Annotated in this window: 49 protein-coding genes and 1 tRNA gene (1 of these 50 running past the window's edge); 30 read left to right on the top strand and 20 right to left on the bottom strand. The window is 39.1% G+C overall.

Annotated features, from left to right (window positions below; translation table 11 throughout):
* From F8B77_RS00250 to F8B77_RS00230, 5 genes are all read left to right on the top strand, one after another.
* On the top strand, positions 1-61 hold the 3' end of the coding sequence (locus F8B77_RS00250; RefSeq protein ID WP_151653176.1) for a di-heme oxidoreductase family protein. Its footprint begins 1,373 nt before the window's first position; 61 of the gene's 1,434 nt are visible here — the last part of the coding sequence; its start codon lies off the left edge, out of view; the stop codon is at positions 59-61.
* 10 nt (positions 62-71) lie between these two features.
* Complete coding sequence (locus tag F8B77_RS00245; RefSeq protein WP_151652710.1) at positions 72-1,091, top strand: imelysin family protein; 1,020 nt, start codon at positions 72-74, stop codon at positions 1,089-1,091.
* A complete protein-coding gene (locus F8B77_RS00240) occupies positions 1,081-2,196 on the top strand; it encodes a DUF1513 domain-containing protein (protein WP_167512716.1) in 1,116 nt (371 codons plus the stop codon). Before F8B77_RS00245 ends, F8B77_RS00240 begins: the two co-directional genes overlap by 11 nt.
* An 85-nt stretch (positions 2,197-2,281) precedes the next feature.
* On the top strand, positions 2,282-2,935 hold the full coding sequence (locus F8B77_RS00235) for an MBL fold metallo-hydrolase (RefSeq protein WP_151652705.1): 654 nt from the start codon (positions 2,282-2,284) through the stop codon (positions 2,933-2,935).
* Between the two features lie 203 nt (positions 2,936-3,138).
* A complete protein-coding gene (locus F8B77_RS00230; protein WP_151652703.1) occupies positions 3,139-3,525 on the top strand; it encodes a hypothetical protein in 387 nt (128 codons plus the stop codon).
* A 225-nt stretch (positions 3,526-3,750) separates the two neighbouring features.
* On the opposite strand, the gene F8B77_RS00225 is transcribed toward F8B77_RS00230, so the two are convergent.
* Positions 3,751-4,668 carry a DUF3943 domain-containing protein gene (locus F8B77_RS00225; RefSeq protein ID WP_151652701.1) on the bottom strand — a complete coding sequence of 306 codons (918 nt, stop codon included), beginning with the start codon at positions 4,666-4,668 and terminating at the stop codon, positions 3,751-3,753.
* A 171-nt stretch (positions 4,669-4,839) separates the two neighbouring features.
* Entirely contained in the window at positions 4,840-6,012 is a 1,173-nt protein-coding gene (locus F8B77_RS00220; RefSeq protein WP_151652700.1) for an aromatic amino acid transport family protein, read from the bottom strand.
* Positions 6,013-6,239: 227 nt separating this feature from the next.
* Between F8B77_RS00220 and F8B77_RS00215 the strand changes: the two genes are divergently transcribed.
* Positions 6,240-7,475, top strand: a complete 1,236-nt coding sequence (locus tag F8B77_RS00215; protein WP_151652698.1) for a CinA family nicotinamide mononucleotide deamidase-related protein — start codon at positions 6,240-6,242, stop codon at positions 7,473-7,475.
* Positions 7,476-7,488: 13 nt separating this feature from the next.
* On the opposite strand, the gene yfaE is transcribed toward F8B77_RS00215, so the two are convergent.
* From yfaE to ubiG, 5 genes are all read right to left on the bottom strand, one after another.
* Positions 7,489-7,794, bottom strand: a complete 306-nt coding sequence (yfaE, locus tag F8B77_RS00210) for a class I ribonucleotide reductase maintenance protein YfaE (protein ID WP_151652696.1) — start codon at positions 7,792-7,794, stop codon at positions 7,489-7,491.
* Between the two features lie 73 nt (positions 7,795-7,867).
* A complete protein-coding gene (locus F8B77_RS00205) occupies positions 7,868-9,940 on the bottom strand; it encodes a tetratricopeptide repeat-containing diguanylate cyclase (protein WP_151652694.1) in 2,073 nt (690 codons plus the stop codon).
* A gap of 184 nt (positions 9,941-10,124) precedes the next feature.
* Entirely contained in the window at positions 10,125-11,258 is a 1,134-nt protein-coding gene (nrdB, locus tag F8B77_RS00200) for a class Ia ribonucleoside-diphosphate reductase subunit beta (protein WP_130086847.1), read from the bottom strand.
* Between the two features lie 174 nt (positions 11,259-11,432).
* Positions 11,433-13,709, bottom strand: coding sequence for a class 1a ribonucleoside-diphosphate reductase subunit alpha (gene nrdA / locus F8B77_RS00195; protein WP_151652692.1), 2,277 nt, complete (start codon positions 13,707-13,709; stop codon positions 11,433-11,435).
* A 485-nt stretch (positions 13,710-14,194) separates the two neighbouring features.
* A complete protein-coding gene (ubiG, locus tag F8B77_RS00190) occupies positions 14,195-14,899 on the bottom strand; it encodes a bifunctional 2-polyprenyl-6-hydroxyphenol methylase/3-demethylubiquinol 3-O-methyltransferase UbiG (RefSeq protein ID WP_130047842.1) in 705 nt (234 codons plus the stop codon).
* 322 nt (positions 14,900-15,221) lie between these two features.
* Between ubiG and gyrA the strand changes: the two genes are divergently transcribed.
* A complete protein-coding gene (gene gyrA, locus F8B77_RS00185) occupies positions 15,222-17,861 on the top strand; it encodes a DNA topoisomerase (ATP-hydrolyzing) subunit A (protein ID WP_151652690.1) in 2,640 nt (879 codons plus the stop codon).
* A gap of 150 nt (positions 17,862-18,011) precedes the next feature.
* On the opposite strand, the gene F8B77_RS00180 is transcribed toward gyrA, so the two are convergent.
* The gene (locus tag F8B77_RS00180; protein WP_151652688.1) at positions 18,012-18,719 is read right to left on the bottom strand and encodes a DUF3581 domain-containing protein; all 708 of its coding nucleotides are present in this window, start codon (positions 18,717-18,719) and stop codon (positions 18,012-18,014) included.
* A gap of 210 nt (positions 18,720-18,929) precedes the next feature.
* On the opposite strand from F8B77_RS00180, the gene F8B77_RS00175 reads away from it, so the two are divergent.
* From F8B77_RS00175 to rplT, 9 genes are all read left to right on the top strand, one after another.
* Positions 18,930-19,478, top strand: coding sequence for a phosphatase PAP2 family protein (locus F8B77_RS00175; protein WP_151652686.1), 549 nt, complete (start codon positions 18,930-18,932; stop codon positions 19,476-19,478).
* 62 nt (positions 19,479-19,540) lie between these two features.
* A complete protein-coding gene (yegD, locus tag F8B77_RS00170) occupies positions 19,541-20,893 on the top strand; it encodes a molecular chaperone (RefSeq protein ID WP_130047838.1) in 1,353 nt (450 codons plus the stop codon).
* A 71-nt stretch (positions 20,894-20,964) separates the two neighbouring features.
* The gene (yqfB, locus tag F8B77_RS00165; protein ID WP_130045358.1) at positions 20,965-21,282 is read left to right on the top strand and encodes a N(4)-acetylcytidine aminohydrolase; all 318 of its coding nucleotides are present in this window, start codon (positions 20,965-20,967) and stop codon (positions 21,280-21,282) included.
* Between the two features lie 17 nt (positions 21,283-21,299).
* Complete coding sequence (locus F8B77_RS00160; RefSeq protein WP_151652684.1) at positions 21,300-22,382, top strand: site-2 protease family protein; 1,083 nt, start codon at positions 21,300-21,302, stop codon at positions 22,380-22,382.
* Between the two features lie 84 nt (positions 22,383-22,466).
* The gene (locus F8B77_RS00155; RefSeq protein ID WP_151652682.1) at positions 22,467-23,213 is read left to right on the top strand and encodes a sporulation protein; all 747 of its coding nucleotides are present in this window, start codon (positions 22,467-22,469) and stop codon (positions 23,211-23,213) included.
* A gap of 222 nt (positions 23,214-23,435) precedes the next feature.
* Positions 23,436-25,364: a threonine--tRNA ligase gene (thrS, locus tag F8B77_RS00150; RefSeq protein WP_130045361.1), complete on the top strand. Its 1,929-nt coding sequence runs from the start codon at positions 23,436-23,438 to the stop codon at positions 25,362-25,364.
* A 3-nt stretch (positions 25,365-25,367) separates the two neighbouring features.
* A complete protein-coding gene (infC, locus tag F8B77_RS00145; protein ID WP_130047836.1) occupies positions 25,368-25,919 on the top strand; it encodes a translation initiation factor IF-3 in 552 nt (183 codons plus the stop codon).
* Positions 25,920-26,026: 107 nt separating this feature from the next.
* Positions 26,027-26,221: a 50S ribosomal protein L35 gene (gene rpmI, locus F8B77_RS00140; RefSeq protein ID WP_005419080.1), complete on the top strand. Its 195-nt coding sequence runs from the start codon at positions 26,027-26,029 to the stop codon at positions 26,219-26,221.
* Positions 26,222-26,260: 39 nt separating this feature from the next.
* Positions 26,261-26,614, top strand: coding sequence for a 50S ribosomal protein L20 (rplT, locus tag F8B77_RS00135; RefSeq protein ID WP_045102152.1), 354 nt, complete (start codon positions 26,261-26,263; stop codon positions 26,612-26,614).
* Between the two features lie 72 nt (positions 26,615-26,686).
* Here rplT and F8B77_RS00130 read toward each other — a convergent pair whose 3' ends face one another.
* Genes F8B77_RS00130 through F8B77_RS00105 form a run of 6 tightly spaced genes read right to left on the bottom strand, consistent with a single transcriptional unit; the run spans position 26,687 to position 31,219 of the window.
* Positions 26,687-27,466 carry a heme ABC transporter ATP-binding protein gene (locus F8B77_RS00130; RefSeq protein ID WP_151652680.1) on the bottom strand — a complete coding sequence of 260 codons (780 nt, stop codon included), beginning with the start codon at positions 27,464-27,466 and terminating at the stop codon, positions 26,687-26,689.
* Positions 27,466-28,503, bottom strand: coding sequence for a FecCD family ABC transporter permease (locus tag F8B77_RS00125; RefSeq protein WP_151652678.1), 1,038 nt, complete (start codon positions 28,501-28,503; stop codon positions 27,466-27,468). Before F8B77_RS00125 ends, F8B77_RS00130 begins: the two co-directional genes overlap by 1 nt.
* A gap of 9 nt (positions 28,504-28,512) precedes the next feature.
* Entirely contained in the window at positions 28,513-29,361 is an 849-nt protein-coding gene (locus tag F8B77_RS00120) for a heme/hemin ABC transporter substrate-binding protein (RefSeq protein ID WP_130046261.1), read from the bottom strand.
* Complete coding sequence (locus F8B77_RS00115) at positions 29,358-29,777, bottom strand: ExbD/TolR family protein (protein WP_130086857.1); 420 nt, start codon at positions 29,775-29,777, stop codon at positions 29,358-29,360. The genes F8B77_RS00120 and F8B77_RS00115 overlap by 4 nt, the downstream gene beginning before the upstream one ends.
* Complete coding sequence (locus tag F8B77_RS00110) at positions 29,774-30,457, bottom strand: MotA/TolQ/ExbB proton channel family protein (protein ID WP_151652675.1); 684 nt, start codon at positions 30,455-30,457, stop codon at positions 29,774-29,776. The genes F8B77_RS00115 and F8B77_RS00110 overlap by 4 nt, the downstream gene beginning before the upstream one ends.
* A 21-nt stretch (positions 30,458-30,478) precedes the next feature.
* Positions 30,479-31,219 (bottom strand): energy transducer TonB, encoded by a 741-nt coding sequence (locus F8B77_RS00105; RefSeq protein ID WP_167512715.1) that lies wholly within the window; start codon positions 31,217-31,219, stop codon positions 30,479-30,481.
* A 156-nt stretch (positions 31,220-31,375) separates the two neighbouring features.
* Between F8B77_RS00105 and F8B77_RS00100 the strand changes: the two genes are divergently transcribed.
* The 3 genes from F8B77_RS00100 to hutZ are packed head-to-tail and all read left to right on the top strand — an operon-like array spanning position 31,376 to position 32,724.
* Complete coding sequence (locus tag F8B77_RS00100; protein ID WP_244298146.1) at positions 31,376-31,570, top strand: hypothetical protein; 195 nt, start codon at positions 31,376-31,378, stop codon at positions 31,568-31,570.
* 43 nt (positions 31,571-31,613) lie between these two features.
* The gene (gene hutX / locus F8B77_RS00095; RefSeq protein WP_208846037.1) at positions 31,614-32,144 is read left to right on the top strand and encodes a heme utilization cystosolic carrier protein HutX; all 531 of its coding nucleotides are present in this window, start codon (positions 31,614-31,616) and stop codon (positions 32,142-32,144) included.
* A 52-nt stretch (positions 32,145-32,196) separates the two neighbouring features.
* Positions 32,197-32,724 carry a heme utilization protein HutZ gene (gene hutZ, locus F8B77_RS00090; RefSeq protein WP_151652669.1) on the top strand — a complete coding sequence of 176 codons (528 nt, stop codon included), beginning with the start codon at positions 32,197-32,199 and terminating at the stop codon, positions 32,722-32,724.
* A 182-nt stretch (positions 32,725-32,906) separates the two neighbouring features.
* Here hutZ and F8B77_RS00085 read toward each other — a convergent pair whose 3' ends face one another.
* On the bottom strand, positions 32,907-35,105 hold the full coding sequence (locus F8B77_RS00085; protein ID WP_151652667.1) for a TonB-dependent hemoglobin/transferrin/lactoferrin family receptor: 2,199 nt from the start codon (positions 35,103-35,105) through the stop codon (positions 32,907-32,909).
* Between the two features lie 316 nt (positions 35,106-35,421).
* On the opposite strand from F8B77_RS00085, the gene pheS reads away from it, so the two are divergent.
* From pheS to F8B77_RS00060, 5 genes are all read left to right on the top strand, one after another.
* Positions 35,422-36,405: a phenylalanine--tRNA ligase subunit alpha gene (pheS, locus tag F8B77_RS00080; RefSeq protein ID WP_045102137.1), complete on the top strand. Its 984-nt coding sequence runs from the start codon at positions 35,422-35,424 to the stop codon at positions 36,403-36,405.
* A 17-nt stretch (positions 36,406-36,422) separates the two neighbouring features.
* Complete coding sequence (gene pheT / locus F8B77_RS00075) at positions 36,423-38,810, top strand: phenylalanine--tRNA ligase subunit beta (protein WP_151652665.1); 2,388 nt, start codon at positions 36,423-36,425, stop codon at positions 38,808-38,810.
* A 563-nt stretch (positions 38,811-39,373) separates the two neighbouring features.
* The gene (gene ihfA, locus F8B77_RS00070; RefSeq protein WP_005419121.1) at positions 39,374-39,670 is read left to right on the top strand and encodes an integration host factor subunit alpha; all 297 of its coding nucleotides are present in this window, start codon (positions 39,374-39,376) and stop codon (positions 39,668-39,670) included.
* 196 nt (positions 39,671-39,866) lie between these two features.
* The gene (locus F8B77_RS00065; RefSeq protein ID WP_151652663.1) at positions 39,867-40,868 is read left to right on the top strand and encodes a succinylglutamate desuccinylase; all 1,002 of its coding nucleotides are present in this window, start codon (positions 39,867-39,869) and stop codon (positions 40,866-40,868) included.
* Positions 40,869-40,965: 97 nt separating this feature from the next.
* On the top strand, positions 40,966-42,747 hold the full coding sequence (locus F8B77_RS00060) for a M3 family oligoendopeptidase (protein WP_151652661.1): 1,782 nt from the start codon (positions 40,966-40,968) through the stop codon (positions 42,745-42,747).
* 131 nt (positions 42,748-42,878) lie between these two features.
* Here F8B77_RS00060 and F8B77_RS00055 read toward each other — a convergent pair whose 3' ends face one another.
* Both F8B77_RS00055 and F8B77_RS00050 read right to left on the bottom strand, forming a co-directional pair.
* Positions 42,879-43,361, bottom strand: coding sequence for a YajQ family cyclic di-GMP-binding protein (locus tag F8B77_RS00055; RefSeq protein WP_130046274.1), 483 nt, complete (start codon positions 43,359-43,361; stop codon positions 42,879-42,881).
* A gap of 16 nt (positions 43,362-43,377) precedes the next feature.
* Positions 43,378-44,430, bottom strand: a complete 1,053-nt coding sequence (locus F8B77_RS00050; RefSeq protein ID WP_151652659.1) for a 3-deoxy-7-phosphoheptulonate synthase — start codon at positions 44,428-44,430, stop codon at positions 43,378-43,380.
* 209 nt (positions 44,431-44,639) lie between these two features.
* On the opposite strand from F8B77_RS00050, the gene F8B77_RS00045 reads away from it, so the two are divergent.
* A complete protein-coding gene (locus F8B77_RS00045; protein WP_151652657.1) occupies positions 44,640-45,524 on the top strand; it encodes a putative PEP-binding protein in 885 nt (294 codons plus the stop codon).
* A gap of 85 nt (positions 45,525-45,609) precedes the next feature.
* On the opposite strand, the gene F8B77_RS00040 is transcribed toward F8B77_RS00045, so the two are convergent.
* On the bottom strand, positions 45,610-46,965 hold the full coding sequence (locus F8B77_RS00040; protein WP_151652655.1) for a hypothetical protein: 1,356 nt from the start codon (positions 46,963-46,965) through the stop codon (positions 45,610-45,612).
* 89 nt (positions 46,966-47,054) lie between these two features.
* On the opposite strand from F8B77_RS00040, the gene F8B77_RS00035 reads away from it, so the two are divergent.
* Positions 47,055-47,891 (top strand): CvfB family protein, encoded by an 837-nt coding sequence (locus F8B77_RS00035; RefSeq protein ID WP_151652653.1) that lies wholly within the window; start codon positions 47,055-47,057, stop codon positions 47,889-47,891.
* 196 nt (positions 47,892-48,087) lie between these two features.
* On the opposite strand, the gene F8B77_RS00030 is transcribed toward F8B77_RS00035, so the two are convergent.
* Entirely contained in the window at positions 48,088-49,641 is a 1,554-nt protein-coding gene (locus tag F8B77_RS00030; RefSeq protein ID WP_151652651.1) for a diguanylate cyclase, read from the bottom strand.
* Between the two features lie 197 nt (positions 49,642-49,838).
* Between F8B77_RS00030 and F8B77_RS00025 the strand changes: the two genes are divergently transcribed.
* Positions 49,839-49,915 (top strand) — tRNA-Val (locus F8B77_RS00025).
* Positions 49,916-49,977: 62 nt separating this feature from the next.
* Here F8B77_RS00025 and F8B77_RS00020 read toward each other — a convergent pair.
* Positions 49,978-50,838, bottom strand: a complete 861-nt coding sequence (locus F8B77_RS00020; RefSeq protein ID WP_151652649.1) for a helix-turn-helix transcriptional regulator — start codon at positions 50,836-50,838, stop codon at positions 49,978-49,980.
* Positions 50,839-50,955: 117 nt separating this feature from the next.
* Here F8B77_RS00020 and F8B77_RS00015 point away from each other — a divergent pair, with 117 nt between their 5' ends.
* The 3 genes from F8B77_RS00015 to F8B77_RS00005 all read left to right on the top strand — a co-directional run.
* A complete protein-coding gene (locus F8B77_RS00015; protein ID WP_151652647.1) occupies positions 50,956-54,528 on the top strand; it encodes a hypothetical protein in 3,573 nt (1,190 codons plus the stop codon).
* Entirely contained in the window at positions 54,510-56,576 is a 2,067-nt protein-coding gene (locus F8B77_RS00010) for a hypothetical protein (RefSeq protein ID WP_151652645.1), read from the top strand. The genes F8B77_RS00015 and F8B77_RS00010 overlap by 19 nt, the downstream gene beginning before the upstream one ends.
* 142 nt (positions 56,577-56,718) lie before the next feature.
* Positions 56,719-57,671 (top strand): type I restriction-modification system subunit M (locus tag F8B77_RS00005; protein ID WP_151652643.1); only part of this gene is annotated, 953 nt, incomplete at its 3' end.

Here is a 57,671-nt window from a genome sequence, read left to right as displayed (position 1 = left end):
AGTCATTCAATTATCGACACAAGATCGTAATGCGTTATTAGCATTTTTAGATTCGTTATAAGGCGTAAGTAATGAAAACTATCTATTTATTGTTAAGCAGCACGGTGTTACTGACTGCCTGCCAAAGTACAAATGAGTCTAATCAAGTCCCTAACTCTACAAATATGATTGACCATGTTTATTATATTGAGCAGCAGTCAGCCCAGCGTTTAGTTGAATCTAGTCAACGATTGACTGAGAGTTTTGAAGGATATTGTACGAATCAAACTGAAAAAGAAACGGTGGTTATGCAGTGGCAACAAACCATGCAAGCGTGGATGGCACTGCAAGGTCAACAAAGAGGGCCAGAGGCGGCACTTAGTGTTAATTGGAACATTCAGTTTTGGCCAGATAAGAAAAACACCACTGGGCGAAAAATGTCTCAACTGTTGAAAAAAGATCAAATTTGGAATACTGAATTAATTCAGCAGCAGAGTGTAACAACCCAGGGGTTAGGCGCCATAGAGTGGTTATTGTTTGATAAAGCCTCGACATTGCCAGCATCAGAGTCATGTCAGCTAGGTCAGGCCATTACTGCAAACTTAGCGCTTAATACTCTAAAGGTAGATCAAGCATGGCAAGTTAACCCGTGGTCTCAATTAGATGAAACCATGTGGTTAAATGAATACATTGCGTTACTTGCCAATCAGCTTGATTACAGCATGAAAAAACTCAGTCGTCCGCTTGCAAAAATAGGGCAACCACGTCCTTATTTCTCGGAATCATGGCGTTCAGAAACCTCTCTTACTTGGCTTAAATACAATGTAGAAGCGATGCAAAACATATATTTAGCAAATGGTGTTGGACTTGATGATTATTTACGTAAGCAAGGGCATGCTGATTTGGCTGATAGAATTGAAGACCATTTTAATTCAACGTTAGAAACATGGCCTGAATCGTCATCACTATTTGCTGAGTTACAGACAAAATCTGGTTATCAAAACGCATTAGCTCTATATAACAAATTAGAGTATTTGAAATACCTAATTCACGAAGAAGTGGCTATCGAATTGAACATTGCTATAGGATTTAATGCAACCGATGGCGATTAATAACCAAAGACGAAAGCTATTAAAAAGCAGCCTAGGGGCGATAACATTGTCACCATGGCTAACGGCGTGTTCATCCGCACCGAGTTCAGATAAAAATGCGGTTTTGATCTCTTGCTCTCGAGCAGCAAATGGACATTTTGGCGCAGTGGTGGCAGATAATGAGGGAAACCCTATTCATTCTGTACCTTTACCAGCAAGAGGGCATGGCGTTGCAATTACGCCGAATGGTGAATTGGCCGTTGCATTTGCTCGTCGTCCCGGCAATTACATGCAATTATTTAATATAAAGACGGGCGTAAGCTATCCAATTACGCCATCAATGCCAAATCGTTACTTCTATGGTCATGGTGTGTTTTCTTCTGATGGCTTAACGCTTTACACCACTGAAGGAGAGAAAGAAACCAGTCAGGGAGTTATCGGGGTTTATCAATTGCAGGGAACCCAATTAATAAAAGTGAAAGAGTTCTCAGGGTTTGGTATTGGTCCACATGAGGTAATTCGTGTTGATGATACGACCTTAGCCATTGGGGTTGGTGGTGTTCATACTAAAGGCCGAGTTCCTCTTAATTTAGAATCAATGAAACCAGCACTTGTGTATTTATCGACAAGTTCTGGTGAAGTTCTTGAACGCGTTGGATTAGCGGATCATAAATTAAGTATTCGTCACTTATCCTTGATGGATGATGGTCGAGTATTGTGTGGGCAGCAATATCGAGGTGAACCAGAAGATGGCGTGCCATTGATTGCAGTACATCGACGTGGAGAGGCTTTACAACAATTAAATGCGGAACCAGAGGAGTGGTTGCGATTTAATCATTATATAGCGAGTATTGCTGTACTTGGCGATCACGTGGTTGCTACGTCACCCAGAGGGAATTGTTACGGTGTTTGGAATTTAAAAAACAATCAATTGGTCGAGATAGCCTCGTTAGCTGATGCGTCAGGCGTGGTAGTCAATAGTCGAGATAACCTTTTACCACAGTGGCACATTAGCTCTGGTACTGGTAAAGTCATTACACGTTCTGAAAATGGTGAGGTGGTTAGTTATCAAACCAATGTAATGTGGGATAATCATTGGAGTCAAATCCCACAAACTGTGATTTAACGATTACCATTAAAAGAAACATCATAATTCCCCTAAAATAAGAGCCGTGCTATTCTTGGGTTAACTATTTTAGGAAGAGAAAGCTATGAGTTTACAATATCAAATTATTCCAGTGACTCCTTATGAGCAAAACTGTTCAATTGTATGGTGCGATGAAACCATGAAAGGGGTTGTTGTCGATCCCGGTGGTGATGTTCAATTGCTAAAACAAGCGATTGATGCGTTGAATATTGATGTTGTACACATGGTATTAACTCATGGTCATCTCGATCATGTTGGTGGCACCGAAGGTTTAGCTGCGATTACTAATGCATCGATTATTGGCCCACATAAAGAAGATAACTTTTGGTTACAAGGACTTCCTAATCAAAGTGAACGATTTGGTTTTCCTCACACTGAAGCCTTCGAGCCTAATCAATGGCTAAATGAAGGTGATGTGGTTGAATTCGGTAATCAAAAGTTAGATGTTTTACACACTCCTGGTCATACACCGGGTCATGTTGTGTTGTTTAACCAAGAAGCTAAGATGGCATTTGTTGGTGATGTATTATTTAAAGGTGCCATTGGTCGCTCTGATTTCCCTAGAGGTGATTTTGATACGCTGATTGCATCGATCAAAACAAAACTATGGCCTTTAGGTAATGAGATGAAATTTGTACCGGGCCATGGACCAGAGTCAACTTTTGGTCATGAGCGCAGAACAAACCCGTTTGTTGCGGATGAAATGCCATTTTGGTAAGAAAATTGGCAAAATTGCCGCACTTTTCGCCATACAGTGTCATCATCTCTATAAATATTGCGCGTTTTTTGGTATAAAACGCGCTTCGCCAATTCCAATACAACTATTTGAGTTTCACTTTAGGAATTGACATCTTTTTTCCGCTATCATTTTTGAGTCTTAACAGCTTAAAAATAGAATTAGCGCAACGGAGTTTAAGTTTCATGAAAATTGCTCACAAACGTAAAGTACAGTCTAAGCTGCATAAACGAATTAAAGCAACTGCACCAAAAACTGAAGTGAAAAAAGCAGCTAAACCTGCAAAAGTAGCTAAACCAGTTGAGAAGAAAGTGGAAGCAGTAGCTGCAGCAGCACCTAAAGCGGCAACAGTAGCGACAGATATCGTTCTTACGCCAAAGCAACAGACTGTATTTGATATTGTTTGCCAGAATCCTGAAGGTATCAATTCAAAAGAGATCGGTGTTAAAGCTGGTCAAGAAGAAGCAAAAGCAGCTGCATGGGCAACAGGTGGCTTGAAAAAGCTAGTTGAAGAAAACCTAGTTGTACGCGAGCAGCTTGCTGGTAATAAAGTAATTTACAAAGCAGCATAATGCTTTAGTAAGTCACTTTAAGACACAAATAAGCCGAGACTGTCTCGGTTTTTTTGTGTCTGTAATACCAATCTACATAAGTATTTGATCATTCTTGCTTGTTAAAATCAATTTTTCGTACGCAATTATCTGAACAACTACTTATCAGAATGGTATAAAACCCATTCCATCGGTATAAAAAAGGGCACTACAAAGAGTGCCCTTAATCGTTAAACTAAGAAAAGTTTAGAATTTCAATTTAACTTCAAGACCGACAAACTGATCGGTATAAGGCATACCAGCATCATAAGCAAATTGTGCTGCATCTCCATTATTGAACCATGCATTATAAGCCAAGTTAACTTCAGTATCGCCACCCCATGCATCCGTTACCCAATAGTGGATATGTCCGACAGGGTTTAAGAAGAATAGACTCACGCTACCTAAAGTATCTGATCCCATGACTTCACCACCATTTTCAGTAATGCGTAGCTCTTGCTGTAACATCAGCTCACCAACAACAGCACCAAAGAATGGGGTGACGAATAAATCTTGAATAGACGGTACTTCAGCAAAAGCTTCTACGCCATACTCCCAGAAGAAAGTAGACATGGTTGTTGAGTATAAGAAAGATTCGAACTCATTAAAGCCTGCGTGACGTGCGGCAGTATAGTAAACACCACCAAAATATGGGTGCATGATGTAATTTAAGAAGTGCTCATCTTTATCCCAGACAGGACCAGCACGTACGTTATCTCTCCATTTAGCACCAAGATTTTTAATGCTTGAATCTTCTGAATCCCATTTAGTAATGCTTTCAGGAAGAAAGGTCATTAAACCAGCGGTTGCAACACTCAAACCAAGGATTGTATACGACTGCTCCAGTAGGTAGTCCCAATCACGCTCGTCCGACACACGTAAATAGTGTGGTAATTGAGTGCTGTCTGCATACGTATCATTTTCTGAAACTTTAGACGGAGTAATATCACCATCTAATCGCATTGGAGAGAAATCAAAAGAGGCCGTTGAACAATAGCTAGAATAAATGTTGGTAGAGCAATCATTTTGATATTCCATGTCATAGGCGCTATTAGTATCTAATGCAAATGCTGGTGATGAAGCTGCACATCCTAAAAGCAAACTGGCTATTGCTTGTTTTTTCACGGAAAGTCCTTAATTAAATCAAATATAGAGCTAGATCACAATTATCTACTATTAAGCAGAAAATGCAAAACATAAAAACAATAAAGGCACAATTAAGACTGCTTTAAAAAGAGAAATAGGCCTTTACTTTAGATGGTTACAGTTAGCATTTCTGGTTGAGTGTATTTGACGTTAAAATGAACTTAATACCTGACTACCAATAATGCTTAAGCCAAACAGTACGACAAGTAAAAGTGCAATGTTGCCACCAGCAACTGTGTATTCTGAGTCTTTATGTGTTTTTCGAGCAGAAAAGACTAAAGCAACAGGTAAAAATAGAGCAAGAACTACAAGTGCGATAGCTGCATACCCTAGAGCGGTGATAAAACCTTGTGGGTAAAATAAAGCGAATATCAGTGGTGGAGTGTAGGTTAAAACAGCAGTAATTATAGATGATTTTTGCCATTTTTTTGAAGAATCACGTAAAAAATCAAATAGGCCTAAGCTAACTCCGATGAACGAGGTTAATAGCGCTAAATCTGCGAATAATGATAAGGCAATTTGAATAAATTGATGATCGATTGATTGTTGAATCCTAATAATGAACTGATTTAGGCCATTAATTTGTTCAAACTCAGACTGAGACAATTGACCTAAAGTAATGCCTTGCCAAAACAAGTAAATTATTAAAGGAAGAGAAGATCCAATTAATAAGCTTATTTTTATCTTTTTGATATCAAGGTCAAGGTAATTAACGATTGCGGGAATACTGCCATGAAAACCAAATGAGGTGAAAATAACAGGCAAAGCAGTAATAAAGACCCCTTGATGCACAGGAAGTGACATTAAGTACTCGCCGGTAATATTTGGCGTTAAGAAAAATAGAATCGACACCAGCATGATGAGTTTTAATGCAAATAACCCACGGTTAATGACATCAACCGTTTTTGTTCCAAGCGCAATAATGACCGCGACAATTACGGTAAATAGAATTGTGGAGAATGTTTTTGGTAGTTGAAAAGGACTCACTAGATTAATTTTTTCATGAAACTGTTCACTGCCACCTGCGATATATGCAGCGCATAATGCGTAAAAGAGAAATAACATTGAAAAAGTGGCTATCCGTTGTCCATTTTTTCCTAAAAACTGAAATGCAAGGCTATGCAGTGTCGCGCTACGGTGTCCATACTGGTGAACCTCTAGCATTAATAAGCTTGTGTAGCTCATGATTGCCCAAATACCAACCATTAGTATGCTTGCTGTAAAGAAGCCAAGACTTGCAGAGACAAGAGGTAAGGCTAGCATACCTGCGCCAATCGTTGTTCCTGCAATAATGAGAGAGCTTCCTAATACTTTTGTCTTCATTTTTACCACTTCTATGCTAAATCAAGTCTTTTTCCAATGATGAGAATGTACGCGCTATTGAAAATTAACTCAACCTTTATGTATTGATTGAGTTACAGTCTGTGTAATTAATTATTTACATTTGGTTTTTGTAAGGATATTTAACTGAATTAAAACAAGATAGGTTTTTTAAAGTCATTAATGTGATAAATTAGAAGCAATTATAGAAGTATCAAAGAGGAGAGTGCATGTTGCAAGTAGCAATGATTAGCACAGGCGAAGAAGTCCTTCATGGTGACATTGTAGATACCAATGCTGCATGGATGTCTCAACTATTTTATCAACATGGTTTTAAGTTATCTAACCGATCAACTGTCGGTGATAATATTGATGCGTTAGTGGCTGAAATACAGCACCAAACTAAAACCGCATCTATTGTGATTGTAAATGGTGGGTTAGGACCAACATCCGATGATATTTCTAGTGAAGCAGCAGCGAAGGTGATGAATACGTCATTAGTCATGTCCCATTATTGGCTAGAACGAATGCAAGCTCGTTATTTAGAGCAAGGCCGAGAAATGCCAAACAGCAATATTAAACAGGCGATGCTACCTGAGGGGGCTGAGATTATTGATAATCCAGTGGGTACGGCTTGTGGCTTTTTTATTGAAGTAAATAAGTCAATTGTATTGTTTACGCCTGGTGTTCCTTCTGAATTTAAAGTGATGGTTGAACATCAAATATTGCCTCGTATGAAGCAGTGGCATCCAATGGTTGAAGCGTCTGAATGCAGTCGATTATTTACTTTTGGTTTATCTGAATCGGGTATTCAAGATAAACTGCAACAATTGCGTTTACCTTATGGTTTTGAAATTGGCTATCGCTCGTCACTGCCTTTTATTGAAGTAAAACTGTTTGGACCTGCAAATCACGATGGTCGTTTCCCTGTGTTAGAGCGAATGTATCATTTACTTGGCGATAATGTCGTTAGTGTTGATGAATCTATGTTGCCAAATGTAGGGGCGTTATTAAGTGAGTTTTCATTAAATCTTACTGTGGCAGAACAAGCGACAGGAGGGTGGTTAACTAACTGGTTACAAGAAGATGACCAAATCCGTCTTAATATGAAGCAAGGCTGGATTCTCTCTTCACAAGTCGATCAACAAATGGCAGATCAAGATCCTTTAGCCGCGGCTTTGGCACTTGCAGCAGCAACGCGTGAAAGAACTCAAACCGCTATTGGTTTAGCATCAGGGCCAATTATTCAAGGCAAAGTTGCTGTTGCGCTATCTACTCAGTATGGAGAGTGGGGGCAGCTAGTGAGTCTAAAGCGCAATTATGCTTATAATGACATGCGAGCTATTTTATCAACACTGATGCTTGATATGTTGCGTCGCTGTCTGGAAAAGAAACCAATGTTTGGTCAATATGAATCACTGAATAGAGAATCAGAGATTTATGTACCACAAAGCGCATTGCAGTAATATTTGTTAAATACTAAAGAGCGATCCTATGGGTCGTTTTTTTTGCTTTTTTTTCAGTAAGTTGAAAAGTTACCCCTTCAATAATAAGGTCTGATCTCGCTTTACATACACAGGGCAAGATTTCGTTGGTAGATAAAAAGGCAAGAGGGGAGCTCTGATAACTGACCTCTCCTGATATCAATGTGCATCGACATGTACCACAATCACCATTGCGGCATTGTGATTCCACAATCATGCCATTGCTTTCCATTATCTCTAGCAGAGTTTTATTCTCTTGATTATGGAGCATTGTTACTTTATTAATGTGGATTTTTGACATGCAATGGAAGCTCTGATCATTAAATTGAACAAAATAATAGCATAGGTTTCACTGTAATGAGTGTGTCATTTTATTAATTCAGGACTTCTGTCTGAGAAAAATCATAGTAGCAATCTCGGCCCATCTCTTTAGCTTTATAGAGAGCCTTGTCAGCACGATCGACAACCTGAGAAAGTGTTAATGTATTTAAGCCTTCATTCATGTAGCTAATGCCAATGGATGCAGACACATAATGAGAGCATGTTGATTTTTTATGAGGGATAAATAAATACTTGATCGCTTTTAACAACGAATGTAATTTTTCCTGAGTTTTTTCTTTATTAATACCAGCGATTAAAATGAAAAACTCATCGCCACCATAACGATAGACTTCAGTATTTAAACCATGAAAGTGCTCTTTGATTAATTTACTGATTTTAATTAGTACTTTATCGCCAGCAATATGCCCATAGGTGTCGTTATATTCTTTATAGTGATCAATATCAATCATTATAGAGGTGTAGACATTAGAGGGCTGCTTTTTTAATTGCAGGAAATGTGCATCAAGTGATTTACGATTCCACACTTGTGTAAGGTGATCGGTTTGCGAAAGATAAAGCAGTTGTTGTCTGTTATATTGGTTTTCAAGCGCTATAGAAATATAGTTGATCAGTTGTGTAAACAGTTCAAAATGAAATGCTTGGTATTGATAGCTCTCTTTTGCTTGTACCGTAAATCCCGCTTGTATCTCACCATTGATTTTTATTGGTGAAAACATGACTGATTTAAAGTGAACTTTTCTGTCACACTTATCACCAAGCATAGTAACTTTTTGCTCGCTATTCATATGATTAAAATAAAAAGCCGAATTACTCTTTATACAGTAGCTCATGTAAGTCGCTTCATTTTTGCAGTTGGTTACATAAGGCGCTTTTGGTATGCAGTTTTCATCAAGGTAATGCATTGAAATAGAATCAGCTTCTTTATCGTAGAAGCCTAGTGCTAGGGTGTCTGTTTGAAATAAAGTAGAAAGATCTTGTTGAATAGTAGGAAGAATACTTTGAATATCAGTACTGTTATTAATGTATTGCCCAATTTTATTTACTAATGCCAAGTTATCTGACAATGACTTCATTGTACTTAATTGTAATTTAGCTGTATTTAAGCGATACAATTGTTGTAGGTAATCACTTTCTCTTTTAAGTAGCTCTCTTCGTGAATTAAGCAGTGAAGATGTTAATGTTTGGTAATGCTGTTCACGAATTTCAATTGCAGGAATATCTTTAATTCTAAGTAAGATTATGTCATTAAACCCATCAATTAATTTGTCGCTTTCAATGCTTTTTGCAATGGATAAACCGCTTTCAATATAGGTATCTAACGTTTCGTATTTATGATGACTTGTTAAATATTGGCAATAGTCAAGGATCATTTCAGCTTGATAGTAGTCGTTCTGACTACGACACATATTTTCAATAGATAAAAGATGAAAGGTCTCTGCTTCATCAATATTATGATGACCATTCGCAATTTCCGCTTTTATTTTGTAATAAAACCCTAAAAGTCGCGGTTCTTCTTTTATATCATCAAATAGGGTATTGAGAATATTCAATGCCTCCTTAAATTGACATTGTTTAGCTCTAATTTCGGCTATGTTAAATAGAGGTACTACGGCTGACAATTTATGAGCGTGCTGCTGCAGAAATAAAGTGGCTTCTTCAAAATGTGCGAGGGCTTCATTGAAGTTACCAAGCTGGAGAAAGATATCTCCAATATTATTTTTTATAAGACCAATGATATAACCATCACCAATCGGATTCGATTTTTCTGCTTTTGTTAAAAACTTATGAGCATAAAAGTAATTACCAAGCATGCCATAAACGGTACCAATATTATAATGACAAAAACAAATAAGAAATTCTTGCTTATTTTGTTGAGCAAAAGTAATAGCATCGAAAAATAGATTAATGGCTTCTATTAATCTTCCAGAGCGAGAATATAAGAACCCTTGAAAAATAAATTCAAATTGTGGGGGGATACTTTGGTTCTGTCTTAAAGATTCAGACGTAATAGTATTGAGGCGAAATTGCACCTGCTGTTTTGATGAAGCAGTAGGCAGTTGCCTTACTTGCTCCAATAGATAACTTGTCCACAGTTCATTAGCCATAATTTATATTTATATTTATATTTTTTATTTAATTACAATAGATTATGGCATGTAAGTGATCTTATATGAAGCGAGGTCTCGTTTTTGACTCTTTCATATAAGTAAAAGTGTGGTGTGCGTCAAAATTTTGTCAAAAAAAAGCCGAAATAAAATTCGGCTTTTTAAAGAAAGAGGTGAAATGAAATTATAATTCAAAGTCGCCTAAATCATCGGCATCCACATCATTATCAATTTGTCCTACAAGATAAGAGCTGATCTCTGTTTCTTGAGGGGCAACTTGAACGTTATCTGAACTTAACCAAGAATTAATCCATGGAATTGGATTTTGTGTCGCACCTTCGTAAGCACTGTTAAGTCCAACCGCTTTCATGCGTAAGTTGGTAATATATTCAACGTATTGGCAAAGAATATCCTTGTTTAGACCAATCATTGAGCCGTCTTTGAATAGGTAGCTTGCCCACTCTTTTTCTTGTTCAGCAGCTGCTTTAAATAAATCAAAACATGCTTGCTCGCATTCTGATGCAATTTCAACAAATTCAGGGTCGTCTTGACCTGTACGAAGTAGGTTCAGCATGTGCTGAGTACTGGTCAGGTGTAAAGATTCATCACGAGCGATCAATTTAATAATTTTAGCATTACCTTCCATTAATTCACGTTCAGCAAAAGCGAATGAACAAGCAAAGCTTACGTAGAATCGAATGGCTTCTAATGCATTTACAGACATCAAGCAAAGGTATAATTTCTTTTTCAGCTCACGTTTAGAAATAGTGATTTCTTCACCATTTAAAACATGAGTACCTTCACCGAAACGGTGATAATCGTTAGTTGCTTGGATCAAGTTATCGTAGTAATGCGCAATGTCTTTTGCACGCTTTAGGATTTCTTCGTTTTCAACGATGTCATCAAAGATAATTGATGGGTTATTTACAATATTACGAATAATATGCGTGTATGAACGTGAATGAATCGTTTCAGAGAATGACCATGTCTCAATCCACGTTTCTAGTTCAGGAATAGAAACCAAAGGAAGCAGTGCCACATTTGGGCTTCGACCTTGGATTGAATCTAATAAAGTTTGGTATTTTAGATTACTGATGAAGATATGCTGTTCATGCTCTGGCAGATTATTGTAATCAATGCGATCACCAGAAACATCAACTTCTTCCGGACGCCAGAAGAAAGAAAGCTGCTTTTCGATAAGTTTTTCAAAGATCTGAAATTTTTGTTGGTCATAACGAGCAACATTTACCGAGTTACCTAAGAACATAGGTTCTTTCAATTGATCATTTTTTTCTTGTCGAAAAGTACTGTACGCCATGGAAACCTCAATGTGATTAAAGCCAAAGAAATAGAGAAGGGCTTCTTAATTTAAAAATTATGCCGATAGATACCTATACGAACTTAGGTACATATTGGATTAATAATTACAAATATGGAGCTAAAAGATAAATAAGCCCGCTAATGAAAGCGGGCTTGATTTTAAAATGGAAAATTAGATCTTACAACCACCGCCTGCACAATCGTCATCTTGTCCAAGATCACCTTGTGAGTCGCTAGCACCATCACGGGTGTTATGATAATAAAGCGTCTTAAGACCCAGTTTATAAGCCGTTAATAGATCTTTTAACAGCAGCTTCATTGGTACTTTACCATTTGGCTGAATGTTTGGATCATAGTTTGTATTTGCTGAGATAGCCTGATCAACAAACTTCTGCATGATACCTACAAGTTGTAAATAACCGTCATTTGAACCGATATTCCAAAGTAATTCATAGTTCTCTTTTAGATTTACGTAATCAGGAACAACTTGCTTCAAGATACCATCTTTAGATGCTTTAACTGATACGAATCCACGCGGTGGTTCAATGCCATTAGTTGCATTAGAGATTTGAGAAGAAGTCTCAGAAGGCATTAATGCAGACAATGTTGAGTTACGTAGACCGTGAGTTTTGATTTCTTCTCGTAGTGTTTCCCAATCTAAATGCAGTTGCTCAGAACATACATTATCGATGTCTTTTTTATAAGAATCGATTGGTAAGATACCTTGCGCATACGTTGTTTCATTGAATGCAGGACAAGCACCTTGCTCTTTTGCTAAACCAACAGACGCTTTTAGAAGATAGAATTGAATCGCTTCAAACGTTTTATGTGTTAAGCCATTTGCACTACCATCAGAGTACTTAACGCCATTTTTTGCAAGGTAGTAAGCATAGTTAATTACACCAACTCCTAACGTACGACGATTCATTGTTGACTTGTATGCTGCAGGAAGAGGGTAGTCTTGGTAATCAAGCAGTGCATCAAGAGCGCGTACTGCAAGCTCAGCTAATTCTTCAAGCTCTTCAAGTTTTTCAATTGCACCTAAGTTAAATGCAGAAAGCGTACATAATGCAATTTCACCTTCCTCGTCATTAACATGTGTTAATGGCTTAGTAGGAAGCGCGATTTCTAAACATAAGTTCGATTGACGTACTGGTGCAACACTTGGATCAAATGGGCTGTGCGTATTACAGTGATCGACATTTTGAATATAGATACGACCTGTTGAAGCACGCTCTTGCATAAGTAGAGAAAATAATTCGATAGCTTTAACCGTTTCACGTTTAATCGAAGTATCTTGCTCGTAGATCTCATATAGACGTTCAAATTCTGCTTGGTCAGCAAAGAATGCATCGTATAGACCAGGAACATCAGATGGTGAGAATAAGCTAATGTGACCACCTTTAATAAGGCGAGTGTACATTAGTTTATTAATTTGTACGCCGTAGTCCATATGACGAACACGGTTCTCTTCTACACCACGGTTATTTTTAAGAACCAATAGCGATTCTACTTCACGGTGCCAGATAGGGTAGAACAGTGTTGCTGCACCACCACGAACACCACCTTGAGAACAACATTTTACTGCTGTTTGGAAGTATTTGTAGAATGGAATACAACCGGTATGGAAAGCTTCACCATCACGGATCTCAGAGCCAAGAGCACGAATACGTCCAGCATTGATACCGATACCAGCACGTTGAGATACGTAACGTACAATTGAACCTGCAGTTGCATTGATAGAGTCTAAGCTGTCATCACATTCAATTAGTACACAAGAGCTAAATTGGCGAGTAGGGGTACGTACACCAGACATGATTGGTGTAGGTAGTGAAATCTTGAATCGTGATGTTGCATCATAGAAACGTTGAATGTATTCAAGGCGCGTTTCTTTAGGGTATTTAGCAAATAAACACGCCGCAACTAAGATATAAAGGAATTGTGCACTTTCGTAAATCGCGCCCGTTACACGGTTTTGAACAAAGTACTTACCTTCAAGCTGTTTAACTGCAGCGTATGAGAAATCCATATCACGGTTATGATCGAGCATTTGATCCATGATATTAAATTCTGCTTCTGTGTAATCTTCGATAATGTGCTTATCGTATTTACCCAGTTCGATTAAGTTATTTACGTGCTTAAATAATGTCGGCGGCTCAAATTGACCATACGCTTTTTTACGAAGGTGGAAAACAGACAAACGCGCTGCTAAGTATTGATAATCAGGCGTTTCTTCAGAGATAAGATCAGCAGCAGCCTTGATGATAGTTTCATGAATATCAGACGTCTTCATACCGTCATAAAACTGAATATGAGATTTCATTTCTACTTGAGATACTGAAACGTTATCTAGATCTTCTGCTGCCCACGTGATCACTTTATGGATCTTATCTAAATTGATCTTTTCTGTGGTGCCATTTCGCTTAGTAACGGTAAGCTGTTGGGTCATTTGTGACTTTTCCTTAGAATGAAGAACGAAATATGTAGTATTTGTAATTTTCGTTATTAATTTGTGATCAAACTCATAGTGTGAATTAATCAATAAACACAAGATGTAGGGCTTAATAAATAATTGACTACAAGATAATGATAAAATGAGCAGTGATCAAGTCTGAAATTAAGAGAGACCTGTGGATAACCTATGAATTAAAAAAAACAGTAAGTAGCTACTAACCGAGTTAGATTAGGTATAGCAAGACATCAGAAATAACGTATTTCATAATGGTGGAGAAGTAGGCAATTAAAAAAATATTTTTCTTGATTTTTGTGGTTTAGGTGGATCTCTAAGAATCAAAAAAAATTGTTGATTTGTTGTTCTAAATTTAGCATTAATGCGGCTTTAGTAAACAAGTTAAGAATTGAGATATTTTGAAATTAATTCACTCTTTATTTGTATTAAGAACACAGATAAAGAGTGAAAATTATGATAAAGGCTTATAGGGAGGTATGAACGATATAGTTAACATCAACATTTTTGCCTAATGAATAAACATCTGTTAACGGGTTGTAATGTAAGCCAGTGATGCCTTGTTCTTGTAACGCGGTTTGATCGAGCATCTTTAATAATTCAGAAGGGCGAATGAATTTATTATGGTCATGTGTCCCTTTTGGCACGAGCTTTAGCAATTGCTCTGCACCAACAATGGCAAACAAATACGATTTGATATTACGATTTAACGTAGAGAAAAATACGTGCCCGCCAGGTTTAACCATTTTTGCACATGAACGAATGACAGAAAGTGGATCAGGGACATGTTCAAGCATTTCCATGCAGGTCACTACATCGTATGTCTCTGGGTTTTCTTCAGCGTGTTGTTCAGCCGTTGATTGAATGTATTCTAATGTTGTTCCTGTCTCTAAAGCATGTAAACGAGCAACCGTTAAAGGTTCTTTTCCCATGTCCAAACCAACAACATCAGCACCTTGGTTTGCCATGCTTTCAGCTAAAATGCCACCACCACAGCCAACGTCTAATACTTTTTTACCAAACAAACCGTTGGCATTATCTAGTACATAATTGAGGCGTAATGGGTTGATTTGATGTAACGGTTTAAATTCACCTTCAAGATCCCACCAACGAGACGCCATATCTTCAAACTTTTTGATTTCTGCCGGATCGACATTTAACGGTTGAGTCATAGTTCATATTCCTTTTTAATCTTCCTCTATTATATACAGAAAAAAAACAGAAAGAGAGCGATAAAAGTGGTGATTTTTTAGTCGTATTTGTTATGTTTTTCAAGAATATGATGATCTGATATGTGACTTGCTCCTGATTTCGTAGGATTCTTAAGCTTAAGAGTTGTTTTGCGAATTAAAACGATGCGAAATTGAAGTGTTATGTGCTATATTTTGCAGTCTTGCACGTTTATCAGTATCAATTACTTTATCTTTATAGATAGTTTGATTGATAAAGTAATTGATATTGATACGACAGAACTAATTGAGGGATATTGGCTCTATGAGCGATCTTGCTAAAGGGATCACGCCCGTAAATATTGAAGATGAGCTTCGAGGTTCATACCTAGACTATGCGATGTCAGTAATCGTTGGTCGTGCTCTTCCAGATGTGCGTGATGGTCTAAAACCTGTACACCGCCGTGTTTTATTCGCGATGGATGTATTAGGTAATGATTGGAATAAACCATATAAAAAATCTGCCCGTGTAGTCGGCGACGTAATAGGTAAGTATCACCCACACGGTGATAGTGCTGTATACGACACGATAGTGCGTATGGCGCAGCCGTTCTCACTACGCTATATGCTTGTTGATGGCCAAGGTAACTTTGGTTCTATCGATGGGGATTCAGCGGCGGCGATGCGTTATACCGAAGTTCGTATGTCGAAAATTGCTCACGAACTGTTGGCAGATTTAGACAAAGAAACCGTAGACTACGTTCCTAACTATGATGGTACAGAACAAATCCCTGCGGTATTACCTACTCGTGTCCCTAACTTATTAGTTAATGGTGCATCAGGTATCGCTGTTGGTATGGCAACAAACATTCCACCTCATAACTTAACTGAAGTGGTTAATGGTTGTTTAGCATTCATCGAGAATGAAGATATCACTATCGATGAGCTGATAAACTACATTCCAGGTCCTGACTTTCCGACAGCTGCATTAATCAGCGGTCGTAAAGGCATCGTTGATGCATATAAAACAGGCCGTGGTAAAGTTTACATGCGTTCTAAAGCAAATATCGAAGCTGACAAGAATGGTAAAGAAACTATTGTTGTTACTGAGATCCCTTATCAAGTAAACAAAGCTCGTGTAATTGAAAAAATTGCAGAGCTTGTTAAAGATAAGAAAGTAGAAGGTATTTCAGCACTGCGTGACGAATCTGATAAAGATGGTATGCGTATTGTTATCGAATGTAAGCGTGATGCAGTAGGTGAGGTGGTTCTTAATAACCTGTACTCATTAACTCAGCTTCAAACGACATTCGGCGTAAACATGGTTGCACTAGATAACGGCCAACCAAAACTGTTCAACTTAAAAGAAATGTTGAAGTGTTTTGTTGATCACCGTCGTGAAGTGGTAACTCGTCGTACTATTTTTGAATTACGTAAAGCGCGTGATCGTGCTCATATCCTTGAAGGTTTAGCACTAGCATTAGCAAACATTGATGAAATCATTGAGCTAATCAAAAATGCTCCGACACCTGCTGATGCAAAACAAGGCCTTATCGATCGTGGTTGGGATCTTGGCAACGTAGCTGACATGCTAGAGCGTGCAGGTACAGATGCAGCTCGTCCAGATTGGTTAGAGCCAGAGTTTGGTATCCGTGAAGGTAAATACTTCTTAACGGAGCAACAAGCTCAAGCTATCCTAGAATTACGTCTACACCGTTTAACTGGTTTAGAGCATGAAAAAATTCTAGATGAATATAAAACTTTATTAGACGAAATCGCAGAGCTAATGCATATCCTTGCAAGCACTGAACGTCTAATGGAAGTTATCCGTGACGAATTAGTAGCCGTTCGTGATACTTATGGTGATGAGCGTCGTACTGAAATTGGTGCCGCAATTCACGATATCGACATGGAAGACTTAATCACACAAGAAGACGTAGTAGTAACGCTTTCTCGTGAAGGTTATGTTAAGTACCAAATTTTAGGTGACTACGAAGCTCAGCGTCGTGGTGGTAAAGGTAAGAGTGCAACTAAGATGAAAGACACCGATTATATCGAGCGTCTACTTGTTGCTAATACTCATGATAATATCCTTTGCTTCTCTACACGTGGTAAAGCATACAGCTTGAAAGTATTCCAACTTCCTCAAGCTAGCCGTACTGCTCGTGGTAAGCCTATCGTTAACATTCTTCCTCTAGAAGAAGGTGAGCGTATTACAGCGATTCTACCAGTATCTGAATACTCTGAAGATAAGTTTATCTTCATGGCAACAGGTGATGGTACCGTTAAGAAAACATCGCTAGATCAATTCGCTAAAGTTCGTGCAAACGGTCTGATTGCAGTTAATCTACGTGAAGATGATTCATTGATCGGTGTTGATATCACTGATGGTTCAAATGAAATCATGCTGTTCTCTAAAGCAGGTAAAGTCGTTCGTTTCAACGAAGAACATGTTCGTGGAATGGGTCGTACTGCTTCGGGTGTTCGTGGTATGAAACTGACTGGTGAAGATCAGGTGGTTTCGTTAATTGTTCCTTCAAATGAAGGTGACATTTTAACAGTGACAGAAAATGGTTACGGTAAACGTACTAAATTGTCTGAATACCCAACGAAGAGCCGTGCAACACAAGGTGTTGTATCTATTAAGGTTTCTGAGCGTAACGGCAGTGTTGTTGGTGCCGTTCAAACTGAAGATGGTGATGAGTTCATGATGATCACTGATGCAGGTACGCTAGTTCGTACTCGCGTATCAGAAGTAAGCCAAGTGGGTCGTAATACCCAAGGTGTTACTCTGATCCGTACTGCTGAAGATGAGAATGTAGTTGGTCTACAACGCATTGATGAGCCAGAAGAGATTGAAGTCCTTGAAGGTGAAGAGGGCGAAGTAACAGAAGCAACAGAAAATACTGAAGCAACTGAAGCGCCTCAAACTGATGATTCAGACACTGAAAGCACAGAAGAATAAGTAATTACTTAATCTGAAAATTAAAAGCCTGCTTAGAAATAAGCGGGCTTTTTTATGTCTATTATTTGGCTAGGCTAGAATGGGGGTATAACAAAGCACCAAGTTAACAATAACTCAGTGCTTATTAAATAGCGTATTTTATTGTGTTATTTATACAGTGTAATTTTCTTTTAAAGCACTGAATCGTTCAACCAGATCATCAATTGCATCTTGTTCATAAGCTTTTAAGCCTGTAGCGATCATACGCTTAGTGCCATGGCCCACATCTTCACCGTTTTCAGTGAATTTAAAGTTTAATTTAACAAGGCCACGTTTTCCTTCAATGTCCATCGTCGCGCCAGTGAATTCAACCTTAGGTGTGGAAATATCTAAACGAGTGAATTCAAGATCCATGCTTTCATAAATAACCAAAGGACGTTGGCAGTTGATCATTAACTGCTTTTCTTCCATCAATGGCACCATGATGTGAGGAAAGTTCATACCTGAAAACTGCACATATTGTTTAACGACGTGTTCAATAAATTCAGGATTAAGGTTTTTTTCACCGCTACGCTTTACATGCAGGTATTGCTTGTCATTATCATCAGATAAAGAATAGACACCTTCTTCAGCATGATTAATGTGGAGAGCTGTCCCGCCAGATACCATGCCAGCAAAGTCAAAGTGCATTTTGTTACTAATGCCTGTTTTAGAAAGCAAAACAGCAAACAATAAATCACCAGGAACACAGAAACGTTTTGAATCTACGTCATGTATAGGGTTGAAATCACCAGCCACTTTTTTTGCAAAGTCACTTGCTTGTTGACGGGTGAATTCAAATGAATTATCTGTTTGTGAAAAATATTGATTTAACTGCATAATATATTTGGTAAAAACCTAGATAATGAAATAACAGGCTCAGTATAACCAATCTCTCATCGTTAAATGGTCTATCCAGTCATAATAAACGTAAAAACAGCGATTTAAACGTTTCAAAATGGCGATAAATTGACAATTACTTCACGTTTTAGTCGTTATAATCTCAGAAATAATACCTACATGCAGTGATTGCTTAAATAAAGGCTACCAATGAAATCGTTAGTAAAAATAGGAATAGCAGGTTTATTTATTTTTATGAGTTCTTTTACTTGTGCAGAAGAGAAAAAATCAGGAGATATGGCCGCAGACATTGGTACGGTTGGAATCCCAGTGATTGCGGGGTCGATAGCTTTATATAAAGAAGACTATGATGGGTTTTGGATGTTCGCTAAAGGAGCAGCATACACGCTAGTTGCAACACAAGCATTAAAATATACCGTGAAAGAAGAGCGTCCGAATGGCGAAGACAATCTTAGTTTTCCATCAGGGCATTCATCATCAGCATTCCAAGGCGCATCCTATCTACAGTTTCGTTATGGTTGGGAGTATGGTCTTCCTGCTTATATTGGCGCAGGGTTAGTTGGATATTCACGAGTAGAGAACGAACATCACTATTGGCGAGATGTTATTGCTGGAGCAGTATTGGCAACAACGATCCAATATTTAGTGACTGACAAGTATATAGACTCAAATCAAGTAATGATTGTGCCTGTAATTAATCAAGATCAGGTTGGAATAGCAGCATCTTTCTCATTTTGATTGGCAAAGCGGCAACAAGCGAGTAAAATCAGCTCCCTTTTATCGAAGCTAGGTGTACAACAATGTTTATTGGATTTGACTACGGAACCGCTAACTGCTCAGTGGCGACCATTCTAGATAATCAAGCGAAACTATTAAAGTTAGAAGGGGATAGTACGTTTATTCCTTCTGCATTATGTGCGCCTACACGAGAAGCGGTTTCTGAATATCTTTTCCGTATTTGGGGCGTTCAACCAAGCACAGATATTAATGAGCGCTTACTTCATACTGCAATTTCTTTTAACCGCGAAGAAGATATTGATGTCGATGCTGAGTCGATGACATTTGGCCAAGCCGCTCTAAATACTTATATTGATGATCCTGAAGAGGTGTATTACGTAAAATCACCAAAGTCTTTCCTTGGTGTATCTGGTTTACGTGATGTTCAAGTAAGCTTATTTGAAGATCTTGTTACTGCAATGATGAAGAACATCAAAAATAATGCAGAGCAAGAATTACAACAAGATATCACATCGACCGTGATTGGCCGTCCTGTTAACTTCCAAGGTGCAGCAAGTGATGATGCCAATACACAGGCGATCTCGATCTTAACTCGTGCAGCTATCCGTGTCGGTTTTAAAAATATTGAGTTCCAATTTGAACCTGTTGCTGCCGGTCTAGATTATGAACAAACACTGACCGAAGATAAAACGGTACTGATTGTTGATATCGGTGGTGGTACAACAGACTGCTCAATGATTCAAATGGGACCATCATGGCGTGATTATCATGATCGTACTAAAGGAATTTTATCTCATAGTGGTTCACGTATTGGCGGTAACGATTTAGACATTCATTTAGCGCATCGTCAATTAATGCCACTGTTAGGTTCTCAAAGCCGCACTCATAAAGGCCTTGAGTTACCAATGACACAGTTCTGGAACCCAATAGCAATTAATAATATTGTTGCTCAACTGGATTTCTTTGGGTTTGGTAACCGTAAACATCTTTTACAGATGATGAACGATACTCAAGAGCCGGAAAAATTGGCTCGCTTAATCAAGCTGTATGATGAGAAACTAAGCTACAAGTTATTGCGTGATGCAGAGCAAACGAAAATCGCGTTATCAGAGCATCTAGAGCATGCGATTGATCTAAGTTACTTAGATGAAGGTTTATCATTATCTCTTAATCAGTCTGACTTAGCAGAAGCGATTGCAAAACCACAAGACAACATTAATAAGTTAGTAAAAGAAGCGATTCAACAAGCGGGTAAAACGCCTGATATTATTTATGTTACAGGTGGTTCAGCGCGCTCTCCAATTTTACGTGCAGCCTTACAACAACAGTTGCCAAACATCGAAATTGTAGGCGGTAACTACTTTGGTTCGGTTACCGCTGGTTTAGCACATTGGGCAAATTACTGCTTTGGTTAATTAACAGTATTATATCAATAATTAATTTTCGAGCTGCATTGTCGCAGCTCGAATTACATTAGGAAAACACAATGAAAGTAGCACCAACAACAATGACATTCTTTGAGCGTTTTGAATCAGATATTTTATCGAGTAAAAAAGTCATTACTATCCGTGACGAATCTGAAAAAGATTACGTTGTAGGAACAGAAGTTGAAGTGAGCACTTATGAAGACAACCGTCGTTTTTGTCGTTTAGCGATTGATGCTGTTGATCCAATTAGCTTTGATGATCTTAACCAGTACCATGCTGAGCAAGAAAACATGACGCTAGAAGAACTTAAAAATATTATTGAAGAGATCTATCCAAATAAAGGTCAACTGTACGTTATTTCATACCATTTAGTATAAGAAAGTAAAGGTAAGTAATGGAATTATTATCTATCGATTTTTTAGGCCAACCATTGCGCTTAGAAGGTTCTATGGCGGGTTGGCAGCAAGTATTTTGGAGCAATACTTTAGTTGCACAACAAGCGGCGTCTGCTGATCATCAAGATCATTACGTGCATGAATTTCAGCTCAATCAAGGCGAAAGTATATTAACTTGCCGCTTAGAAGCTAAAGTGACATGGCAGCCTTTTCTTATTGAATATAGTGCAATGGTTGATGGTCAGTTAATTGCAGAAGGCTCTCGTAATACAAAAGATATTGAGCAGCAAATACCGCATACGCCAATTAAAGCGGAAAGAAAATTCAGCTTGATAGGGCTTGTTTCGTTAGGGATGAAAGCGTTAAAAAGTGCAAAGTTAATTAAAGTGGCTTTAGCTTCCGCCAGTATTGCCGCGTACTCATGGCTTTTTTCTATTGAGTTTGCATTATCACTTATTGCTTGCCTTGTTTTTCATGAATACGGCCATATTCGCGCAATGAAATACTTTGGCATGAAAACTAAAGGTATCTACTTAATCCCGTTCCTTGGTGGTTTAGCACTCAGTGATGAGAAAATAAATACACGTTGGCAAGATGTTGTTATCTCAATTATGGGGCCATTCTTTGGTTTGATTCTCTCCTTAATATTGATGGTAGTTTATTTGATAACCGGCGAGATGTTCTTTGCTGGTCTTGCTGTATTTAACGCCTTTTTGAATCTATTTAATTTATTGCCAATATTGCCGTTAGATGGGGGGCATGTACTTAAAAGTATCAGTTTCTCAATGAACAGTAAGTTAGGTATTACATTATGCGCATTAGCTGCAGTAGGTGGTGTTCTATTAAGTTACCAATTAGGTCTCGCACTTTTTGGTTTCTTACTTATTATGGGAAGTCTTGAAATCGTATTTGAGTGGCGTGCTCGTCATCATAGCCATTTACTGCCACTCGACAAGTATGGCCAATTGGTATCAGCGGCATGGTATGTAGGTTTAGTTAGTTCACTTATAGGAATTATTTGGTACTTTGATAGCAGTGGTGATGCCTTGTTACAATTACCAATGCAGATTTTAGGAACTTAATCTTTAATACCATTCTAAGACTCTATATAAGCCATATATATAGATGAAGTAAAATAAGAATAAACATAGAAAAAGGACGAAAGGATGTTTAAAAAGCTAAAGGCGTCATTAGGTATAGGGGCTGCAAAAGTAGATACCATTTTAGAAAACCCAGAATTATTTCAAGGTGATACACTAATTGGTACGGTTCACATCCAAGGTGGGGATATTGAACAGCAGATTGATGCTATTCATCTAAAACTTAATACGGAAGTGAAAGTTGAAAGTGACAGCGGAACCAGTTATCAAACGTTAACCTTATTCCATACTCAGGCGGTGAATCCATTTACTATTCAAGCCAATGAGAAAAAGGAAATGCAATTTACGATTAAATTGCCAGATGAGACACCAATTACAGCATTAAATGTTCGTGATAACCATTGTGATGTTTGGGTTGAAACTGTTCTAGATATTGATTTTGCGATTGATCCAACCGACCGTGATTTACTGATTGTAAAACCAATGCCTGTTGCCGCTGCCATTATTAGTCAAATAGAGCAGGCCGGCTTTAGTATGGTGAAAGCGGATGTAGAGCAGGGCTATCTTAATGGTGGTCACTTTAAATCGCACTCTGGTGGTTACCAAGAGATTGAATTTAGAAGTAATGGATTCATGAATAAAAAAGAGATAGAGCTGTCGTTTATTCTCGATGGGCAAGTACTTCATTGTTTAGCTGAAGTCGATCGGTCGATGGGTTTTAATCGTGGCGACCAATATGTCTCTTTTTCACTAAATACAAATGCTTCAAGCGCAGAGATACATAACGCAGTACAGAAAATTTTACGTATTTAGATAAGGAACATTACTTATCACTTTAAAAAGAATCGACATCATTTTTGTGATCTCGATTCTTTTTTGCATTAGCTAATTAAGAGTCGTACAATGACCGACTTGTAAGTGTTCCCGACCTTTGTGTGGTTGATTGATCCTTACATCTTAGACAATCTATTATTTAGACTTATTAATTTTTAGCATGTGTTGCTTCGTGTGCAACACCACTGTAAAGGATAAAACATGCCTGTAATTACTCTTCCAGACGGTTCTCAACGTCAATTCGATAATGCTGTTTCTACTATGGATGTTGCTGCTGACATCGGTCCAGGTCTTGCGAAAGCTTGCATCGCTGGTCGTGTTGATGGCGTTCGTGTTGATGCGTGTGATTTAATTGAAAATGACGCACAACTTGAAATCATCACAGCAAAAGATGAAGACGGTTTAGAAATCATTCGTCACTCTTGTGCGCACCTTTTAGGTCACGCAGTTAAGCAGCTTTTCCCTGAAGCTAAAATGGCGATTGGCCCAACTATTGATAACGGTTTCTACTACGATATCGATATGGAGCATTCTTTAACGCAAGAAGATCTTGATAAGATTGAAAAGCGTATGAAAGACCTTGCTAAAACCAAGTACCAAGTAATCAAGAAGAACGTAAGCTGGCAAGAAGCGCGCGATGCATTCGATGCTCGTGGCGAAACGTACAAAATTGAAATCCTTGACGAAAACGTATCTAAAGACGATCGTCCAGGTTTATACCATCATGAAGAATACATCGACATGTGTCGTGGTCCTCACGTACCAAACATGAGTTTCTGCCAGAACTTTAAGATTCTGAGTGTAGCTGGTGCATACTGGCGTGGTAATAGCGACAACAAAATGCTTCAACGTATCTATGGCACTGCATTCCAAGATAAGAAACTGCTTAAAGCACATCTTATCCGCCTAGAAGAAGCAGCAAAGCGTGACCACCGTAAGATTGGTAAACATCTTGATCTGTTCCATATGCAACAAGAAGCTCCAGGTATGGTTTTCTGGCACCACAACGGTTGGACCATCTTCCGTGAGCTAGAAGTATTCGTACGTGAAAAACTAACAGAATACGATTACCAAGAAGTTAAAGGCCCATTAATGATGGACCGTGTACTTTGGGAGCGTTCTGGTCACTGGGATAAATACGCTGAGGCGATGTTCACAACAAGCTCTGAGAACCGTGAATACGCTATCAAGCCTATGAACTGTCCTGGTCACGTTCAAATCTTTAACCAAGGTCTGAAATCATACCGTGATCTGCCATTACGTATGGCTGAGTTCGGTTCATGTCACCGTAACGAACCATCAGGTGCTTTACACGGCATCATGCGTGTTCGTGGCTTTACTCAAGATGATGCACATATCTTCTGTACAGAAGCACAAGTACAAGATGAAGTGAAATCATGTATTGAGATGGTTTATGATACATATACAACGTTCGGTTTTGAAAACATCGTAGTTAAGTTATCTACACGTCCTGAACAACGTGTGGGTTCTGATGAAATGTGGGACAAAGCAGAAGCCGATTTAATCCTTGCTCTAGAGTCTATGGAAATCGCTTATGAGATTCAAGAGGGTGAAGGTGCATTCTACGGACCGAAAATTGAATTTACTTTGCATGATTGTCTGGACCGTGCGTGGCAATGTGGTACAGTACAACTCGATTTTGCATTACCAGAGCGTTTAGGGGCAACTTACGTAGGTGAAGATAACGAACGTCACACACCAGTGATGATTCACCGCGCGATTTTAGGTTCTCTTGAGCGATTCATTGGTATCTTAATTGAAGATTACGCAGGCTTTTTCCCAACATGGTTGGCTCCAGAACAAGCAATTGTAATGGGCATTACAGACAAACAAGCTGATTATGTACAAGAAATTGCAAAAAAACTGCAAAAAAATGGATTTAGAGCCAAAGCGGACTTGAGAAATGAGAAGATTGGCTTTAAAATCAGGGAACATACTTTGAAACGTGTTCCGTACATGCTTGTTTGTGGTGACCAAGAAATGGAAGCTGGCGAAATTGCAGTACGTACTCGTAAAGGTAAAGATTTGGGTAAATTTAAAATTGATGATTTTGTTGCATTCCTGCAGCAAGAAGTTAGTGCCCGAACGCTCAATACTGTGGAGGAATAAGGTATTAAAGGCGGAAAAAGAGCCCAACAGCCGGCTAAACAAAATGCTCATCGTCTAAACGGTGAAATTACTGGCGTTAAAGAAGTGCGCCTTACAGGTCTAGATGGCGAATCAGTTGGTGTCGTTTCACTAAATGAAGCGTTAGACGTTGCACTTGAAGCAGGTGTCGATCTAGTTGAAATCAGCCCGAATGCCGAGCCACCAGTTTGTCGTGTGATGGACTATGGCAAATTCCTCTTCGAAAAGGCTAAGGCTGCTAAAGAACAGAAGAAAAAACAAAAACAGGTTCAGACTAAAGAAATTAAATTTAGACCTGGAACTGATATTGGAGACTATCAGGTAAAACTACGCAACCTGACTGGTTTCCTTGAAGACGGCAACAAAGTGAAGGTAACAATTCGCTTCCGTGGCCGCGAAATGGCTCACCAAAACATCGGTGTTGACGTTCTTAATCGTTTGAAAGCGGATACTGAAGAGTTTGCTCTAGTTGAATCTTTCCCATCGAGAATTGAAGGTCGCCAGATGATTATGGTGTTGGCCCCTAAGAAGAAGTAATTTAGTGCATTCAAGTAGTAAAGTGGGGTAGCTGCTCGCAGTTATCCTGTTTTATTCGCCTAATTACTATATGTTTAATCACGCAACAATGCGGAGTTATATTCATCATGCCTAAGATGAAATCAAACAAAGGTGCTTCTAAGCGTTTTAAGAAAACTGCTGGTGGTATCAAATTTAAGCACGCTACGAAACGTCACATCCTGACTAAACGTACTACTAAAAACAAGCGTCAGCTTCGTCCAAACTCTCTACTTCCAAAATGTGAAGTAGCAGCAGTTGCACGTATGCTTCCATACGCATAATTTTTAGTATTTATTTAATTTTAGTTTAGGAGAGACACAATGCCTCGCGTAAAACGTGGTGTACAAGCTCGTGCACGTCATAAGAAAGTTCTAAAACAAGCTAAAGGTTACTACGGAGCACGTTCACGTGTTTACCGTGTAGCTTTCCAGGCAGTTACTAAAGCAGGTCAATATGCTTACCGTGACCGTCGTAACAAAAAGCGTGTTTTCCGTCAACTTTGGATCGCTCGTATCAATGCTGCAGCTCGTCAAAACGAGATGTCTTACAGCCGTTTCATTAACGGTCTTAAGAAAGCATCTATTGAAATCGATCGTAAGATCCTAGCTGACATCGCTGTATTCGACAAAGTAGCATTCGCTGCTCTTGTTGCTAAGGCGAAAGCTGCTCTTTAATTAGAACAGTTTCAAAGGCTTTAAGACTAAATAAGGAGAGCACTAGCTCTCCTTTTTTTATACTACAAAAACTTATGCAGCAAACACCACAGGGAAATTCAACGTGGGGTGAGCTTGCACTAAGGTTTTGTGTCCATAAACCGCTTCTATCATTTCTGCTGTTATTGCCTCCCATGGCGCGCCATCTGCTTGTAGCTTCCCATCTTGAAGAACAATGACTCTATCTGAATATTGTGCAGCTAAATTCAAATCATGTAGTACCACAATAACCGCAGCGCCTTCATTTGCTAAGTCCTTCGCTAATCTTAACGTATTGTGTTGGTGTGAAAGATCTAACGCTGATGTTGGTTCATCTAGCATCACGATCTTCTGTTGATGTTGGCTCACTTGGGTTAGCACTCGCGCTAAATGAACACGTTGTTTTTCACCACCAGATAAAGAGGGATAGGATCTTTCAGCTAAGTGTTCAATTCCTGTTTTTTGCATCATGCTCGATGTGATTTTTCGTAATGCTTGATTGGATAGCGCTAATGGCAATCCTCCAAGTTCAACCACTTCACTTACATTAAAAGCAAAGGATAGGGTGCTGTGCTGTGGAAGAACCCCAAGTCGTTTTGCTAGTTCATTACTATCCCATTGACCTTTTGTTTTTCCGAAATAACGAATGTCATTAAAAGAGGTAATTTCATCACATAACAATTTCAGTAATGTACTTTTTCCGGCACCATTTGGCCCAAGTAGTGTTGTGACTTCACCACAACGAAGATCTAAGTTAATGTCATCTAAAATTATTTTAGATCCAATGCGATAAGAAATGTTGTTGGCTGAGATAGCTAATGAAGAAAGGCTCATTAAATTTTACCTCGTTGGGTAAAGAGTAAATACAAAAAGAAAGGCGCACCAATAATGGCCGTCACGATACCAACAGGCAGTTCAGCAGGGCTAACGGCAACTCGGGCAAACATATCTGCTGCAGTTAATAAAAGACCACCAAGTAATGCTGAAAGTGGTAATAAGGTTTTATGGTTTGGTCCAGATAGCATACGACCAAGGTGAGGGATGATTAATCCAATAAACCCAATCATTCCAGATAAGCTAACGGTAATACCAACGCCGACAGCACTTAAAATGATCATACGTTTCTTTAATGATTGAACATTAATGCCTAAATGTTTTGCCTCCGCTTCACCAAGAAGTAGGGCGTTAAGTCCTGACGCATTTTTCATAAATAAAACAAGCAAGGTAATAAGACCAATACTTGCAAGCAGTAGGTCATTCCACTTTGCTCCGGCTAATGATCCCATAGACCATAACGAGAGGTCACGCAGCATTTGATCATCAGCAATGAAATTCAAATAGCCAATTCCAGCACCAGATAATGCGCTAATGGCAACACCAGCGAGTAGCATAACGGTAATTGAGGTACCAAATTTACTGGTTCCTAATCGATAGACAATGAGCGTGGTTATTGCGCCACCAAGAAAAGCAAAAATAGGTACAGCGGCAAAATTCATAAAAATAGGAAACTGCTGAGCAACGGATGAAAATAATACGATTGCCATTGCTGCACCAAGTGCGGCCCCCGCAGATACACCAATGATCCCTGGTTCAGCAAGAGGATTGCGAAATAATCCCTGCATGACAACCCCAGAAATAGCCAATATGGCACCAACAAGCATACAAAGGATAGTTCTTGGTAGGCGAACTTGATGAATGATCAAATTGATGTGTGCTGGAATTTCAGCGGTTGACCAAGGCATAAGGCTATGAAAACTATCACTTAGCGTAATGTTCATTGGTCCTGTCGCAATGGAGCTTACTGCGATAATGAGCAGAGAAAAACCACTTAACCACAGTAATTTTGAATAAGAGAGGTATTTTAACAACATAATAATCACTTAAGGATAAAGAAGGGTATTCAAACGAGCGGCTTCATCAAGTGTCGCCAAGCCAAGGCCACCGACGAGTGCTGAGCCATCAATACCAATAATTTGTTTATTAATACCAGCAGGCGTTGAGGCTAAGGTTGGAATCGATTCGATAATATTATCAATGCCCTTTAACGTCTTGATACTGCGGTTGCTGACTAAAACAACGTCAGGTTGCATTGAGATCATTGCCTCCATTGAAATAGGTTTAAACGATGATATCGATGAGCTTGCAGGGTTATTTGCTCCTGCTAAATGAATCAATTCATCCATTGTCGTATCACTGCCTGCCACATAAGGTGCTCTGCCTTCATGTAATAAAAGGTAAATGACTTTTTTCTGTTTCGCTTTACTTGGAATATTACTGTTTAGTAACGCGACCTTTTTATTTACTTGATCCTTGATGGCTTCTGCTTGCGATTGATGCTGAGTAATAGAGGCAATTTCGTCAATACGATTTAACAAGCCTTGAACCGTTGGTGTCGTGTTTACGATATTCACTTTTACATTCGATTGAGAAAGTAAATCTAATGTAGTTTGTGGTCCCATTTCATCGGAGCCAATAATTTGTGTTGGCTGCAAAGCCAGTAAGCCTTCTGTTGATAATTGACGGTGATAACCAATTTTAGGTAAGGATTGTGTCTGCGGCATTTTGCTCGTTACATCAACGGCAATAAGAGAGTCTTCTGCACCTAGCGCGTAAATTAGCTCCGTAACGGCACTTCCAGCACTAATAATACGCTCTTGTGCCGTACTAATGGATGAGAATAAAAGCAATGCAATAGCAAGAAGAGAAGAGGTAATTTTTGAGTTAATCATGATTTATTTTCGTCCATTAAAATTTGAGTCGCTTTAATATTATTGTCTTGTAAAAAGGCCAATAATTTCACCATATGCTGAATTTCAGCCGTCTTATCAGAGGCGATAACCACTTGAAACTCAGGCTTACTTTTTACTTTTTTCAGTAATGCGCTAGTAAAGGAAGGCCAAGTGGAATAAGAATGGCCATCCAACCCCCAATATGGCGGTTGTTCTAATATATTGATGGTAAAAGACTTACTGTCTACGTCACTTACCGATTCGGTATCCGCTGTCGGTAAGCTCACTTCTAAAGATTGAAGTTTCACGGTAGCGGTGAGTAATAAGAAGACCATTACGATGAAAATAATATCGAGTAAAGGGGTCAGATCAGGCTGAATGGATTCTTCAGCAGCAGAGGAAGGTGACTTAATCATGCATTCACCTTGATGATTTTATGTTGGATGTTCTCACTCATTGAATCATTTGAGCTAAATACGCCTTCAATCCACAAATTAGTGTAATTTAATGAATGCTCTAAACGTGACAAGATACGATCAGCCCATAAGCCTAGAAGCTGTGAGCTTGCGATAGCAGGTAAGGCAATGATCAAACCAATTGCCGTTGTACGCATTGCTAACCCTAAACCATCAGCCAAAATATTGGGTGTAATAGAGCCCGTTGTTGCGGCTACATCTTTAAACATATCAATTAAGCCAAGAACCGTACCTAATAAGCCGAGTAATGGGCTGATCATGCCAATAAGAGCTAAAAGACGTAATCCAGTACGTAATTGATGACGTTTTTCTTGAAGCCATAATCCTGCCACATCCTCTCGTAATCCTTTTTCAAAATCACGATGGGCAAGTAGCATGGCATTGCCTTTTGCTGAGAGAGCACGACGTTTTTTCAACTCTTGAATAAAGGAATGAATGCCTTGTGTATCGTCTTTTTTTAATTGAGTTAGTGTTGACTGTATTTTTTTATGAGAGCAGCCAGAAAAAAGTAAAAGCTGGATGGTTCGTTCTAATAACAAGGCAAGAGTGAGTAATGAGCAGCCTAATAGCGGTAGAGCCATAATGCCAAGTTGCGAATATAAGTGTGAAAAGTTAAGCATAGTTAAATCCGGTATAACTGATTAATTTAGTGAAAATCTGACAGGGATCTGCACACGGTGTGCAATCGCTTGGCCATTGATAACTTGAGGTGAAAATTGCCAATCACGAATCGCATTAAGAGCGGCTTCATCGAGAACTTGTGCGCCTGATGAGGTGATTAACTCTTGTTTAATTTGTTTTCCATTTTCATTTAGCCAAATTTCATATAGCGCAGTACCTTCAATGCCTTTACGTTGCGCGATGCGAGGGTAACGTGGTGCATTAGGGCGTGTTAAGAAACTCGGTTTTTGGATTAATTGTGGCTTTTCTGTTGCCCCTGATTTAGAAGCGACAGGTTTCGCTGTTGATTCTTTTTCAACAGGTTTGTCTGTTTTCTTAGCCGTTTTAGTTGTTGATTTGGTTTCTGCTTTTTCTTTAAGAATCTTTTTTTTAGGCTCAATTGGCTTTGAAATCGTTGGTTTTTTTACCACTTTATTTTTAGGTTTAGACTTTGGTTTAGATTTTACGGGTTTATTTTCCGCCACTTGTTTTTGAACTGTCTTTTCAACGGTGGCTTGCTCTTTCGGTTTTATTACCTCATTTTTTTTCGTTTGCACTGATTGAGGGGTAGGAACGCTTGGTGCGACAAACTGGATATTGACGTGTGAGGAAGTACTACCTGTAGGCATAGCAAAGGCTTTTTTTTCAGGAACAGACCAGATAAGCGCGGTATGAATAGCTAATGAAATACCAGCTGCCGCTAGATAACGAAAGTTCAGCACGAATGTCTCCATTTAATTCAGTACTTTTTAAGATGACAACATTATAAACAAAACAAGAATGATATCAATTATCAATTGCATTCTCATTTGAAAATACTTTATGATATAAAAAGAAGCAAAACTCTTTGAAGTAACGAGTTAAAAAGAATTGAAATCATGAGAACAGAAATTGACTTAAATCAGCTACCTATTTCACTTGTCGGTGAAAGTACACCAGAGCCATTGCTGTATGCCTTTCAAAGAAAAGCATTCGCTCATGCTGGGGGAGGCGCAATGCCTATCTCGGCAGATTTGTTTAGTGAGCGTTTTTCTCCGCCTATCCAGAAAAGTATTAATGCAGCAGATAAGTGAGGATGTTTATCAATGACAAACAAACAGCCTGTTTTTAATGAGCATGCTGCATAAATTTAATCAACATAATAAGAGTATTCCAGTGAATAAACACGTTATCGAATTATTAGAAAATGACCCATCATTATTACCAAGTGATATTGCTAAGCAACTGTCTATTAGTGAAGTCGAAGTGGTTAAATCATTACCTAAAGAGATGGTGACTATGGTTTCTGGCCTGAAAACCCAAGAGATTTTAGAAGGGCTAACAGGTTTTGGTGATGTAACGGCCATCGTGCATTCATTTGGTTCTATCTTTGAAGTTAAAGCGCCGTTTCCAAAGGGGAAAATAGCGCATGGTTACTATAACCTGATGGGGCGAGAGGGGCAGTTACACGGTCACTTAAAATTAGATTTAATTCAAGATATCGCACTGATTAGCAAGCCGTTCAGAGGGACAGAAAGCCATTACTTTGGCTTCTTTAATCATGAAGGCCACTCAGTATTTAAGATCTATTTAGGTCGAGATAAAAAGCGTCAACTTATTCCAGAACAAGTTGCAGCGTTTACTGTCTTAAAACAAGAATATAAATAAAAAATAGTCAGCTCAGCATACAACTCAGCACCAAATTAAAAAGGAAAGAAAAATGAATTCAAATGTTAAGCAGGAAAGATTACAAAATCGTCTTGGTCCTGAAATTCAAGAGTTTCGTGATTCACGTAAAACCCTTCAATTAGCAACAGTAGATTGCGAAGGGAAGCCAAATGTAAGCTACGCTCCTTTTGTGTTATTAGAAGATGGTTACTATGTGCTGATCTCTGAGATAGCACGTCATGCAAGGAATCTTCTGCAAAACCCTGATGCATCATTAATGCTCGTAGAAGATGAGGATTCATCGAAACAACTGTTTGCTCGTAAAAGACTGACGTTCGATGCAACCGCTATTCTAATTGATAGAGAAGAAGAAAATTGGCAGTTAGCCGTTGATGAAATGAAACAACGTTTTGGCGATATTATCGATGGCTTGAGCTTATTAGACGATTTTAAAATGTTCCGATTAAAACCAATTCAAGGATTATTCGTAAAAGGGTTTGGTCAAGCGTTTCAAGTGAGTGGCGATGATCTTGTCGATTTTGTTCATTTAGAACAAGGGCACAAGAAGAGAATAGCGTAATTTAGCTCTCACATAATTAATCGATTTAAAGCTCAAGCAATTGGGCTTTTTTTATGCATATCGTTTTTAAACATGGACTAATTCTCAAAATAGTATAGGTAATTACTATTTTTGGCATGAACCCAGAAAGCGGCAATGATGCCGCTTTGAACTAGCCAATTAACGTTGAATTTAATTCATTTTTAGAATTTATAATCTAACTCAATGCCCCAGTTGCGACCTGCTTGAGCTTTACGATCAATTCCATCATCACCAGATTCAGTACCAATCATGTCGTTGTATAGCCAGTATTGTTTATCAAATGCATTAAATAAACCACCACGAAGTGTTAAATCTTTCATTGGTTTGTAGTAAGCGGTTAAATCAACCAAGGTGTAGCCTGCAATATCAATGTTTTCATGACCAACGTTTGACCATTTATCTTTTGCCGCAACCATATTTATATTTAATAAAGCACCGTAAGTATAGCCGACAGAGTCATAACCTAAACCTAGGTGTGAAGTGAGTGGGGCAACACTGTCTATTGATGCACCAGTTTTTTTATCTCGGCCTTCAGCATAAGCAATACTTAGCTTCGAATAGGTTCCTTGAGGTGCATTAAACGCTTCATCCAATAAGTAAGTAGAACTAAACTCAACCCCATAAATTTCTACAGAATCGATATTCTCTTTTGTATACTGCTCTTTACCATCGTTAGGGCCACCAACGACTTTGCCTATGTATTTTTGGTTGATGAAATCAGAATAATCATTATAGAAAGCAATTAATTCAACTTGTGCGGCATTAGATTGTGCTCGAATACCTGCTTCATACGAGATACTGCTTTCCGCTTTTAGATCTGGGTTTGCATCAATGACAGCGCCACTGTCATAGAAGTAGTACATGTCTTGTATGGTAGGAGCTTTAAAACCTTGGCTGACTTGAGCAAGTATACTGAAGCTATTATTGATGTGGTAAACCGACCCTAATTTAGCCGTAAAAGCGTCATTTTTGCTGTCAGGGTATTCTGTTTTAAAACCGTCATTGGTCTCTGGTTTAGCTTCAAATGAGTCATAACGTAAACCAGCAGTTAGCACTAATTGTTCATTAAGTAGGAAAGCTTGGTCCTGCGCAAAAATACCATATTGCGTCATGGTTGCATCAGGCATATCAGTATGGCCCGGCCCAACGGTTCCTTTATCGTATCTATAATCGGTATTTTCAGTTGCGAACTTGTTTTGTCTAAAGCTTAGGCCATAAGTGATTTGGTGGAAACCTTCTCCAAACTCAGCGATTTTATCAAACTGTGCATCAAATTGGATTGAATCATCGTTAGCAATACGTTCACGCATACGGCGACCACTGCCGTAAGGCCCAGTTGAAGTATCGTAGTTTTCAGATAATGATTCAGTTTGTTGTACATTTAATTTTGATTCTAGCGTATCGAATAGCGCATTATTAGCTGTCCATTCATGCTCTAAACCAACGCGTAATCGAGTTGTTGTGTCTTTATTGTAATTGTCATAATAAGTAATGATAGGGTTGCCCATCATCATCATAGAATAACCATTTTGGGAAAGCTCATCTTCATCATATTGAGAGGTGTAATATTCCACAGTCGTGCCGATACGATGCGAGTCATTTAATTGGTAAAAGGCTTTTGCTAATAGGTTACCAATTTGTGCATCTGCTGGATTTGCAGCTCCACGATCTGGGCCTTCAATATCTGCAGCGTTAGAATGGGTTTGTGATTCACTGCCTTTTTTATATGTCAGCATGATTAGAGTTTCTAGCTCAGCAGCACGCATTGCCCATGTCCCTGTAGTTTTCGTGCTTGAATCTACGCTGTTATAGCCTGTTTTTACTTCAAAAGCGTTCTCGTCTCCCTCGGTTCTTAAAATATCTTCGGGATTTTTAGTCTCCATTAGGATGGTACCGCCAAGAGAATCTGAACCGTATAGAGTAGAAGATGGGCCTTTGTTTACTTCAATTACTTTTAATGTATCAATTTCAATAGCACTTGGGTATTTACGCTGTTCATTGGATCCTGGATTGTATGGGGTAGGTTGTTGAACTCCATCAACTAACATTTTAATACGGCTGTCACTCATACCACGAATAGTGAACCCTGATAAACCAAAACGACCGCCACCATTTGCAGCTACCCCTGGTGTATATTTTAAAGCATCTTGAACACTGGTCGCCATTGTCTTATCAATGTCTTCTGCAGTTACTTTTGATATTGAGCTCGATACGTCTTTAATATTTTGCTCTGTACGGGTTGCCGATACAACAACCTCATCAAACATTGTTGCATTCGCATTAGAAGAGGTTTTTGCATGAAGGATAGGCGAGATAGCAACTAAAATAGACGCAGCTAAGAGCGTTTTTTTATTAGACATGTTAATTCCTTGAAAGTGTGTAGTCTCATAATTCGGAAAGATAATACATATTGCGAATGATAATTACTATCATTTTCACTTGATCTTTTCTTTTTTGTTCTATGGCGTGAAAAATTGAATAAAATAAAAATGATAGCCATGCAAAAAGAGGGGAATTGGTAGGCGTTCTATAGGCATTTGGCTAGGAAAAGTACTTTTTTCTATTAGATCAGCTATTTTATCCAATTCAGTTTGGATTTAGCGCTGTGATTTATTACTATGTGCTGATATGTATTTTACTCGCAACGGATACCACCTATAAGTGGATGAGGAAACGATGCAACATCTAGACGAGATCATTGCCAATGCAACGGCAGAAATTGAACAAGCAGGCTCTTTAGTCGCTCTGGACGAAGTCCGTGTTCAATACTTAGGTAAAAAAGGGCATTTGACACTTCAGCTTCAAGGACTAGGTAAACTAGATCCTTCAGAGCGTCGTGAAGCAGGTCAACTGATCAATAAAGCAAAGCAAGCGGTTCAAACGTTATTAGTTGAACGTAAAGATTCACTTCAAACTGCAGAGCTTGAAGCGAAACTTGCTGCTGAAACTATCGATGTAAGCCTTCCAGGCCGTCGTATCGAGAACGGTGGTTTACACCCAGTTACTCGTACCGTTGAGCGTATTGAGCAATTCTTTGGTGAATTAGGTTTCAGCACTGAATCTGGTCCTGAAATTGAAGATGCATTCCATAACTTCGATGCGCTAAATATTGCAGACGATCACCCAGCGCGTACTGACCACGATACGTTCTTCTTTAACCCTGATCTAATGCTACGTACGCATACATCAGGTGTTCAGATCCGTACAATGGAAAATGGCAAACCACCATTCCGTTTCATCGCTCCGGGTCGTGTTTACCGTAACGATTACGATCAAACTCACACACCGATGTTCCACCAAGTGGAAGGTATGTTAGTTGATGAGAACGTAAACTTTGCACAACTTAAAGGTATTCTTCACGATTTCCTTTGTAATTTCTTTGAAGAAGAAGTTGAAGTGCGTTTCCGTCCTTCATTCTTCCCGTTCACAGAGCCTTCAGCTGAAGTTGATGTGAAGCGTAAAGATGGCAAATGGTTAGAAGTATTAGGTTGTGGCATGGTTCACCCTAACGTACTTCGCTCTGTTGGCATCGACCCTGAAAAATACTCAGGCTTCGCGTTTGGTATGGGTGTTGAGCGTCTAACTATGCTTCGTTACGGCGTAAATGACCTTCGTGCGTTCTTCGAGAACGACCTTCGTTTCCTTAAACAATTCAAGTAATTCGGGGCTAGAAATTTATGAAATTCAGTGAATCTTGGCTACGCGAGTGGGTTAAACCTGCTATTAACAGCGAAGAGCTAGCTCACCAAATCACAATGGCTGGTTTGGAAGTTGATGAAGTTGCACCTGTTGCTGGTGAGTTCACCGGCGTTAAAGTAGGTAAAGTGGTTGAGTGTGGTCAACACCCAGACGCAGACAAACTTCGTGTAACTAAAATTGATATCGGCGAAGAAGAGCTTTTAGACATCGTTTGTGGTGCATCTAACTGTCGTCTTGGTCTAACGGTTGCTGTTGCGACGGTTGGTGCTGTACTTCCTGGCGACTTCAAAATTAAGAAAGCAAAACTACGTGGTGTTCCATCACACGGTATGCTTTGCTCTTTCTCTGAACTAGGTATTGATGTTGAATCTGACGGTATTTTAGAATTACCTGAAGGCTCTACATTAGGTATGGACGTTCGTGAGCTTCTTGAGCTTAACGATGTTGCTATCGATGTTGACTTAACAGCAAACCGTGCTGACTGTTTTAGCATTCGTGGTTTAGCTCGTGAAGTAGGTGTTCTTAACCGTGCAGACGTAGTTGAACCAACTATTGAAGCAGTAGCAACAAGTATTGAAGATACGGTTTCTATTGAAGTTAAAGCAACTGAAGCGTGTCCACGTTACCTTGGTCGTGTAATCAAGAACGTAAATGCAAAAGCTGAAACACCAATCTGGATGCAAGAGAAACTGCGTCGTTGTGGTATCCGTTCAATCGATGCGATTGTTGATATTACAAACTACGTAATGCTTGAGCAAGGCCAACCTATGCACGCGTTTGATCTAGCTAAGATCGACGGTGGCATTGTGGTTCGTATGGCTGAGCAAGATGAGAAACTGACTCTTCTTGATGGCAACGAAGCGAAGCTAAACAATAATACATTAGTGATTGCAGACCAAAATAAAGCATTAGCAATCGCTGGTATCTTTGGTGGTAAAGAGTCTGGTGTAACGACTGAAACAACTGACATCATGCTTGAGTGTGCATTCTTCGCACCTGATCACATCCGTGGTCGTGCACGTGCATACGGTCTACACACTGATTCTTCTCTACGTTTTGAACGTGGTGTTGACTCTACATTACAAGTAACAGCGATGGAGCGTGCAACACAGCTTCTTGTTGAACTTTGTGGTGGCGAAGTAGCTCCTATCTCTGCAGCAGAATCTGACGCTGATCTTCCAACAGCAAACACGGTTGAATTACGTCGCAGCAAGTTAGATGGTCTATTAGGTCATCACATCCCATCAACAGATGTGGTTGAGATCTTAACGCGTCTAGGTTGTTCTGTTGAAACGACAGACACAGGCTGGACAGCAACATCTCCATCATGGCGTTTTGATATTGCAATCGAGCAAGACCTAATTGAAGAAGTAGGTCGTATCTACGGTTACAATAACATTCCAAACCAAGCACCTGTTGCTGCACTAAACATGAACGATCACAAAGAAGCAAACCAACCGCTTAAGCGTGTTCGTGATCTTCTTGTTGACCGTGGTTACCACGAAGCAATTACATACAGCTTCGTAGAGCCTGAGCAACAAAAACTGATCGTGCCTGAAATTGAGCCGTTAATTCTGCCATTCCCTATTTCAGCAGACATGTCAGCGATGCGCCTAAGCCTATGGACTGGTTTGATCAACACCGTTGTTCATAACCAAAAGCGTCAACAACCACGCGTTCGTTTATTTGAATCGGGTCTACGTTTTATTCCTGAAGAATCAGCAGAAAATGGCATGCGTCAAGAAATGATGCTTGCTGGTATCATCGCTGGTACTCGTGGTGAAGAGCATTGGGATATCGCAACAAACACGGTTGATTTCTTCGACCTTAAAGGCGATTTAGAGGCTGTTCTTGAACTAACTGCTAACGAATTAGCGTATGAGTTTAAAGCCGCTAAACACCCAGCACTTCACCCAGGCCAAACAGCAGCTATCGTTGTTGGCGGAAAAGAAGTTGGTTTCATCGGAACAGTACACCCAGAGCTAGAGCGTAAGTTTGGCTTGAACGGTCGTACCATCATGTTTGAAATCGAGTGGGATTCAATCAACACTCGTGTTATCCCTGAAGCTGCTGCAGTATCTAAGTTCCCTGCAAACCGTCGTGACATAGCGATCGTTGCAGACGAAGCAATTGCTTCTGGTGACATCGTTGCTGAATGTCTAGCATCAGGTGGCGAGCTATTAACTAGCGCGAAACTGTTCGATGTTTACCGTGGTCAAGGCGTTGAAGAAGGTAAGAAGAGTCTTGCAATAGCACTGACACTTCAATCTGTTGAGCGTACGCTAGAAGAGGCTGATATCACTTCAGCTGTTGACGCTATCGTTGCTGCAATTGGTGAGAAGTTCTCAGCAACACTGCGTGACTAATAATACACTTCTTTTTTAACGAAAGAATATAAAATCCAGTACTGGCGTTTGTTGGTACTGGATTTTTTTATTATAAAATAACGCGGAGGTAAAGATTTACGTTTTAGGCCAAGCAAGAGAGAAAACTGCAATCGAGTATCAGTATATAATGCTGAAGACAAACTCGATTAGTATCTATAGATTAGAATATAGCATCGAGGTCTAAAGCTTACTTGTTCACAATCAAACAGATGGCTTACTTTCAAATTTATTAATAATTATTTGGTCAGCATCACAATTTTAGATACAAACGAATGCTCTAAATAATCTCGCATTACCAGTGGTATATTCCAAATCAATGACTTAGGTTAGGCTGATATAAGATATCTAAGTAGATTAAGCTTATAAATTTGATCATTATCTCATAAATGCGCCATGATTTTTGAGAAAAAAGTTGGCGAAAATCAGTCAGTTGGCATACACTGTCAAGAGTTGAACGAATGTTAAGTTGTTGTTCTAACTGTTCAGTTTCCAGTTACAGTAAATACTGTAGCTCTGTCTAACGTAACTTGAGGGTAGTTTTTATGGCACTCACTAAAGCTGATTTGGCTGAGACCTTATTTGAAAAAGTTGGATTAAGTAAACGCGACGCCAAGGAAACGGTAGAAGTATTTTTCGAAGAGATTAAGCAAGCTCTAGAGAGTGGTGAGCAAGTGAAATTATCTGGATTTGGTAATTTTGACTTACGCGAAAAGAGCGAGCGACCTGGACGTAACCCAAAAACTGGGGAAGATATTCCAATTTCTGCACGCCGCGTAGTAACATTTAAACCGGGACAGAAACTGAAAGCCCGCGTTGAGAATCTACCAGTAGAAAAATAATCTTGCCATCTTTGGCTGAAGAAAATGAAAGCTGTATGACAATTATTTGTTATGCAGCTTTTTTATTGTCTTGATTTTTCTAACTTAGAGTTCCATTGTGTTTGAACTCACACAATTGTTTGTATTTTGTTAAATAACATTAACGTAAATGGTACAGTTTTTTGGTTGAATATTTTACCAAGGAAGAGAGGTACCAATGGATCATATTTCATTTATTCAAAATACCTTAGATTTATCTGTCGCTGTAAAAGAAAAAAGTTGGTTACTTACGGATGGCACTCTGGTTATTTATCATAGTCGAGGTGTCGTAGAGTTTGTCCCAAGTTTAGATTTTACCTCTAACGGTGCTGTTGTATTGTCATCAGGGCTCCACGGTAATGAAACATCTCCAATAGAACTACTTGATACTATCATTGAAGATATTCAAAGCGGTAAGCTCTCATTGACTCAACCTTGTTTATTTATTTATGGACATCCTGCAGCAACACAGCAACATACTCGTTTTATTGATACAAATTTGAATCGTTTATTTAGCAGGTATCAAACCCCTGATGATAGCGCTGTAGAAGTAGCCTTAGCGAATAGGCTGATGGAAAGTGTGGACCGCTTTTTTACCAAACATGATGCACAAGAAAAATGGCATCTAGATCTTCATTGTGCAATCCGTTCATCGCAGCATTACACTTTTGCAATTCATCCATATAACAGCCATTACAAAAGATCAGAGCCATTACTTCGCTTTCTATCACAAAGTAAAATCGAAGCCTGCTTATTTTCAGAAGCGCCATCATCAACCTTTAGTTGGTACAGTGCAGAGCATCATGGCGCTCATGCTGCTACTGTTGAGCTAGGTAAAGTTGCAAAAATGGGTGAAAATGATCTTACCTTACTTGCTGATTTTGAAAAAGAACTCCGACATTTTCTCAGCCATGCTAGCCATAAAGGTAATGATAAGGTTACATCGAGTGTGATTGAATACCAAGTAACCCGAAGTATTATTAAACACAGTGAACAATTTGAATTTCATTTTCCATCTGACTTAGCGAATTTTACTCAATTTAACGAGAATGAATTACTTGCCGAAGATGAAGGGGTTAAATACCGGGCTCAACGTGGGGGCGAAAGTATTGTGTTTCCAAATGCGAAAGTAGAGAAAGGACACAGGGCGTGTTTGTTGGTTCAAAAAATAGAAAATTAAGACGAATTAACTTAAAAAATGCGTCTCTATCAATAAATTCTTTATCCAATGAATTCAATTGTTATGATGTAAAAAAACAAAATAAAAGGACATGATAATGACAGCACCAAGTTGGGATCTCTCTATCGCATTTCAATCACTTGATGATCCAAAGCTAACAAATACCATTACTTCAATTGAAGAGCGTATTCTTCATTTCGCTGCTAATAAAATTAATGTCAACGTTGATGGGTTGCAGCAGGCGATTATTGAGAAAGAATCCATTTCAGTGCAACTAGCCACGGTGGGGAGCTATGGTAACTGCATTGCTTCTGTAGATGCATTAAATTCTCAAGCCAAAGCATTGGTTAATCAAGTAACAAAGCTTGCGTCGGACCTGTCTCAAGCTTTTAGTCCGTATCTAGATGCGATTGTAAATGTACCAACGGAATGCTTTGAGCAAGTATTGTCACTAAACGATGAGTTAGAAGCACAACGTTTCTTATTAGAAGAAGAGAGAAAACTGGTAGCGACCAGACTAAGCGTGAAAGAAGAGCAGTTATTATCAGCCATGAGTGTTGATGGTAAAAATGCCTGGGGTCGTTTATATGACAATATTACAGGCTCTATGAAAGTGACACTGCAACTTCCAAATGGAACAGAGGAAATCATTGGCTTGTCTCAAGCGGCAAGTATTCTCTATGGCAGCGATACACTGCGTAGAGAGCCAGCATGGCGCGCAATACAGCTGGCAATGAAACAAAACCAAGAAAGTTTTTCTGCCATCTTAAATGCACTCGCAGGTTGGAGATTAACAGAATACCAAAAGCGTAGCGCTGCCAATAAGCTGCACTTTCTTGAACCAAGCCTACATGGTAGTCGTATTGAGCAACAAACGCTGGATAGCATGATCTCGGTGGCAAAAAAGAACCGCGCAGTAGGACAAAAAGCAGGACGCTTAATGGCAAAAATGTTTGGAACTGAGCAGTTAACGCCATGGGACCAACAGGCGTCAATGCCACCATTAGTAGGAGAGGCCTCTAATTACAGCTTTGATGAAGCCATTGAAATCATCAAAGATGCTTTTGCTGGTGTGTCTCAAGATATGACAGATTTTGTTGATTTGATGGTTAAAAATGGCTGGATTGATGCCGCACCACAAGAAACTAAACGTCTTGGTGCTTACTGTACTAAATTTGCAGATACACGTACTCCTTTAGTCTTTATGACTTGGGGTAATAGCATGTCTGATGTATTAACGCTTGCACATGAGTTAGGTCACGCCTTTCATAACTGGGTAATGCGAGACATGCCATTATGCAAAACCAAATATCCAATGACGTTAGCGGAGACTGCGTCAATCTTTGCAGAAAACGTTGTTCGTGATGCATTACTGGCTAAAGCAAAAACAAAAGAAGATAAAATCGAAATGCTATGGGAAGAATTATCTTCAGCACTCGCATTAACCATTAATATTCCAGTACGTTATGAGTTTGAAAAAGCATTTTATGAGCAACGTTCAACGAAAGAGCTTGGGCCAACTCAACTCTCTGATTTAATGAGCCAAACATGGTCTGAATGGTACGGTAATGCAATGTCTGAGCCCGACCCCATGTTCTGGGCAAGTAAGCTTCACTTTAGTATTCCTGAAGTTAGTTTTTATAATTACCCATATTTATTTGGTTACTTATTTAGTATTGGTGTTTATGCACAAAGAGAGGCAAAAGGAGAGAGCTTCTACCAAGATTACGTCAGTTTATTGCGTGATACTGGCTCTATGCGAGCAGAAGAGGTAGTTCAAAAGCATTTACAGATGGATTTAACCAAAGAAGATTTTTGGCAACAGAGCTTAGACAGAGTAAGTCAACAAATCGATGAATTTGAGCGATTAGTCAGCTAATTTTAAACTAGAGACTAACAAATAATATAACCGAAAATAATAAAAAGCGTCTCACTGCTAAACAGTAGAGACGCTTTTTTATATTTATCAAACAGTAATGTTTTTTAGATCATCACTATGTGAAAACTAGATTAGTCACGGAAGTTAGTGAACTGGAAAGGCTGACCAAAATCACCTTCACGAACAAGTGCCATTGCAGCTTGTAGATCGTCACGATTCTTACCAGTAATACGCAGTTGTTCGCCTTGAATTGCAGCTTGAACTTTAATTTTTGATGCTTTGATTTCTTTTACTAATTTCTTAGCGATAAGCGTATCAACACCTTGTTTAAAATCGATATCTTGATAAAAGTTTTTACCAGAGTGAACGGCGTCTTTGATCTCCATTGCACGAGCATCAACACCACGTTTTGCAAGGTTACCACGTAAAATGTCTACTAACTGAGACAGTTGGAAGTCATCTTCCGCTTTAATTTTGATGTTTTCGCCTTTTAATTCAAAGCTAGCATCAACGCCACGAAAATCGAAACGAGTAGCTAATTCACGAGTCGCATTGTCTACCGCATTTTTTAGTTCAACATTATCAACTTCAGAAACGATATCAAAAGCAGGCATAGTTTTAATCCTTAAATTAACGAGATGTTTTAATTGTGTTTGATAACATGTCTAACATAGTCACGGTATCTTCCCAGCTTAGGCATGGGTCAGTAATTGATTGGCCATAAGTCAGGTTATTTAAATCAGTCATTGGTTGATTGCCTTCAATAATGAAGCTTTCGGCCATAATACCAACCACTTTATTGCTACCAGACTCTATTTGAGCGCAAATATCTTTGGCTACATCAAGTTGGCGGCGGTGTTTTTTCTCACAGTTTGCGTGGCTGAAGTCTACAATCAGATGAGGTGGTAAATCAACATCCGCTAAGCGTTGACACGCATCCGTTACCGAATCAATATCAAAGTTAGGCTTATCGTTACCACCACGTAAGATAACGTGACCAAAAGGGTTACCAGCAGTACGGTAAACCGTCATACGACCTTGCTTGTCTGGAGAGTAGAAAAAGTGAGACGCTTTCGCTGCACGAATCGCATCCATTGCTATTTGTATATTGCCATTTGTGCCGTTTTTAAAGCCAACAGGGCAAGATAGGGCGGAAGCCATTTCACGGTGAATTTGAGACTCAGTCGTACGAGCGCCAACAGCACCCCAAGTGATTAAGTCAGCAATATATTGACCCGTGATCATATCTAAAAACTCAGTTGCAGTCGCTAAACCCAGTTTGTTGATATCAAGCAGGAGCTTACGCGCTTTATGAAGACCAGCTTCAAGTGCATAACTGCCATCTAAGTTAGGATCGGTAATTAAGCCTTTCCAGCCCACAATGGTGCGCGGTTTTTCAAAATAAGTACGCATAACGATGAAAAGCTCATCTTTATACTGATCTTGTATTGTGGCTAAGCGTTGTGCGTAATCTAAAGCTGCATCTGTATCATGAACAGAGCATGGGCCCACAACAACTAAAAGACGTTTATCTTTGCCAGTTAAAATTGCTTCAACTTGTGCGCGAGAGTGATCAATATGTTCAGCAACCTCATCTGTAATAGGGTGAGCAGTCGTAAGCTCAGCAGGAGTTGGCATAGGGCCTAATGGCTGAGTACGAAGTTCATCTGTTTGAAATGGCATAGTTTCGCCCGTTAATTCTTTAATACACAAGGATAAGATAACGGAAAATCAAGGGGGATGAAACCCAAAATTTTTTTATAGCGCAAGAAGAGTAAATAAAAGTTAACGTATTGTATCTTTTAGGCTTGAGTTGTTGCTCATGTATCGGTATGTTCAACATAAATAACATTAAATAATGAAACCGACTTATAGAGTTCATTGGAGCAAGCATGACAGACACAATTTCACCAACGCTAACTCGTGTGGCAAGTTTACCTTCATATCAGTCTCAAACCGATTCAGAAGCGACTTTGTATGTTTCTATTGCAGGGTTAATCCAAGAGCATTTATTTTATCACCCAAAAGCCGTTATTAAAGCACCAAAAATGAGCGATATTGATGCGCAAAGTTTAGCCATTATTATTGAAGGGGCAGCAGATGGTAAAACACATTTCGTAGATACTTTAGCTAATGAGATCCTAGCGAATATCAAAGCATCAACAAAAGAAGTGAAAATTTCGTTCTCAGACGCTGATAGTGCTGCATTTGCGGGGTTACTGGGAGGTCAACTAGAAGCACATGAAGAAAACCCAAAAATGGGTGTGCGTGGTGTTACTCGCTTTGCCTCTGATGCGAGTACAGAGCAATTTGCCTTAGAGTGTGAAGTGATTAAAAAAGTTATCACAGCGACAACAGCAAGTGTACAAATTGCGGTGCCATTTGTGCGTAATTTAAGTGATGCAGCAACCATAATTGACCGCTTAGCAATTCAAGGTTTGCCACGTGGTTTAAATGGCTTACAAGTTCACTTTGTGTGTGAGGTACCTGCCGCGGCTTTAATGGCAGATAAATTACTGCAGTACTTTGATGGTTTAATTATTAATGTGGATACGCTGACGCAATTTACGTTAGGCGTAGATAAACAAAATGAAGCGCTAGAGTATCACTTTGACCCACAAAACGAAGCCGTTCTTCATCTTGTAGGCAACGCGATTCAGGCGGCAAATAAAGCGAATAAGCCAGTGTTAACAACCATTGATGAATTGGCTCAAAACCCGCGCATTCAAGAGTTGTTAGAGCAACTGACAGCGACAGAGGTTGTAGTTACCGCGTAACGATAATTGACTACCGTTAAGATACAAAAAAACGCTTTAGGTGATTAAACCTAAAAGCGTTTTTATTGTTTGAAGTTAAGTAGTATTACTTATCGATAGCAATTTTTTCAATATCGATAATTTTTGAGCGGTTTACAATGATCTTCCAGCGGTGCAGTTTGGTGCTGTAATCATCCATGGTTTCCCGCACGATTAAATTAATTAAGTGGCGTTTTTCAACCGACTCTTTACTCACTTGCCCTTCATTTAATTGATAAATCTTCTGAGAGCCTTTTTCCATTAATCGAGCGATAGGGCGAAGATCCACTAACATGGTTTCTCGCGTCTGTTCATAACCACTCATAAACTTAGTTATCGCCATTTTGGTTTGGCTTTTGTATGACAGAACCACTTCTTCACGCTGTACTACACGGTGTTTACGCAGTTTTTGAATATCAGAATCCAACTCAGAGAACGTCATGTAATCAAGCCACTCTAGTTTGCGGCCAACATAAGTGTTGGTGGTAGGGTCAAGATAGCGTTTGCGCCATTTGGGTTGGCCTTTACGTATCCAGCGCCACATAACATCACGCAAATCATCTTTAAAGACTTCACGCATCGCATAAATAAACGATACTGCAAAGATAAAAGAGGCGGTAATTTCACCCAAGAAGCCGCGTGCTTGAATTACCATTAATGAAACAAAGATCATCACAACAGCCGTTGCGCCACCTTTAACCATACGTTTAATGTGTTTACCAAGCGCCAGGTTTTTTTCTTTCAATACGATAGGATACTCAATTAAACGACGAAGTAAGCGCATTTTATTCGACATACGAGTAATATCCTCACGCGCTTTACGAGAGTTATAACTCTTATCTAAGCGATGGAGGTCTTCTTTTTCACAGAAATCGATAAGTTTCTCTTTTACTTCTTTATATTCTTCATTGCGTGGCATGTGCGCAATCAGAGAAAGAAATTTCTGTTCAGTATACCAAGAAAGGTAATTGTCGATATTGGCGTAGTAACGCTTTAATGCATCATCATAAGGTACGTTACGTCGTAACTTTCTGAGGATATCAATCGCTAATTCAATCGCATCTTCAACTTCATCATGCGTGATATCGTCACGAGTCGTATCGTTAAGTTGCTGTATGGCTTTCTCTAATGCCAAAGCATATTGATAAGCATATAGACTCAAACTTAAACGGTATTGTTCAGTAGACAAGCGTCCACGCTGTGCTAAACGGGAGTGCACAAGGGGCAGGTAGTTTTTATCACTGAAATACGTACGGTAGCTCTGGATTGAGTTGTAATAAAACTCAGATTCAGAAACCATGTCCTTGTTTAACCCAAGTTCTCCAGGAACAAAAAGAAACATCTCTAGTTCGTGCTGCTTAGATTCTTCAACAATATGTGAGATTTTTAGTGATAAGCCATCTTTCTTACCAACTGTAATCACAGGGAATTCCTATAAAAATGGTAATTCATAAAGCAAGCATATCAGAGTTCAGGTATAATCGCTGAGTATTTTATTTAGGAATTGAAGTAATGATTAAAATTGGTCAAATCAACAAATTAGAAGTAACAAAAATCGTAGACTTTGGCGTCTTTTTAGATGGCGATGATTATGGTTCAATTCTTCTTCCAAGTCGTTTTGTTCCAGAAGGCACAGAAGTTGGCGAAGCGCTTGATGTGTTTATTTATCTTGATTCAGAAAATGAAGTGGTAGCCTCAACTGAAACACCAAAAGCGCAAGTAGGTCAATTTGGTTTAATGAATGTCATTGGTACTAACAGCATTGGTGCATTTGTTGATTGGGGTATTGCGAAGAAAGATTTATTAGTTCCATTTAGTGAACAACGCGGTCGCTTAAACGAAGGCCAATCTATTCTTGTTTATGTATATATCGATAAAGCGTCTAGCCGTATCGTAGGTACAACTCGTTTTAATAAATGGTTAGATAAAACACCAGCAAATTACGAGCAAGGCCAACAAGTCGATATCATTATCGCCGAGCGTACCGACCTTGGCTATAAAGCCGTAGTTAATGGCGAGCATTGGGGGCTAATCTTCCATTCAGATGTGTTTGGTAAGCTATTTATTGGTAAGCAGTTAAAAGCATTTATTAGTGATATGCGTGAAGATGGCAAAATCTCATTGTCATTACAGCGTCCAGGCGTTGCACGTATGGATGATTTAAGCGAAAAAGTATTGGCTACCTTAGAGAAAAAAGACGGTTTCTTACCATTAAGTGATAAGTCATCACCAGAAGCAATTTTTGCTGAGTTTAGAACCAGTAAAGGGACGTTTAAGAAGACCATCGGTGGCCTATATAAAGCAGGCAAAGTCACCATTACAAAAGAAGGCATCAACCTCGTTAAATAACTGAGTGTTGAACCAATGTCCCCCTAAAAATAGCCCGTAACGATTATTGGTTACGGGCTTAGGGAAATGGCTCAAATCACTGAGCCTTACGCTAATAAAATAGAGAACTTACTTTACTCAGCCTAGTACAGCTTCTCAGCTTGTCTATTATTTATTCCCTTTTTTATTTCTCTTATATCGGTGAAGACCATTCAGTTTACAGCTCTTGATAATGAGTAACCTTATTTCGGCCCGTATTTTTTGAGTGATATAACGCTTTATCTGCCTGTTCAATTACATCATCTAATAGCACATTTGGTTTACTGATTGTGGTTATTCCCGCACTTAATGTTACTTTCTCGGGCAGCGTATTGTACTGATCGATTTTCTTTCGGACTTGATCTGTAAATCGAATCGCTTGTTTTGGGGTGCTTTCTTTCATAAATAACACAAACTCTTCACCGCCATAGCGTGCTGCTAAAATATGCGGGTATTGTGAAATAGCTTTACCTACTATCGCAATGATTTTATCACCGACTATATGACCATAGTTGTCATTGATTCTTTTAAAAAAATCAATATCTAACAGAATAATAGAGTAGGGTTTAAAGCTTGCTGAGTGCTGTGTATCTTTAATATGCTTCGATGCCATCTCATGAAAAGCTCGACGATTAAATAAACCAGTTAAATAGTCACGATTAAGTACGTTAACAAGCTTTTTATGTCGATGATTAAGCAGTAGCAATAGAATAATAATTATTGTAGCCAGGCTTAAAACTAAAGCTAATAAGCTATAGAGAAGCGTATTGGTCGGGCGATGAAGTTCATCACGAGAAATTCCCGAGACAATAGCCCAATCAAGGTAAGGGTAATAAATATAAAGAACGTCTTTTTGATACGTATTATTATCAATAGTAATTTGATATGAATAATCTTCAACATTTGCGGTATGAAAGATCGTCTCTGATGAACCGTTAACTAGGTTCATCTGTAAACTGTAACTGTGTGCTGATTGTTGGATCTTTTTAAGTAAACCGTCAGCATTTTCACCAATCAAACTACGAATATTTTCTCCTTCATAGCTAGGGTGGAGGATAAGTTCACCAACTAAGTCAATGACATAAACGTAACCGGTTTTACCATATTGATACTTATTTAATTTATCTTTTAGAATAGTTTTATCAATGAAGTGTAAAAGCTCATTTTTATAAGCACTGGCAGATATAACAAAGTCCAACTCTTCTACATAAATAGAATAAGCCAGTTTTCTGCGTGGTTTCTTTTCACCTGGGTTTGTCCATAAGTACTCAACAAAATGATCATCATTATCAATTTGTTCTTGAATGTGCCGATACTCACTGACGTTCCGACCTTGAAAAATAGGGTGATACACCAATTGGCCTTTAGAGTTTAATATATACGGATAACCAGTATCACCAATTTTATTAGAGTTAATGTAATTTTGAATTAACGCATTCTTTTGCTCTGGAGTTAAAGAGGGCGAGGCTTGAATTTGAGTGATAAACTTAGCAGAGGTAGTCACAATGCCCCTTAAATAACGCTTAATTGACTCATTAAGTGCGGTATCAACAATATCATAACTGGCTTCAATAGAGTTATTGAACGCTTTAAATGAAGAGCTGCGGATTGTTTTTTCGACCGCTTGAAAGCTTTGAATGCTAAACGTTAAAGAGATTGTGGCAATACCAATTAATAGTAGAATCAAAATAGGTTGTAAAAAGCGTAAATGATGAAAACGAGATTGAGGCATGAGATAAGTCCTATTGACAGTGTGCTGATTCTATTTTAAAAGGCGCTAACTAGCAAGTTGCTCTGTTTTTACACGCTTTGATCGAAAAATGGTCAAACGATTGATAATAATAAAAAAAGACTTGCAGAGTAAAAAATAACTCGATATTATCCATCTTGTTCTCAAGGAGGAGTCAATTACCTCTCGGTTAACGATTTGCCCGCTTAGCTCAGTTGGTTAGAGTACTTGCATGACATGCAAGGTGTCACTGGTTCGAGTCCAGTAGCGGGCACCACATTATACGAAAGAGCCCACCTAGTGTGGGCTTTTTTGTGCCTGTAATTTGTTGTTTTAAATTTAAAATGCTAAATATGGTCTCAATTCCTCAAGGTTCCCTAAGATAATCTGCTGTCCTTTGGGGTTCGAGTTCAATACATTGATATCAATATTATATGCGTCTAAAACATAGCGTACTAAAGCAGCGTTAGTCGTTATGTGCAGATTTCCATTTTCCATACCATAATCATTAGCAATGATCGCTGCTTGAGCTTCAGTTAATCTAGGGTCTGGCATTAATTCGATATAAAGCTGAGTGTTCCAAGTTTTATCTTCATCTTTTCCCATTACTATTTTATCGTTGATGTCAGGAATACCACGAATACGACTAAGAACAAAATCTCTGTAGTCTTTGGAATGCTCACAATAAGCACGAACATGCCAACGCAAAGGGGTACAGACGAGCGTATGTGGAGAAATAATTCGTTCAACTTCCTCGCCATCTCTTAATGATGTGTAGCTTATATCGACACGTTTTTTATCTCGAATAGCTTGAACTAGCGGACGTAAAATGTCCGGTGAGATATTACGTGTTACGGGGCGGACCATTGTCGTATTTTCAAAGCCCATATCAAGCTCATCAAAAGTTACCATCATGTCTTCAGTGCGAGATAAAACATGTAAGTACTCGTCTGCATGACCTAGTGTAAGCTGAGGAGTAAAGCTCTCACTGGGTTTATAGCCTTTTAAATGTTTGTCGTAAATTAGGTTATCAGGTGCGATATTTGCTAAATAACTGTTTATATCTTTTGATGCTTGTTGGCGACCAATACCAAAGCTTTGGATTAGATTATTGGTAGTCAACCTTCCTTCCCATAACGCAATAATCTCAATCATTCTGTATCGAAAAAGAAGATCCCATCGAATTGGCCATTTGGTCATAGTTTGTTTCCTGCCTAGTTATGTTACGTGTATATGTAATCAGTATTTACCTGTCGTTAATAGCGTCATATTATGATCTGGTTAATTAAACATCAATAGCTGTTGGGGTAGAATTGTATGAACATATCGACAGAAGCATTTGAGAGTTTTGATTTTAAGCTTACTCCCGATCCTTCACCGCTTGATCAGTTGATCACAGAATCACTCGAAAATCACATTGAAATCAATGGACCTAAATCGGGAGCTTTACTCCCATTACCATTTCAGACAGGAATAGGCAAAACATACACGGCATTAAACTTTTTACTCCAGCAGATGTTAGATGAAGTACAAAATGAGTTGAAGGATGAACAGAGTCATAATAAATCTAAACGCTTACTCTATTACATTACAGATTCGGTAGATAATGTAGTAAATGCAAAAGCAGATTTGTTGGAATTGATTGAGAAGCAAACAATTAATGGAGAACCATGTTTTAGCGCAGAACAGCAAGAATATTTAAAATCACAAATAGTCCATTTACCCAACCAGTCAGAGCAGCTATTGCAATGCACTGATGCCGTCTTAAGTGAAATTTTAAATGGATTTGATTTGAACGTCGAGCGTGATGTTAAAGCAGAGTGGAGTGCAATATCTGGTTTAAGGCACCATGCGAGCAAGCCGGAAGTTAAAGTTTCTTTGAACAGGCAAGCTGGTTACTTTTATCGTAATTTAATTGCTCGTCTACAAAAGAAACAAAAAGGGGTCGATAGGGTCTTGCTGAAAGGCTCTTTATTGACCTCTGTAGAAGCACTGTTACCAGGAGAAAAAATTCGTAATGGAAGCGCTCATGTTGTTTTTTTAACGACCAGTAAGTTTTTGAAAGGTTTCCATAATACTCGTGCGCGTTATAGCCCTTTACGCGATTTAAGTGGTTCCTTGCTGATAATTGATGAAATCGACAAGCAGAATCAGGTCATTCTTTCCGAATTGTGTAGGCAGCAAGCGCAAGACTTAATTTGGGCGATAAGAACCCTGAGAGCAAACTTTAGGGAGCATCAACTTGAGAGCTCGCCTCGTTACGATAAAATTGAAGAATTGTTTGAACCACTCCGTGAGCGACTTGAGGAGTTTGGCATTAAGTGGAATCTAGCATTCGCATTTAATACAGAAGGGCCTAACTTGAACGAGCGACCTGTTCGATTGTTTTCAGATAGAAGCTTCACGCATGTCAGTAGTGCGACTCATAAGCTGTCATTAAAATCAGATCTATTGAGACAGAAAAATCTCATATTCAGTGATGAGAAAATAGAAGGTCCTCTCATTGGAAATAACGGCCTTTTAACCCGCTTTGTTAATGAAGCGGATGTTATATACCAGTGGTTTCTTGGCACAATGCGTAAGGCTGTGTTTCAGTACTGGGAGAACGTTCGTAGCCTTGAAATTGAAGGGCGTGAAAATCGAAGCCTAGAAGGAACATTTCAAGAAGCAGTTCAATCTCTGCTTACTCACTTCAACTTGCAAGAATTTGAATCTGCTATTTACGAGTCATTTGATACTAGGGGGCTACGGCAATCAGCGGGCGGTAAAGCGAACAAATTAAGTTCTAGCAAGAGCTATCATCATACTGGATTAAAACTTGTCGAAGTTGCTCATAATCAGGGAACTCGAGATACCGTAAATTGTAAAGCGTCATTCCTAAACCTTTCACCATCGGGTGTTTTGGCAGATATGGTGGATGCAGGAGCAGTCATTCTCGGTATCAGTGCAACAGCAAGAGCAGATACCGTAATACATAACTTTGATTTTAAATACTTGAGTGAGCGTTTGGGTAAAAAGCTTTTGTCTTTGTCAAGAGAACAAAAGCAGCGGGTAAATGATTATTATCATAGTAAGCGCAACTATAAAGATAATGGTGTGGTTTTAAAGGTTAAGTATCTTAATAGTCGAGATGCGTTTCTTGATAATTTGTTAGAAGAATATAAGCCGGAGGCTCGCTCAAGCCACTTTATCCTAAATCACCATCTGGGTATTGCGGAATCAGAACAGGCATTTGTTCGGAGCTGGTTGTCTAAGCTCTTAGCCAGTATTAATGCGTTTATATCAGTTCCTGATAATCGTTATATGCTGTCGCTGTTAAACCGTAGTCTTGACACAACACGTCAGGATATTAATGACTTTATTCAGTTCTGCTGTGATAAATGGGCAAAAGAATTTAATGTCGAAACCAAGACATTTTTTGGTGTCAATGCTGATTGGATGAGACATATTGGGTATGATGAAATTTCCAATCACCTAAATACGGTTGCAGGAAAAGTCGTTGTATTTAGCACATATGCTTCAATGGGCGCTGGTAAAAATCCTGATTATGAAGTTAATTTAGCGTTGGAAGGCGAAAGCCTAGTATCCGTTGCAAATGTTACTTATAGCAAGCAGCAACGTAGTGATATAGATAGCATTTATCTTGAAAAACCTACTCAGCTACTGTTGTCAGACGATTACTCACATACCGCTAACCAGCTTTGTCAATTCCACCAAATTCTATCTTTGCAAGAGAATGGAGAGCTGTCACCAAAAAGCGCTGAAAGCTGGTGTCGCCAACAACTTATGGGCATTAGTAGAGAACGCTCTTTACAGCAATATTACCAAACAAGTGACTACCAAAGTGCTGTAAGTAAGTATGTTGAACAAGCGGTTGGTAGAGCTGGGAGAACGTCTCTGAAACGAAAACAAATTCTCTTGTTTGCTGATTCTGGTTTGAAAGAAATTCTGGCAGAAGAGAGTAGAGACACAAGCTTGTTTTCTCATGAATATGTTGCTTTGGTTGATAAAGCGAAATCAGCGAATAAGTCTTTAGTTGAGGACAGGGTTGTTCGACGGTTATTCAATCTTGCTCAAAGAAACAACAAAGACGGTATGCAGTCAATCAAAGCACTAGTAAACCGTCTACATAATCAACCTGCATCCGACAGTGATATTCAAGAGTGGCAAGACATTAGAACTCAGTTACTTCGTTATCCGACGGTGGGTTTTCAGCCAGAGAGATTCAATCGATTGTACTTACAGTCGATGACCAAAGGGTATTACCGTTACCAAGGTAATTTAGATGGTGATCCGAATACTTTCGAGTTCTTTGATAGAGTTCCTGCGGGCTATATGGTTTCAGAAGAGTCCTGTAGTTTGGCAAAATTAGTTCAAAACCAGTACGTAAAGCCGTGGTTTGAGTTAAGAGGTTTTGCTTGTTCTTGGAAGGAAGAAGATTACGTGATGACTCCCGTTATGTTTACCAACATTTATAAGGGAGCATTGGGTGAGCAAGCGGTAGAGGCGGTGCTAACAGCATTCGATTTTATCTTTGAAGAAGTTCCAAATTCTATTTACGAGCGATTTGATAATAGAGTCAAATTTGCAGGGGTTGAGCAACCGATCTGGCTAGACAGCAAGTACTGGAAGCATGAAGGTAATGAAAGCATTGAAGACTACAGTTCGAAAATTGCGCTAGTAGAAGAAGAGTTTGGACCGTCGAAGTTTATTTATGTTAATGCGCTAGGGGATGTATCAAAACCAATTAGGTATTTGAATTCATACTTTATCGAAACGTCACCACAGTTAGCCAAGATCATTGAAATTCCGGCATTAATTGACGGTAGCAATGCAGAAACAAACCTAACATCAATACAGGAGTTGATAAAATGGTTACACAACAGCTAGAAAGCACGTCAATTGGTCCTTTATCTACCCTAATTGAAAAAATATCAATTGATAATGAGTGGGTTGATCAAAGTTTCGCGATTTATTGTGTCAGTTATAAAGGTATTGATGATAACTCAGAACGATCTAAGCGTTTGGTGACATTAGCGTCTGAAATCTATAAATCAGGAAGTGTTTATTGTTTAGTGAAAGGTACCAAGAAAGAAGCATGTTATTGGGTGCTGTTACCAAGGGATGCAAAATTAGAGCTCAAAGACACGTCTTTGGCTATTAAACCAAGTAGCGCTGCCGAGCTACCAACCTGGAAACTGGCTCGTTTGCTGATCAAAGCGATCCCCAAAGTATTGAGTGGCACTACGCCTGATATAAAACGCTTTGAAAGTGAAGGTTTGTATTATCTAGTTAAAAGTAAAAAGTTACCGAAAGGGCACTCTGGCTATGAATTAACTGCCATGGAAATCGACTTAGCGCCATGTGGAGCACTTGGTTATCAACAAATGTTGTCAATGAGCACTAAAACGTTTTCTCCTTTGTCTTGGTTTACGTTAGAGAACGGAGATATACAAAAAAAGGCAAAGTTTGCTACTCGTTATCAACTTGATGATGTGGGGATGTTGGTTAGTAAATCCTTAAAGGGCGACTACATCAAGAAGCCTCTTTACTCTAATGCGAAGAATCGAATTCAGGCTATTGATATTACGAAAGAATCTTATAGTGGTTTTCAGCTATCTAAGGTCGGTATTCTTGAACAGTTTATGAAAGATCTTAAGCAAGCTTATGGCGATTCAGTATCTCTGAACTTACAGCGAATTCCCGGAGAAAAGCACAGATTTGTTTCAGATACGATTGTCAAAAATCATTATGTAGAAATATTTAATGCGTTGAAAGAGCATCGTTTGGTGATCTGTGATTTAACAGAAAACCAAGACACCGATGCAGCATTGACCCTGCTTCATGGTATCGACCACCTAGGCATAAACGCTGAAGTCGCAGAAGCTCCAATTCGTGGTGCATTGAATATCTTAATTGTTGGTAATAAAGACACCTACAAGTCAGCTGAAGAAGACCCGTATCAGGTTTATCGCAAAAAATACCAAGATACAGTTTTCCAGTCATGCTATCCAGAACGATTATGGGATCGCAGAGGACAGCCAAACCGTCATGTGGTGGAAGTATTGCTAAAAGAATTACTTATTAAGCTAGAAGTTCATACAAGAAAGCATGTGATTGAGTATCCAACTGGGCCTGAAGGGGGCGTATATTATATGCCTAAACGACCTCAAGACGAGTCTTCAGATATCAGAGATGGAGCGTGGCCGATTTATGCGTCTAAGTTCGTGGGTGATGAATGGCAATATACACAAGCGACTCAAGAGGAGCTTGAAGATCTTGAGCTTGATTTAGGTGATGATAAATGGCAAGTTTTTCAAGGCTATCAACGTTCCCCTGTTATCTATTGGCCTGAATCTGGTGACTATGCCATTTTCATTGATACGGATATTCAAATGCTGCCGGAGTTTGAAGCTATTGCAGAGCGGTTGCGTGAACTTAAAGAAGGGCGTTCACAAGATGTTCCAATCGCATTATTGACTCAGTTCATTGAAGAAAACCCAGATAGTAAAGTAGTCAATAAACTCAGAGCAATACTGTCGGAATGGGATGATACCGCTCCTTTACCATTTGATTATTTTTCGACGATTTCGTACAAAAGTAATGATGAAAAACAATTTTACGATTGGCTGCGCGATCAAGGGTTCTTTTTAAAGACGTCAATGAGAGGGCAAAAAGAGGGATATTTTAATGCTTCATTAGGTTTTTTCTATAACCGAGAACAGGGAATGTATTTTGCTGGTGGTAAAGGTAGTCCACAAAGCAAAATCGAAAACTTTAGCCATTTATACGTAATAAAACATTCGTTTGATGTGCTACCAGAAGAGGTTGAAAACTTGTTTGACGTTTATCACTTAAGGCACCGTTTACCAACCGTAACGCCTTATCCATTTAAGCATTTACGTGAGTATGCAGAGATGCAACGTTTTAAATCTTGATAACAGATAAGGAAATGAATCAGTTAGCGAATGAAACCAATGTTTTATTCGCTACTTGTGTCAAAAAACAGTAGAATTCACTCAATTACCCTTACTTTTATTGTTTGATTTTTCAAGCAACTATCGCTAAAAGAAGAAAACTATGGACCACTCAGTACATAACAAACTCGTTTCATTTATTTGGTCGATTGCCGACGACTGTCTTCGTGATGTCTATGTTCGTGGTAAATACCGCGACGTTATTTTGCCTATGGTGGTTTTACGCCGTCTGGATACGCTTTTAGAGCCATCAAAAGAAGCCGTATTGGAAGAAGTGAAATTCCAAGTCGAAGAAATGAATGAAACAGAGCTTGATGATGCCCCATTGTGTGCTGCATCAGGTTATGTGTTCTACAACACTTCCAAGTGGACCCTGCAAACGCTATTCAGTACAGCGACCAATAACCAACAGATTCTGCTGGCTAACTTCGAAGATTACCTCAATGGTTTTAGCGACAACGTAAAAGAGATTGTTGAGTGTTTTAACCTGAAAGCTCAAATCCGCCACATGGCAGGTAAAGACGTTTTGTTAGATGTGGTAGAGAAATTCGTCTCGCCATACATCAACTTAACGCCAGAGGTGAAAGAAGATCCTGAGGGTAACAAACTACCAGCGCTCACCAACCTTGGTATGGGTTATGTATTTGAAGAGTTGATCCGTAAATTCAACGAAGAGAACAACGAAGAGGCGGGTGAGCACTTTACTCCGCGTGAAGTTATCGAACTGATGACGCACCTTGTCTTCGATCCAATCAAAGATAACTTGCCACTTTCAATCACAGTGTATGACCCTGCATGTGGTAGTGGCGGTATGCTGACAGAAACACAGAACTTTGTTGAAGAGAAGTACCCAGCATCGAACCGTGATATCTACCTTTACGGTAAAGAGATCAACGATGAGACCTACGCCATCTGTAAGTCAGATATGATGATCAAAGGTAACAACCCAGAAAACATCCGTGTTGGCTCAACCCTTTCTACTGATGAATTCTCATCAGAGCGCTTTGACTTCATGCTTTCTAACCCGCCTTACGGTAAGAGCTGGGCGAGTGAGCA

It is taken from the genome of Aliivibrio finisterrensis, assembly GCF_008933155.1.
In the GTDB taxonomy this organism is placed as follows: domain Bacteria; phylum Pseudomonadota; class Gammaproteobacteria; order Enterobacterales; family Vibrionaceae; genus Aliivibrio; species Aliivibrio finisterrensis.
Note: the sequence above shows the minus strand (reverse complement) of the source record. Positions and strands in the feature narration are given on the sequence as shown.

Bases quoted from the DNA above. Each gene is read 5' to 3' on its own strand.
- F8B77_RS00245 (WP_151652710.1), top strand. From the start codon at position 72: ATGAAAACTATCTATTTATTGTTAAGCAGCACGGTGTTACTGACTGCC.
- F8B77_RS00240 (WP_167512716.1), top strand. From the start codon at position 1,081: ATGGCGATTAATAACCAAAGACGAAAGCTATTAAAAAGCAGCCTAGGG.
- F8B77_RS00235 (WP_151652705.1), top strand. From the start codon at position 2,282: ATGAGTTTACAATATCAAATTATTCCAGTGACTCCTTATGAGCAAAAC.
- F8B77_RS00230 (WP_151652703.1), top strand. From the start codon at position 3,139: ATGAAAATTGCTCACAAACGTAAAGTACAGTCTAAGCTGCATAAACGA.
- F8B77_RS00220 (WP_151652700.1), bottom strand. From the start codon at position 6,012: ATGAAGACAAAAGTATTAGGAAGCTCTCTCATTATTGCAGGAACAACG.
- F8B77_RS00215 (WP_151652698.1), top strand. From the start codon at position 6,240: ATGTTGCAAGTAGCAATGATTAGCACAGGCGAAGAAGTCCTTCATGGT.
- yfaE (WP_151652696.1), bottom strand. From the start codon at position 7,794: ATGTCAAAAATCCACATTAATAAAGTAACAATGCTCCATAATCAAGAG.
- F8B77_RS00205 (WP_151652694.1), bottom strand. From the start codon at position 9,940: ATGGCTAATGAACTGTGGACAAGTTATCTATTGGAGCAAGTAAGGCAA.
- nrdB (WP_130086847.1), bottom strand. From the start codon at position 11,258: ATGGCGTACAGTACTTTTCGACAAGAAAAAAATGATCAATTGAAAGAA.
- nrdA (WP_151652692.1), bottom strand. From the start codon at position 13,709: ATGACCCAACAGCTTACCGTTACTAAGCGAAATGGCACCACAGAAAAG.
- ubiG (WP_130047842.1), bottom strand. From the start codon at position 14,899: ATGACTCAACCGTTAAATGTCGATCCGGCAGAAATCAAAAAGTTTGAA.
- gyrA (WP_151652690.1), top strand. From the start codon at position 15,222: ATGAGCGATCTTGCTAAAGGGATCACGCCCGTAAATATTGAAGATGAG.
- F8B77_RS00180 (WP_151652688.1), bottom strand. From the start codon at position 18,719: ATGCAGTTAAATCAATATTTTTCACAAACAGATAATTCATTTGAATTC.
- F8B77_RS00175 (WP_151652686.1), top strand. From the start codon at position 18,930: ATGAAATCGTTAGTAAAAATAGGAATAGCAGGTTTATTTATTTTTATG.
- yegD (WP_130047838.1), top strand. From the start codon at position 19,541: ATGTTTATTGGATTTGACTACGGAACCGCTAACTGCTCAGTGGCGACC.
- yqfB (WP_130045358.1), top strand. From the start codon at position 20,965: ATGAAAGTAGCACCAACAACAATGACATTCTTTGAGCGTTTTGAATCA.
- F8B77_RS00160 (WP_151652684.1), top strand. From the start codon at position 21,300: ATGGAATTATTATCTATCGATTTTTTAGGCCAACCATTGCGCTTAGAA.
- F8B77_RS00155 (WP_151652682.1), top strand. From the start codon at position 22,467: ATGTTTAAAAAGCTAAAGGCGTCATTAGGTATAGGGGCTGCAAAAGTA.
- thrS (WP_130045361.1), top strand. From the start codon at position 23,436: ATGCCTGTAATTACTCTTCCAGACGGTTCTCAACGTCAATTCGATAAT.
- rpmI (WP_005419080.1), top strand. From the start codon at position 26,027: ATGCCTAAGATGAAATCAAACAAAGGTGCTTCTAAGCGTTTTAAGAAA.
- rplT (WP_045102152.1), top strand. From the start codon at position 26,261: ATGCCTCGCGTAAAACGTGGTGTACAAGCTCGTGCACGTCATAAGAAA.
- F8B77_RS00130 (WP_151652680.1), bottom strand. From the start codon at position 27,466: ATGAGCCTTTCTTCATTAGCTATCTCAGCCAACAACATTTCTTATCGC.
- F8B77_RS00125 (WP_151652678.1), bottom strand. From the start codon at position 28,503: ATGTTGTTAAAATACCTCTCTTATTCAAAATTACTGTGGTTAAGTGGT.
- F8B77_RS00120 (WP_130046261.1), bottom strand. From the start codon at position 29,361: ATGATTAACTCAAAAATTACCTCTTCTCTTCTTGCTATTGCATTGCTT.
- F8B77_RS00115 (WP_130086857.1), bottom strand. From the start codon at position 29,777: ATGATTAAGTCACCTTCCTCTGCTGCTGAAGAATCCATTCAGCCTGAT.
- F8B77_RS00110 (WP_151652675.1), bottom strand. From the start codon at position 30,457: ATGCTTAACTTTTCACACTTATATTCGCAACTTGGCATTATGGCTCTA.
- F8B77_RS00100 (WP_244298146.1), top strand. From the start codon at position 31,376: ATGAGAACAGAAATTGACTTAAATCAGCTACCTATTTCACTTGTCGGT.
- hutX (WP_208846037.1), top strand. From the start codon at position 31,614: ATGCTGCATAAATTTAATCAACATAATAAGAGTATTCCAGTGAATAAA.
- hutZ (WP_151652669.1), top strand. From the start codon at position 32,197: ATGAATTCAAATGTTAAGCAGGAAAGATTACAAAATCGTCTTGGTCCT.
- F8B77_RS00085 (WP_151652667.1), bottom strand. From the start codon at position 35,105: ATGTCTAATAAAAAAACGCTCTTAGCTGCGTCTATTTTAGTTGCTATC.
- pheS (WP_045102137.1), top strand. From the start codon at position 35,422: ATGCAACATCTAGACGAGATCATTGCCAATGCAACGGCAGAAATTGAA.
- pheT (WP_151652665.1), top strand. From the start codon at position 36,423: ATGAAATTCAGTGAATCTTGGCTACGCGAGTGGGTTAAACCTGCTATT.
- ihfA (WP_005419121.1), top strand. From the start codon at position 39,374: ATGGCACTCACTAAAGCTGATTTGGCTGAGACCTTATTTGAAAAAGTT.
- F8B77_RS00065 (WP_151652663.1), top strand. From the start codon at position 39,867: ATGGATCATATTTCATTTATTCAAAATACCTTAGATTTATCTGTCGCT.
- F8B77_RS00060 (WP_151652661.1), top strand. From the start codon at position 40,966: ATGACAGCACCAAGTTGGGATCTCTCTATCGCATTTCAATCACTTGAT.
- F8B77_RS00055 (WP_130046274.1), bottom strand. From the start codon at position 43,361: ATGCCTGCTTTTGATATCGTTTCTGAAGTTGATAATGTTGAACTAAAA.
- F8B77_RS00050 (WP_151652659.1), bottom strand. From the start codon at position 44,430: ATGCCATTTCAAACAGATGAACTTCGTACTCAGCCATTAGGCCCTATG.
- F8B77_RS00045 (WP_151652657.1), top strand. From the start codon at position 44,640: ATGACAGACACAATTTCACCAACGCTAACTCGTGTGGCAAGTTTACCT.
- F8B77_RS00035 (WP_151652653.1), top strand. From the start codon at position 47,055: ATGATTAAAATTGGTCAAATCAACAAATTAGAAGTAACAAAAATCGTA.
- F8B77_RS00030 (WP_151652651.1), bottom strand. From the start codon at position 49,641: ATGCCTCAATCTCGTTTTCATCATTTACGCTTTTTACAACCTATTTTG.
- F8B77_RS00020 (WP_151652649.1), bottom strand. From the start codon at position 50,838: ATGACCAAATGGCCAATTCGATGGGATCTTCTTTTTCGATACAGAATG.
- F8B77_RS00015 (WP_151652647.1), top strand. From the start codon at position 50,956: ATGAACATATCGACAGAAGCATTTGAGAGTTTTGATTTTAAGCTTACT.
- F8B77_RS00010 (WP_151652645.1), top strand. From the start codon at position 54,510: ATGGTTACACAACAGCTAGAAAGCACGTCAATTGGTCCTTTATCTACC.